Below are 57,671 nucleotides of genomic sequence, written 5' to 3'. Positions count from 1 at the left end.
TCTTGATCTCTCAGAGCTGGAAATCGGACTCGAGGAGAAGGGCCAGCTCGCGCGCTTCGAGGAAGAGTACAAGCAGCTCTTCAAGAAGGACTGGTCCATCGAGAAGGGCAAGATCGCTTTCGCGCTCTCCGAGGCGAGCCGGGTACTCCACAGCCTCGATCCCGACACGTACCCGATGGCTGACTCGTGGGTGAAGGCCGTCAAGAACAAGGCCGACATCACGCCGGGGAAACTCGCCGAGCGTGCGGGCGAGCTGATGAAACGCCGCAAACCCGGGATGTCACTGATGTTCGTGGTCGACGAAGTCGGACAGTTCGTTGCACGAGATGTCCAGAAGATGCTCGACCTGCAAGCCGTTGTACAGAGCCTCGGCGTAAAGGGCCGAGGAAAGCATTGGGTCGTCGTGACTTCCCAGGAGAAGCTTGGCGAGCTCGTCAGCGGCCTCGACGACAAGAAGATTGAGCTGGCTCGCTTGATGGACCGATTCCCGCTTCAAGTCCACCTCGAGCCATCGGATATCTCGGAGGTCACCAGCCGCCGCGTACTATCGAAGAATGCCACCGCGCAAATCGCTCTCGGGAAAATCTTCGACGAACACCGTGGCCGGCTTACGCAGCACACCCGACTCAGCGCCGACATTAGGCTTCCGGAACTGTCGCGGGAAACCTTCATCGACTTGTACCCGCTGTTACCGTACCAGATCGATCTTATCATCCAGGTCGTCTCGGGCCTACGCACGCAGGGCGGAGCGAGCAAACACGTCGGCGGTGCAAACCGCACCATCATTAAGCTCGCGCAGCAGCTTCTAATCAACCCGGCGGTGAACCTTGCGGATGCAAAGCTCGGCGACCTCGTGCGTCTCGACCATGTCTACGACCTCGTCGAAGGTAACATTGGTTCCGAGGTCCGCGCGAAGATCGCAGCTATCTCGAAGGAGCTGATCCACCCGCTCGCGCAGTCGGTCGCGAAAGTGATCTGCTTGCTCCAGTATGTGAAGAGCGTCCACCGCAGCGCAGAAAACATCGCAGCAGCTTTGCACGGCAGCGTTAGCGCCGACTCGCAACTCGCATCTGTGAAGGAAGCCCTGCGCGAACTCGAGATGGCACACAAGGTACGCCACGGCGACGACGGATATCGCATCCCGACGCCTGCCGAGGACGACTGGGAGCGCCTGCGCAACGGTATTAGCCCGAAGCCCGCTGACTCACACCGCCTCTACTCGGAGGTGTTGTCCGCATTCTGGCAGCCGCAGCCGTCATATACGCTATTCGACACCAAGACCTTCAAGGCTGGCCTTGCCATCCATGGCCGCGAGATCACGGGCGGCGACATGATGTTCCAGACCCATCTCGCCGAAGACGGGAAAGAATTCGACGCACTTGCAGCCGAGCTGCGAACGCGCAGCCAGCACGAGCGCAAGAACATCTTTTGGGCTATCGGCCTGACCGGCTCCATCGACCGCGAGACAGTGGAGCTGTACCGCAGCAAGGAGATGCTCGCGCGCAAAGAACGCGAAACGAAGGGCGAGGACACGCCCGCACTCATCGCTGAGGAACGTGTTCGTCTTCGCCGCCACAGCGACGAGCTCCGTCGCCTTCTCCGTGCCGCGTGCCTTTCGGGTCTCATCTACTTCCGCGGTAACGACCGCAGCCCGACTGACCGCGCCGTCGACGTCGGCAAGACCGCTGCCGAGGTGCTCGGGCAGGCGCTGCCCGACGTATTCGACCGCTTCAAAGAGGCTGCCGCCAAGGCGACTGAGGTAAAAAAGGGCACTGACGCCCTCTTCATTGCAGAGAACCTTCAAGGCTTGCCGAGCGTGTTCGGCAGTATTGGCCTTTTACGTGACGAGAAGGGCAAGACGGTCTTCCGCACCGATAGCGGACCGCTGAAGGAAGTCCTCGACCGCATCGAGGAGCGCGCGAACTACGGCGACACCGCAAGCGGTCGCTATCTCACCGACGAGTTTGCGAGGGAACCGTTCGGCTGGGACTTCGAGGTCGTGCGCCTGCTGGTTCTGTCACTCCTGCGTGCCGGGAAGATCGAGGCGACCAGCAAGGGGCAGACGCTCGACACGGTCACAGGGGTGGAGGCCCGTGACACATTCTCAAACAACAACCTCTTCCGCCAGGCATCGTTCCGTCCGAAGAAGGGTATCGAATTCGAGGAGCTGGTGAAAGCCTCAGACGCCTACCGCGATACCTTCGGCAGCGAGGTGAAGGAGCTGAACGCGAGCGCGATCGTCGCGGAACTTCGCAAGGAAATTGTGCGCAACGAAGATACCGTCTCCGCAGCGCTCACAATCCTGAACGCCCATCGCTTGCCGGGAGGGCTGGTACTGGACGATGCCCTCGGGCATATGAAGGCCATCCTCCGTGGCTCGGAGGACAACGCAATCGCGACCTTCAACACGAGTTACCGCGCCATCAAGGAAGCAATTAAGCGGGCGGTCGAACTCGCACAAGTGCTCTCCGAGCCGCGCCTTCATGATCTCGAGCGCGCGCGTAAGGCTCAAAACGCGCTTTGGAACTTCCTGAGCCAAGAGCCCGACATATCCGACGAGTTGCGCACGCGCGCATGGTCGCTCGAAGATCTCCTCGCACGCGAGACATTCTTCAAGGAGCTACCATCGATCGAGCAGCACACCAAGACGATCGAGACCGAGTACAGCCGCCGCTTTGACGAGGCACTCGATGCCCGCGTTGTCGCCTACACCAAGGCCTTCGAAAAGCTCGCAAAGACGCCGGGTTGGACGGAGATCGTCGAAGACCAGCAATGCCGGCTTGCCGAACCCTTTGAGCGCGGACAAAAGCGTGAGGACAAAAATGTGCCTATTGGGCAGCTGCGCGCCGACCGCGATGCTTGTGAGGGGCGCCTTCGCACAGCCGTCGCGGAGCTCCGACGTATCATCGACGGCGAGCGAGTCGTCACCATGAACGTCGGTAGCTACTTCGCGGGAGGCATTGAGACGGAGGAGCAGCTCGAAGCCGCGCTCGACGGTGTGCGCGAGGAGTGCGCGCGGCTCATCGGCGCTGGCAAGAAAGTCATCATCCAGTAGGGGGAGTCAGCAAGAGTGGACAAAGACACACGCAACGCCATCGAACGCGCCACCCAGCGAGCTCGGAAGGTCCTCGAGGAGGACTTCGGCATCCAGCTCGAGGGGGACTTCGATGTGCACAGGGATGGCACGCTCGCCGCCCGGGCGGGTGGCCACCTGTCGGTTCGCCAAGCGTTCCAGCGTGAGCGCATCGTCGCCGCCATCGAGCACAAGCGTGCCGCCGGCATGGGCGCCGAGGCCTCGGTCGCAGACTACCTGCGTGACGCCGCCTTCACCACGCTCAATCGCTTCGTCGCGCTCAAGATGCTGGAAGCGCGCGAGCTCGTGCAGGAATGTATCACCAAGGGCGAGCAATCGGCCGGATACCTCGAATTCAGCGGCATGGCGCCAGGGCTGCCGCTCTTACCCAACAGCGCAGGCTACCGGATCTACATTGAGTCGCTTTTCGACGAGCTGTCGACTGAGGTGAAGGTCCTGTTCGATCGCCGCGATCCGTCGAGCGTGCTCTGGCCAAAACGCGCGACATTCGAGCAGCTCCTCGAGATCCTGAACACCTCGGAGCTTGCCGGCGTTTGGGGCGAGGACGAGACCATAGGGTGGGTCTACCAATTCTTCAACGGGCAGGACGAGCGTCGGAAGATGCGCGAGGAGAGCCAAGCGCCGCGCAACAGCCGCGAGCTGGCCGTTCGCAACCAATTCTTCACGCCCCGCTACGTCGTCCAATTCTTGACCGACAACACGCTCGGGCGCATCTGGTACGAGATGCGCGGCGCGAAGACCGTGCTTGCCGATCAGTGCGAGTACATGATCCGCAAACCCTGCGAAGTATTCGCCCCGCGGGCGAAAAAGGATCCGCGCGACTTGCGTGTGCTCGACCCGGCGTGCGGCAGCGGGCACTTCCTGCTCTACGCCTTCGACCTCCTACTCGCCATCTACGAGGAGGCGCACGCCGATCCAGAAAGCCCCCAGAGCGAATCCACGCGCCGCACGCTGGCGGAGGACTATCTAAGCGTTGAGGAGCTCCGAAAGGCCGTCCCGGGCTTGATCCTCGCCCACAACCTCCACGGCGTGGACATCGACCCGCGCTGCGCACAGATCGCCCAGCTAGCTCTGTGGATGCGCGCTCAGAGGGCGCACCGAGATTTCGGCGTCGGTCGCGCCGAGCGTGCGCAGATCCGTCGATCGAACATCGTGGTAGCCGAGCCGCTCGTCTCCGACGAGCAGATTGCCAGGGAGTTTGTCGCCGACCTCGGTGATGCCGAGCTCGCACGCGTGTTCACTGAACTCTCGAACGCGCTGCAAACTTGCGGAGAGACAGGGATCCTCCTACGGGCGGAAAAACTTATCGTACGGCAGGCGCGTCGTGGTGAGACTGCGAATCTGTTCGCCCCGCCGGCAGAACGCATTCGCAAAACGCTAGCCCAGTTCCTTTCGCAAACGAATCGACAAAGCACCCGCAAACGCCTGTTCGCAGATGATGCGTCGCACGGTCTCGGAATGCTGGAAACCGTTCAAGAAAAATACGACGTCATACTAATGAATCCACCCTTTGGTGATCCGCCGAAGGGCGCAAAGGAATACATTTTCTCGCACTACGGTAGTGCGAAGACGGAGCTATACGCGGCATTTATCGACCGCGCCGTTGAGCTTGCCCCAGATGGATTGGTTGGTTGTCTGAGTTCCCGGTCTGGCTACTTCTTAACCTCGCTCGAACGGTGGCGGCAAGACACGCTCTTGGCCGAAGGCTCCGGCGCCATAGTCTTCCTCGATCTTGGGGAAGGTGTTCTCGATGCGGCCGTGGAGTGCGCGTGCGTGGTCATCGGCAAGTCTACGGACGCGGTACTATGCGCCGAAGCAAGCGGTGAGGATCGCGAGCAAAAACTGGCAAGATTGCGAATGGGCCACGGTCACGCTGATCTGCCTGAGGGATGGAAGTCGCTGCGCCGAGCCACACTTTCAAAGTTGCCCGGCAGCACGTTTGCATATCGACTTCCTGAGGAGTTAGTCGGGCTTTACGAGACGCACCCCTCTCTTGCCGAGAGAAAATTTGTTGCAAAACAGGGAATCGGGACATCGGACAACTTCCGTTTTCTTCGGCTACGCTGGGAGGTGGCGCCCGAATCCGACACGTGGTTGCTCTATTCCAAGGGAGGGGGATATTCCCCGTACTTTGTGGACAGCGACCTCGTGGTCAACTGGTTGGACGAAGGCAAGGAAATTAAAGCCTACAGCGCCAAGCTCTACGGAACTTGGTCAAAGCAGATTACTAATACTCAGTATTTTGGCAAACCCGGGCTGACATATTCATCGCGCACACATCGCGAATTCGCGCCCGCTCTTCAGCCCATGCCCTCAGGATTCGACACCAAAGGCTGCTGCATCTTCTCGCATGAGATAGTCGCAGACGACGTCTGGTTCGCTCTGCTCGCCGTGACCAACTCGCGCCTGTTTGCCGGGCTACTGCGCGTCGGGCTCGCCCGAGCAAGCTCAGGTCTTGCACGTCAGTACAACGAATCCCTTGTCGCGGCGATGCCTATTCCAGACTTGAATCAGGCTTCCGACCTGGCTTTGCGCGCGCGGGCATCACACCGTGTGCACGAGGCAATCGAGGCGTCTATTGAGACGGCTTCGTTCTTTGATGCGACCCCTTGGTTTCGCGTGCTGCATTGCGATGACGGGGCATCGGCGCTGAGGGCCTTGCATCACGCCATCTGTGAAACTTGGGGGCAACAAGTTCAATGCGCGCGCGCAGTAAATGCTGCAGTCGAAGCAGCTTACTTCAAAGACCGACTGCCCGATGGAGTATCGGCATTTTTGAACAGCGACGTCGGATTCGAGCCTACTACCCCTAGTGACGTCAAGCAGCCCGACTTTTGGAACCCCTTGAGGGAGAGCCCATTTGCGGGGACGGGGCAGGCTGACCTTGAGTATCGAGAAACTGCACGTGCTGCATTAAGCGTCGCGTTCGGCGCACTCGCTGGCCGTTGGGGGAAAACTTCGAGCGCCGAGGAAGGTAAAGCGTCCATAGCAACTCGCTCCGCCTGTACGGGCGACGGGATCCTCTGCGTTGATGACGACGGAAGTGCGTTGGATCTCGCCGCAAGACTTGCAGGAGCGGGATTCACCGTTGAGCTGCTTGACCAATTAGCGGGAATCGCATCTGAGGGCATCGTTACCACCTACCGAGCTTACGTTCGGTCAGAGTTTATGTCCGCACACGCGCAGATGTACTCCAGTAGCAAGCGGCGCGCCCCCGTCTACTGGCAGCTCGCGACTCCCTCAGCGAGCTACTCCGTGTGGCTCTACATCCACGCCTTCAGCAAGGACTCCCTCTTTCGCGTCCAGAACGACTACGCCGTCCCGAAGCTCGCGCACGAAGAGCGCCGCCTCGAGTCGCTAGCCAGCGAGTTGAGTGACCGAGCGACCGCTGTCCAGCGCAAAACCCTGGCTGCTCAGGAAAGCTTTGTGGAAGAGCTACGCGCCTTCCTCGAAGAGGTGAAGCGCGTAGCGCCGCTCTGGAACCCGAACCTCGACGACGGCGTCGTCATCAATTTCGCGCCGCTTTGGCGGCTCGTACCGCAGAACAGGTCCTGGCAGAAGGAGCTGAAGTCCACATGGGAGGCGCTCTGCGAGGGCAAGTACGACTGGGCTCACCTCGCGTTTCACCTTTGGCCAGAGCGTGTGATTCCGAAGTGCGCGAAGGACAGGAGTCTCGCCGTGGCTCACGGCCTTGAGGACGTGTTCTGGGCGGAGGGAACTGACGGCAAGTGGACCGCACGCAAGACGCCGACGCGCAGTGTGGAGGAGCTCATCCGCGAAAGTACTTCGCCCGCCGTGAAGTCCGCGCTCAAGAACCTACTTGAAGCGCCCGCCGCAACCGGGAACGCCGGGCGCGGTCGTGGTGGTCGCCGCAAGATTGCTGTTGAGGGAGGAAACGCCTGATGCACCCGCTTCACGACTACGTGGCGAAGCAGCTCGCCGGAAAGCTCAAATCCCATCGCGTCGTCGTCTGGTACGACGAGCGCGGCGAGTTCCAGTCCTTCGTCGAGGAAGTGCGGGGCGGTCCTCGCAGCGAAAGCGACCCCGTTCCGGTTGACGTCAAAGGCACGAAAGCGCGCCTTGCCGAGTACGCCGGATCGATGTTCGAACTGCGCGCGGTCGTCGAACCGCACGTGAGCAGCGACACTCCAGGCGCTATCATCATTTACATGCCGAACGTCGTCCGCGACCATCACGCCTCCGTCCTTATGGAGCTGGAGAAGGCCGGCACGACGTGGGAGCCGCATCTCAAGCAACTTGCGAAGAACGTTCTGCTTCAAAAGTACACGCTCGGTGTCGTCGACGAGATGCTGCCCTTCGACCGCGCGGTTTCCTACGAGGACGTCGCACATGCAGCGGCGGGTGACCCCGGCGCGGAGCCACCTTCGATCCTGAAGAGCATCTTCCACGACTCGAGCGGCAATGATGCACTCCTGGCCACTTGGCTCGTGAGTAACGCGCGCGACGCGGAGATCGTCAGCAAGGAGGCAATTCGCGAGCTGATGAAGCTCGTGAAAGCGCGTCTCGGCCTCGAGCTGCAAACGGATGCACCGCTCACGAAACTGCGGGCCATCACGCTACGCTACGTGCTCGCCGGGGAGTTCCGCCTCGATCTGTCGTGTGATGCCCCCGCTTCTCTAGACAGCGTCCCTAAGCCAACCTCGCTGGATGAGGAGTCTGCTGTCCGCGAGCTTGCGCGGCGCCTCCGCACTGGCTTTCCCGATGCGTACGCCGCGCTCGCCGACCGCGTCGAAGAAGAGCTGGGCCTTAAGAACGCGACGCTGCCGCCGGGCGGGCTCGGAACCGTTAGCACCTTCCGCTTCGAGGAGCGCACCATGCTTCGTCACGCGGGTGACCTCATTTCGAACAACAGGTTTAGTGAGGCGCTGGAGCTCGTTGCCGATCGAGAGCAGAGCTTCTGGCTTGACCGTGACGTCAGCAGGAAGGCCCAATGGGAAGCCACTCGGCGCATGGCCGATCTGGGTGACGTGGCGGTGGAAGTGCGGAAGGCGGTCAGTAAGACTTCAGGGGACGCGTCTGTGTGGCTGGACAGCTACGTGTCGAAGGATGGCTGGTTCCGTCTCGATCAGGCCCAGCGGCGCCTCGAAGCATGGGTCGCAAACCTCGACGAGGAGCCCGAGGAGCGACCACTGGGCATCGTCCGCCGTGCCTACGAGGACGCCTGCCACGCAATGGCTGAGGGGTTCACAAGCGCGCTCGCCAGGGCCGGGTGGACCGTCCCTGGTGCGCTCAACCAAACGCGTATCTGGAGCGAGGTCGTCGCCGAAAGGCCAAAGCCCGTCGCCTACTTCATGATCGACGCCATGCGTTTCGAGATGGGCGTCGAGCTCGCGGAGCGCCTACCGAAGACCTCTGAGGTCTCCGTTCGTGCGGCCGTCGGCGCACTGCCCAGTATCACGCCCATCGGCATGGCGGCGCTACAGCCCGGCGCCTCTGCGAGCTTCTCGCTCGTCGAGCAAGGAGGCAAGCTCGGCGCCCGCATTGATGACAGCTTCCTACCTGACCTCGCGAGTCGGAAGAAGCACTCGGCCGCGCGTGTTCCCAAGCTGGTCGACCTGGCGCTCGACGAGCTCTTGAGCCTCCAGCCTTCGAAGCTAATGAAGAAGCTCGATGGGGCACAGGTTGTCGTAGTCCGGTCGCAAGAGATCGACCATGCTGGCGAGACCGGTTTCACCTTCCAAGCGCGGCAGGTGATGGACACCGTCATTGACAACCTTGCACGCGCGATCCGTAAGCTCGCGGCAGCAGGCATCGAGCATTCCGTAGTCACAGCGGACCACGGCCATCTGTTCTTCGCCAACGACCGCGACGAATCGATGCGCACCGACGCCCCCGGCGGCGACACGGTGGAGCTACATCGGCGCTGCTGGATCGGGCGGGGCGGCGCCACGCCGCCCGGATCAGTACGCGTGTCGGCGTCATCGCTCGGCTACGCCTCCGACCTGGAGCTCGTGTTTCCTGCAGCGTCGGGGGTCTTTAAGGCGGGCGGCGACCTCGCGTTTCACCACGGCGGGCCTTCGCTCCAGGAAGTTGTCATCCCCGTGCTGACTGTGCGCACGAAGGTGCGCGAGTTGGCGCTGCCCTCGGCGGGCCCGATCGAAGCGACTGGGGTCCCGGAGGCGGTGACCAATCGCATCTTCAGCGTCACAATCATTTACGGCGCCAAGCAGATGTTGCTCGGCGCAACGGGCATTCAAGTTCGGCCGCTGTTGATGGCGGCTGGCAAGCAGGTGGGAGCCGTCGGCATGGCGGTCGACGCGCAGTTCGACCGCGCCACGGGCACCGTGGACCTCGAGCCCAACAAGCCGGTAACGATCGCATTCCTGCTGAGTGATGAGAGCGCGGCCTCGTTGCGCATCGTGGTGCAGGATCCAACGACCGACGCGGAACTTTACCGCACGCCCACCGACATCCCGGTTCGACTTGGAGTGTAAGCCATGAGCAACGGAGCGACCGCGGCGCGAGACGCGCTTGACGACAAAGTCAACCGCCTGTTTGCCGGTAAGGTTGTGCGCAAGGACCTCGTCCGAAAGGTGAAGGTCGGCGCCAACGTGCCGGTCTTCGTCCTCGAGTTCCTCCTCGGAAAGTACTGCGCCTCGAGCGATGAGATCGCAATTCAAATGGGCCTACAGGTGGTCAACGATACACTGGCCAACAACTACATCCGCTCGGATGAGTCGATGCGGGCGCAGGCCATGGTGAAGGACCGTGGTCGCCACACGTTCATCGACAAAGTGAAGGTACGCCTGGTGGATTCGGATTACTGGGCCGATGTCACGAACTTCGGCCACAGGAACGTGCATATCCCCGAGCACTACGTGCGAGATTACGAGCGCCTTGTAATGGGAGGTGTCTGGGCGCAGTTGGACATGCGCTTCGAATACGACGAGGAATCGCGCGGAAAGAACCCCTTCTGGATCGACAAGTTGACTCCGATCCAGATCGCGACCTTCGACCTCGAGGAGTACCGGCGTGTCCGGAGTGAGTTCACGACCGATGAGTGGCTCGACCTCATAATGCGCAGCATGGGCTATGAATCCAGCGAGATGTCGAGACGCCTCAAGCTGCTATTCCTCGTGCGTCTCATCCCGCTTGCGGAGCGCAACTACAACCTTGTTGAGCTCGGGCCCCGCGGCACCGGCAAGAGCTACGTCGTGCAGGAGGTTTCACCGTACTCGGCACTGCTCACCGGGGGAACCACGGTGGCAAACCTGTTTGGCCACATGTCTGGGCGGCAGAAGGGCATGGTGCAGATATGGGACGTCGTCGGATTCGACGAAGTGGCCGATTTGCAGAAGATGCCGAAGGAAGTCATCACAACGATGAAGACCTATTGTGAATCCGGCACTTTCCAGCGCGGCCAGGAGGCGGTATCCGGCGACGCTAGCATCGCAATGTTCGGTAACACCAATCAGCCAGTGGACGTAATGGTGCAAACAGGCCATCTGTTCGCCCCTATGCCGGACATCATCCGCGACGACATGGCGTTCATCGACCGCTTGCACTTCTATCTCCCGGGCTGGGAGATTCCGAAGATGCGGAATGATCTCTTCACGAACCATTATGGCTTCGTCGTTGATTACCTCGCCGAGGCGCTCCGCGAGATGCGGAAGCACAACTTCACAGAGATCATCGACCGGCATTTCTCTCTTGGCGCTCACCTCAACGCCCGCGACCGGAAGGCCGTCCGCAAGACCGTCTCGGGCCTGATGAAGATCCTGTATCCGCATGGTGAGGTGACACGGGACGAGCTCGGGGAAATCCTCGAGCTTGCCCTTGAGGGGCGGCGACGCGTAAAGGAACAGCTCAAGAAGATGGGCGCCTTCGAGTATTACCACACGTCCTTCAGCTACACGCTGCAGGAAAGCGGAGAGGAACGGTTCGTCGGCGTACCCGAGCAGGGCGGACGTGACCTGATCTCAACCGACCCGCTGCCGCCTGGCACCGCATACAGCGCTGGTGTGACCTCAGATGGAACCGTCGGCCTGTACCGTGTTGAGGTATCGATGTCAAATGGCACCGGCAAGCTGAGGCTGGCCGGGGGTGTTGCGGGCGCTATGAAGGAGTCGGTGCAACGCGCCTTCAGCTTTCTGCAGGCGAAGAAATCGGAACTCGGTATAGCTCGCGACTTCGACGTCGCCGACTTCCATGTTGAAGTCATCGACCTATTGGCGAACCGGGTCGAGGCCGAGCTGGGGGTGGCGTTCTTTGTCGCGTGCTACTCCGCACTGCGTAAGGCCCCTGTCAATCCGGCCCTCCTTATCCTGGGCGATATGAGTGTACAAGGGAACATCAAGCCGCTGCGTTCACTCACCGAACCGCTCCAGGTTGCCAAGGATAACGGCGCGAAGCGCGCGTTGATTCCTATCGAGAACAAGCGGAACTTCCTAGACGTCAGCGCCGATATCATGGAACACGTTGACCCGATCTTCTATGGCGATCCGAAGACTGCAGCACTGAAGGTGCTCGGCGGCCCCTGACCACGAACGAAGTTGAAGGGATCACAAAGCATGTCGGCTTCTACGTGGCGCCTTGCTTGGAGGTCCAGCAAGCCCCTTCCAGCGCCACCGATCCACCTGCGCAATTCACGCGCTGTGCCCAATCAGCCGCGTTGGTTTGGAACCCCATGGCTGCTTCCGTTAGGAATCGACCGGCATTGCAATCAATTGCACGGCGGTGCGCTTACCGCGGCGAGACGTGTCCCCGCAAACACAAAACTACCGGCGACCATTCTGAGCCCCTTCGATCGACAGTGGGCCACACGCGGCGCAATTAACCTTGCGTGGGCAGAGAAATCACTTGAGCCCCTTGCTTTATTTGGTCCAGGTAATCTGCCCACTTCTGCATCATTTTCCGACGTTCGTTGAGGAACTTCGTCCGGTTGTAGGCGGTGCCAAGGTTGTCCGGTACGCGGTGTGCCAACTGGTGCTCAATCACCTCCGGCTTGATGGTCAGTTCCTCGTGCAAGATAGTGCGTGCCATTGCCCGAAAGCCGTGGCCCGTGATTTCAGTTTTGGTGTCGTACCCCATACGTCGCAGCGCCGCGTTAATCGCCGCCCCACTCATCGGCTTGTGGGGATCACGCCCGGGAAAGACGTGTTGCCGCCGCCCCGTCAGGGCACATAGCTCGCGCAGGATGGCTACCGCCTGGGTGGGAAGCGGGACGAGGTGTTCCGTCTTGGTCTTCGTCACAAGGTAGCGCCACTCGGCTTTGTCGAGGTTAAACCCCGACCATTCCGCCAAGCGCAATTCACCGGGCCGGACAAACAGCATCGGGGCCAACATCAAGGCACACCTGACGATGAAGGTGCCCTGGAACCCGTCGATCGCACGTAGCAACTCGCCAACCTGAATGGGATCAGTGATGGCGGCATAGTGCTCGTGCTTGAGTGGCGGGAGCGCGCCTCGGAGGTCGCCGGAAGGATCGCGTTGCGCCCGGCCCGTCGCCACGGCATAACGGAATACTTGCCCGCAGTTTTGCAGTGCCCGGTGGGCCGTATCATGTGCGCCGCGCTCCTCGATGCGGCGCACCACTGTCAACAACTCGGGCGCGGCAATGTCGGCAATGGGGCGTCCACCAAGCCAGGGGAAGACGTCCCTTTCCAGCCGCTGAATAATCTTGTCGGCGTGGCTGGCGGCCCAAGCGGGTGCGTATTTGGCGAACCACTCGCGGGCGATCACTTCGAACGAGTTGGCAGCCCGCTCCAGGTTCGCCGCCTTTTTCGCCTTCTTTGCTTCCCCGGGATCCACGCCGTTTGCCAAGAGCTTCTTGGCGGCATCCCGCCGCTCCCGCGCATCTTTCAATCCGATGTCCGGGTAAACGCCCAAGGAGATGCGCTTTTCCTTTCCGCCGAAGCGGTACTTCAAGCGCCACCACTTGCCGCCCGCGGTAGAGATTTCCAGATACAGGCCGCCACCGTCGAACAGGCGGATTGGTTTCTCGCCGGGCTTCGCCTTCCGGATCTCTGCATCGGTAAGGGGCATGTCACGCCTCCTGGGGGCAAGTGCTTGCGGGGGCAGGCGAGTTATCCCCAACGTTGCCCCCACTCGCCGGCGGATTCAAACGGTCTCTAATGGATATTATAGGCAAGAAAAAACCCCGCGAGCCTTACTGGCTGCGGGGTTTGCGGATACATCCGGATTCGTCTAGATAATCTATTGGTGGAGCGGAGGAGGATCGAACTCCCGACCTTCGCATTGCGAACGCGACGCTCTCCCAGCTGAGCTACCGCCCCAACAGACAACCATCATACACATGCATTTCCGCGCTTGGCAATAGGGGTTCCGTCACCCCGACGCGTCACTTCGACGGCGCGCCGGCCAGCACCCATTCGACCACGGAGCGCAGATCCACGTCGCTCATGCGCGGGTGTGCCGGCATCGGAATCGCGCCCCACACGCCGGAGCCGCCGTCCTTCACCTTCTTCGACAGCTTCGCGACGGCCTGCGGATCGGACTTGTAGCGCGCGGCGATGTCCTTGAACGACGGACCGACGAGCTTGCGGTCCACTGCGTGGCAGCCCATGCAGGCATTGCCGCGCGCGACCTTCAGGCCGTCGCCGACGTCCGCATGCGCCGTGCCGAGCGCGCCGGCCGCGAACGCGGCCGCCGCGGCGCCCTGCACCATCCATTGCTTCAACTTCATCTGCGTCGACTTCATTGCGGCGTGGCCTTCGGGTTACCCGGATGCACGCTCGACGAATTCGAGATCGGCGCCGGCGGTTGCAGCGGCGTGGACTGGACCGACGCATCGGGCACGGCACCGACCGTCGCGGCATCCGCGGGCGCGGCGGCGGGCTGCGCGCCGGATGCCCCGCTCGGCGACGTGGCCTGCAATGCCTGCGCATCCTGCGGCTGGATGTACTGGAACACCTTCACGACCTTCTCGACGCCCGGCACCTGGCTCGCCGCATCCGCGCCGCGATTGCCTTCGTCGACCGTCACGAGGCCCATCAGATAGATGTTGCCGCGCTCGCTGACGACCTTGTAGTAGTTCGCCGACAGCCCCTTCGTCGCGATGAACTCGGACTTCACGCGTCCTTCGAGATACGAGTCGTTCGCGCGCGACGACAGCGACGATGCCGGCTCGACCGACAGCTCGTTGACGATGCCGTTCACGTTGTTGATGCCGCGCACGATTTCCTCGGCGCGCTGCTTCGATGCGTCGTTCGGCACTTCGCCCGTCAGCAGCACGCGGCGGTTGAACACCGTCACGTTCACGTGCGACTGGTCCGGCAGCCCGTTGTTGATCTGCGTGAGCGACTTGACCTGGATCTCGCGATCCTCGGTCTGCGCGCCGAGCGTGCGGCGATCGGTCGCGATCAGCGCGCCGCCGCCGGCCGCCGCACCCAGCACGCCGAGCACGCAACCCTGCAGCGACATCGCGAGGCCCGCCGTCAGCGCGGCGAGCAACGTGGTTCTGACGAGCGTCTGTTTGACGCGGCTTTGGTTCATCGACGGCTCTCCTTCGTTCAATCCTCACCCAGCAGCATCGCGTCGATGCCGTCGCACAGGCAGTGGATGGTCAGCAGATGGACTTCATGGACGCGCGCCGCGCGCGAGGCGGGCACGCTGATCGGAATATCGGTATCGGACAGCGCGGCCGCGACGGCTTGGCCGTCGCCACCCGTCAGCGCGACGACGGTCATCTCGCGCTCGTGCGCCTCGTCGATCGCGGCCAGCACGCGCGGCGACGCGCCGCTCGCGTCGAGCACCAGCAGGATGTCGCCGGTCTGCCCGAGCACGCGCACCTGCTGCGCGAACAGCTGGTCGACGGCGGATGCCCCCATGAGGCCGCCCTGCGACGCATCGGTGGCCAGCGCGATCGCGGGCAGGCCCGGACGCTCGCGCTCGAAGCCGCCGACGAGCGACACGGCGAGGTAGTGCGCGGCGGCAGCCGACGGGCCGTCGCCGCACGCGACGATCTTGTTGCCGTTCGCCAGCGCGGCGAACATCGCATCGACCGCGGCTGCGATCGGCAGCGACAGCGCGTCGGCCGCTTCGGCGTGTAGCGCGGCGCTGTCACGGAAATGTTGCTGAATACGTTCGACTGACATCGATTCCTGGTGAACTGGGCGCGTGGGCACACCGCGCGCAACGTCATGGGTGCGGCGAGTTTACCGCACTCCGGCACCCTCTCCGGGGGTATGACGAGAACTCTTTACATCTCGTCACAGCTCGCGGCTACGCATCGTCGGCACGAAATGCATCGCGCAGCCACTCGAGCCGGCCGGCCTCGAACGCGACGACGTCGAAACGGCACGCGGCACCCGCGCCATGCCGTACCCAGAAATGAAGCGCGGCCGCGACCAGACGCCGCCGCTTGCGCCAGCCGATGCTCGCGGCCGCGCCGCCGTGCCGCGTGCTGCGCCGCGCGCGCACCTCGACGAACACGAGCGTGCCGTCGGGCGTGCGCATCACGAGGTCGAGTTCGCCGCCGCGCATCGTCACGTTCGCCGCGACGAACGCGAGACCGCGGCGCTCCAGGAACTGCCGCGCGCGCTGCTCGAACGTCGCGCCAACCGACCTGGATCGCGTCGTGCCGGAAAAATTGCCGCCGCCGCGCGGCAAACCGCGCTCGCCGCCCGGCGCGGCAGGCGCCGCGTGGCACAATGCCGTCCTTGTTCCGCTTGCGCCGCGATTGCGCGCATTGCCTGCCATGACTGCCCTCCTCGAACTCGCGCAAACACAGCACTACCCGGACGCCGCGCTCTACGTGGTCGCGACGCCGATCGGCAACACCGCCGACATCACGCTGCGCGCGCTGCACGTGCTCGGCCTCGCCGACCGCATCGCGGCCGAAGACACCCGCAACACGGGCCAGCTGCTGGCCCGCTACGGGATCTCGAAGCCGCTCGTCGCCGTGCACGAGCACAACGAACGCGAAGCCGCGCTGCGCGTGATCGAGCTGCTGCGCGCCGGCGAACGCGTCGCGTACGTGTCGGACGCCGGCACGCCCGGCATTTCGGACCCGGGCGCGCGGCTCGTCGACGCCGTGCGCGCGGCCGGCTTCGCGGTGATTCCGCTGCCGGGCGCGAGCGCGGCCGTGACCGCGCTGAGCGTGGCGGGCGACTGGGCCGGCACGTTCACGTTCGCGGGCTTCCTGCCGCCGAAGGCGAAGCAGCGTGCGAGCGCGCTGCAGGCGCTCGTGCGGCACCCGTACGCGCTGGTCTTCTACGAAGCGCCGCACCGGATCGCGGACACCGTCGCCGCCCTCGCCGACGTGTTCGGCCCCGCGCGCCGGCTGCTGATTGCGCGCGAGCTCACCAAGCTACACGAGCAGCTGTTCCAGGGCACCCTGGCCGAAGGACAGAGCTGGCTCGACGGCGATGCGAACCGGCAGCGCGGCGAGTTCGTGCTGGTCGTGGAAGGCGCGCCGGCCGACGGCGGCGAAGCCGACGACACCGCGCACGACGCGCTGCTCAAGCTGCTGCTGGAAGAAGTGCCGGTGAAGAGCGCGGCGAAGCTCGCGGCCGCGTTGACGGGCGCGTCGCGCAACGCGCTGTATGCGCGCGCGCTGGTGCTGAAGGAAGGCTGACGCGCGAGCACGGACGGCCTCCGCCGCCCGGCACGCGGAAATGCAAAAGGGCTGCCCGAAGGCAGCCCTTTTGCGTAGGCGGACGAACCGCCGCGTTACCTCGCCGAGACCGACGCCAACATTTCGTCGCGTGCCTCGCGCGCTTCCTGCGGCGACAGCCCTTCGATCTTCACGCGGCCCGTGCCGGCGTGCACGAGGCCGATCATCCGGGCAGCGGCATACGACAGGTCGAGCACGCGGCCGCGCTTGTACGGCCCGCGATCGTTGACCTTCACGACGACCCACTTGCCGGTCGACGCGTTCGTCACCCTGATGTACGACGACAGCGGCAGCGTACGATGCGCGGCGGTCAGCGCGTTCATGTTGAAGCGCTCGCCGTTCGCGGTGCGGCGGCCGTGGAAATCCCGGCCATACCACGATGCCCGGCCCGTCTGGCGGAACTCGGACACATCCTTGCCGTCGATCGGCTCGGCATCCGCCAGCGACGACTTCTTCGCGTCCTTGCTGTCGGCAGCCGGCATCGATGCCAGCGCGGAATCGAAATTCAGTTGCTGCTTGTCGTCATCCGCTTTCGCGGCCGCGGCCGTCTTGTTGACCGCGTTCTTCTGGTTGGCGCTGCCGGTGGTCTGGCTGGATGGCACCGCACAGCCCGTCAGCGCAAAAAATAAAGCAATGGTCCCGAATCGAGTCGGAAATCGAAAATTCATCGACGTGTCGCCTTCTGGTTCGGGCCGCACCAGTACAACGCTGCTGAACAACGCAGATACGCGGCCCGGACGGCAAATGCGTGCACGCCCCGCTCGGCTACGCGAGCAGGCGGCTAGCATGGGCGCGGCTTTCGTCTCTGCCGCAACCGTCCTGATTAGTTTTCACGTCTGGCGCAACCTGTCCCCGGCAGCCTGACCAGACCCCACATGCCGCCATCGAACATGGCTTTCAGGTTCGCGCGCGTCGCGTACAGCCAACGCACAGGAACGGCGGCACAGGCCTCATCCGGCGGCGCGGCAGCAGGGCCGCAGACGGGCGCGCAGCACCCGGCCGGACAAGACGTGAGCACCGAATGCTCGGTGCTGGATACACCGCCGGACTCCCCGGCGGTCGATGCTTGACGGTGAATCCGACACCCCGTTTAACGGGGTCGAAACACCAGCGAATTGCGTGAAATTCACGCGCAATGGGGCGCATTATACATAAACCAAAAGCCTGTCTCGAAAAGGCCCCCGTCCGGACCATTGATTCTCGCTATGGCTGTAACAATCGGGATGCTCCGGGATTGCCCGCACGAGCGGCGTCCGACACCGCACCGCAGGGCCGGCATGCCGCGCGCGCGACCGGTACAATCGCTCCTTTTAGCCGCCGCGGTGCCTCCATGAAAGTCACGCTCATTCCGGTCACGCCGTTCCAGCAGAACTGCTCGCTGCTCGTCTGCGAAAAGACCGGCCGCGCCGCCGTCGTCGATCCGGGCGGCGATCTCGAACGGATCGAACAGGAGATCGCGCGGCAGAACGTGCAGGTCGAGAAGGTGCTGCTCACGCACGGCCACGTCGATCACTGCGCGGGCGCGAAGGCACTCGCGACGCACTACGGCGTGCCGATCGTGGGACCGCAGGAAGACGAGCGCTTCTGGATCGAGCAACTACCGATGCAGAGCCAGCGCTTCGGCTTCCCGGCCGCCGAAACGTTCGAGCCGGACCACTGGCTGAACGACGGCGACACCGTGCAGTTCGGCGACGAGACGCTCGAGGTCTATCACTGCCCCGGCCACACGCCCGGCCACGTCGTGTTCTTCAGCCGCGCGCATCGCGTCGCGATCGTCGGCGACGTGCTGTTCGCCGGCTCGATCGGCCGCACCGATTTCCCGCGCGGCAACCACGCGGACCTCGTGCGCTCGATCAAGGAGAAGCTGTGGCCGCTGGGCGACGACGTCACGTTCGTGCCGGGCCACGGCCCGGTGTCGACCTTCGGCGACGAGCGCCGCACGAATCCGTTCGTGTCCGACAAGGTGTTCGGATGAACCAGACCGCCATCCCCGAAATCTACGTCAGCACCGACGTCGAGGCCGACGGGCCGATTCCCGGCCCGCACTCGATGCTGAGCTTCGCGTCGGCCGCCTATACGGAGGACAAGCAGCTGATCGCGACGTTCTCCGCGAACCTCGAGACGCTGCCCGGCGCGCAGGCCCATCCGGTGCAGGAAGCGTGGTGGAAGACGGAGCCGCAAGCGTGGGCCGCGTGTCGGCGCGACCTGCAGGCGCCGGCGGCCGCGCTCGTCGCGTACGTCGAATGGGTCGAGGCGCTGCCCGGCAAGCCGGTGTTCGTCGCGATGCCGGCCGGCTTCGATTTCACGTTCATGTTCTGGTACATGATGCACTTCGCCGGACGCTGCCCGTTCTCGTGGTCGGCGCTCGACATCAAGACGCTCGCGTTCGCGATGACGGGCCTGCCGTACCGCAAGGCGATCAAGCCGCGCTTTCCGAAGCACTGGTTCGACGATCATCCGCACACGCACGTCGCGCTCGACGACGCGATCGAGCAAGGCGCGCTGTTCTGCAACATGCTCGCCGACCTGCGCCGCCAGCAAGCCGCGCTCGCGGGCCTCGCGGTGGCCGACACCGACCGGTCGGAACAGGCGGGAGCGGGACAAAACCCAACGGATCCGCGGGCAAATTAGCGAATCTCGCTCAACGGCGCGCCGCCAGATTGCCTTTCCTTTCCCGGGCCTCTAACATTCAGCGTGTTGTAGCTGCCGCATGGAGGCGCAGGTGACGCTCGATTCCTTTTCGCAAAAAATCCTTCGCCTGTTGCAGCTCGACGCGCGCCGTTCCGTGCAGGAAATCTCCGACCAGGTCGGCCTGTCGAGTACGCCGTGCTGGCGCCGCATCAAGGACATGGAACAGTCCGGCGTGATCCAGCGCTACACCGCGCTGCTCGATCGCGAGAAGCTCGGCCTGCACGTCTGTGCGCTCGCGCACGTGCACCTGACCCGCCACAACGAAGGCGGCGTCGAACAGTTCGAGCGCGAGATCGCGACCTGCCCGGAAGTCACCGAGTGCTACAGCACGACGGGCGAAGCCGATTACATCCTCAAGATCGTCGCCCCCGACATCAAGGCCTACGACGTCTTCCTGCACGAACGGATCTTCAAGATCCCGGCCGTGTCGCAGGTGCGCACGAGCGTCGTGCTGCGCGAAATCAAGTTCGACACGCAACTGCCGCTGTAACGCGCGGCCCGCGGTCGCGGGCGCCGCTCACGCCTGCGCCGGCAGCCCGCGCGTGAAGCCGATCCGGCGCGCGCCGAACTGGCGCTTCAGCGCGTCGACATCGAGCCGGCCGGCCAGCGCCGCGTCGGTATCGCCCGCGCCTGCGTCGAGCGTCACGTCGATCTCGAGCCCCGTACTCAGGTAGTGCAGGTTGATCGCGGCCGGATGCAGCCCGCGCTGCGCGAGCGCGGCCTCGAGCCGCGCCGCGATCTCGGCGCGCGGCGGCAGCGCGAGCGCCGGACGGCGCGCCACATCGTTCTCGGGGTCGACGTGGATCAGCGCGTCGAGCACGCGCGGGTCGCGCAGCACGCGCGCTCGTGCGGTTTCCGCGATGTAATGCCCTTCGGAGACGGAGATCATCGGATCGACGAGGATGTGCGCGTCGACGAGCGCCGCATCGCCCATCTTGCGCGTGCGCAGGTCGTGCACGTCGCGCACGCCCGGCGTCGCGGCGAGCAGCGCGCGGATCTCGGCCGTGTCGGTAGTGTCGAGTGCGCGATCCGACAGGTCCTGCAGCGCGTCATAGCCGAACGTCCAGCCCATGCGCGCGACCATGAAGCCGACGATCGCGGCGGCGATCGGGTCGAGCAGCCGCACGCCGGCGAGACTGCCGACGATGCCGATCGCGACGACGAGCGACGATGCGGCGTCCGAGCGCGCATGCCATGCGTTCGCGACGAGCATCGCCGAACGCACGCGCCGCGCCTCGCGCAGCATGTAGCGGAACAGCGCCTCTTTCGACACGAGCACCGTGAGCGCGACGATCAGCGCGGAAAAATGGACGGCCGGGATGTTTTCGAGATTCACGAGACGGTTGCCGGCGCGCCAGAGCATGCCGATGCCGACCGCGATCAGGATCGCGCCGAGAAACAGCGACGCGACGGTCTCGTAGCGGCTGTGTCCGTAATTGTGATCGGCATCCGGCGATGCGCCGCTATGGCGATTCGCAACCAGTACGACAAAATCCGAGATCAAATCGGAAATCGAATGGATACCATCGGCAATCAATGCCTGCGAATGCGCAACCACGCCGACGACGATCTGAAACGTCGCAAGCACCACATTCAGCACGATACTGACGAGGGTGCTCTTGCGCGCGACCGCGTGCTTATCTGCGCTTTGTGCGTCGTCGGAAAACGTGGACATGAAATACGAGATATCGGTTGGGACACGTAATTCTACCAAACGACCCTCGCGGGGCATTCCGATAACCCCAAATTCTCCATTTAAATCAACCGCTTATGCGAACGGGTCGCATTTTCATTCACGCGCCGTTTCTGACATTTTCATGACAGAACGCATACATTCCGATCCCACGATACAAAAAAGCCGCGCTCCTGCACGGATACGCGGCTCTTTTCGAGGCAATGATTTAAACAGTCGTTTAAATCGAGAACTGTTCGCGGTCCTTGCCGGCGATCCAGCGCGGCGGCTTGCCACGGCCCGACCACGTCGCGCCCGTTTCCGGATCGCGGTACTTCGCTGCCACGCCTGCGCGCGGACGACCGACCTTGCCTGCCTTCGCGCGGCTGAGGCCGAGTTCGGCGAGCGAAAAGCCGTAGTCGGCAATTTTCTGCTTCACGTCATTCAGCACTTCGGCGTATTCGCGCGACTTCGCTTCTTCGATTTGCTTCTCCAGCTTCTCCCGCTGGGCCAGCAGGTCCTTGTAAGAAGACATAGTTTCCCTTTCGATATGACCAATGGCGCCGATCTGCTGCCGGCTCACCATTCATGAAATATTTGTGCCTCGGATTTTGAAGGCAGAGATTAGCACAAAAAAGATTTGATAGAAGCAGGATTCACGAAAATCCCGAGACCAATTGTAATTCACGCATGTCATTTTGACCGGCCACGGCCTTTTCTCAAATTTTTACGCGCTTGCATAGAGATTAGGACATTACCGATCCGGAAATAGGTCTATCAACATACGCAATTACCCGCATTCGGAAAAATCAAAGCTTTCATCCGGCGACATGTTTGCGAAAATCGTACGGCGCGTGACGCTAAACAGACAAAGCTGAATCCGCGGCCTCACGTCACATCCCGCGCGCAGGCCATCAACCGCTCGCGCAGTGCGCCGGCATCGCCGGGCACCGGGTCGAACGGCGTGCGCACCCGGCGGCCGTCGCAGCGCCAGTCGGCGCCGTGACGGTCGACGCCGAGCAGGTCGAGCCCGGCGCGGCGCGCAGCGCTCGAGTCGTATGCGTCCCACAGCGCCCGTTCGTCGTCGAACCCGAGCGGCGGCAGCGCATCGAGGCCGGTGCCGTCCACCCAGCCCATCCGGCCGAATCCGCCGATATAGCGCAGCCGCTCGATCTCGAGCGCCCAGAACGTGAAATCGCCGAGCGCGAGATAGCGCGCGGCGTCGGGTTCGTAGCGCAGGTAGCGCGCGGCGACATGCGGCGCGTCGCCGAGCGGCACGAAGCGGCCGAGCAGCGTCGCGCGCTCGGCGTTCAGCACGTCGCCGTCCGGCGCGTCGACGACCAGAAAGCCCGCGCGCGGATCGGCGGCGAGGTTGCGTGTGTGCTCGGCGAGGCCGCTCACGAGAATCACGGGCCGATGATCCGCATCGGGTGCGAACGGCACGACCGTCGGATAGGGAAAGCCCTGCGGGTCGCGCGCGTGGGTCGCGAGCGTGCCGAGCGCGCAGCGATGCAGCAGGTGCAGGGCAAGGACGGGATCGATGTTCACGGTGACTCCTGCGATCGGAAGGCCTGGTGGCAAGGGTGGCGAAGGCGGGCCGCGCCGGAACGCGTCGGGCACGCCGCCTGCGCATCGATGTTACCCGCGGCGGCGGCTTGCCGGGCATCGGCCGAATGGCCGACGCGCCGCGTGAAGGCGAAGTGCGCGCCGATCACGACCGGCGGCACGGCCAGCGCGCCGGCAAGACCGTAAACGGTTCGATAGAATCGGACGAATCCGACGGGCGCGACGCGCCCGCGCATCGTCCATTCAAGAGCGTTCCGTGTCCGAATCCTCCTCCCGATCCTCGTCCGACTTTTCCGCGCCGCCCGACGCGCATCGCGTGCTGGCGTTGCCCGTCCGCCAGCGCGCACGCACGGCCACGATGGCGCTGTTCTTCGTCGCCGGCATGATGTACGCGTCGTGGGGCGTGCACGTGCCGACCGTGCGCGACAAGTTCGCGTTGAGCCCGGGGCTGCTGTCGATCGCGCTGTTCGCGGTCGCGGGCGGCTCGATCGCCGCGATGCTAACGATCGCGCGCTGGATCGCGCGCGTCGGCTCGCGCACCGCGTGCCTCGCGGGCGGGCTCGTGATGTCCGCCTGCGCGGCGCTGATCCTCGTGGTCCCCGATTACTGGATGCTGCTCGTCGTGCTCGCGCTGTTCGGCTTCTCGATGGCGACGCTCGACGTCGCGATGAATGCCGAGGCGAGCGCGGTCGAGATCGCGCTCGGCAAGCCGATCATGTCGTCGCTGCACGGGATGTTCAGCATCGGCGGGATGTCGGGGGCGGCGGCCGGCGGCGCGCTGCTGTCGGCCGGCATGGCGCCGGCCGTGCATCTCGCGCTCGCGTCGGCCGTCAGCGCCGCGGTGCTGCTCGCCGCGAGCCCGGCCGTGCTGCCGCACGTGCCGCATCACGAACACGCGCACGGCGGCGGCAATCGCTGGCGCTCGCCCGCGCTGTGGATGCTCGGCGGCATCGCGCTGATCGCACTGATCGCCGAAGGCGCGATGTACGACTGGGCGACCGTCTACATGCGCGACGTCGTCGCGGCGAGCCCCGCGCTCGCGAGCGCCGCGTATGCGGCGTTCTCCGGCGGGATGGCGGTCGCGCGTTTCGCCGGCGACGCGGTGCGCGCGCGCTTCGGCGCGCCGCAGCTGGTGTTCGCGAGCGCGTCGCTCGCGTGCGCAGGGATGATCGGCGCACTGCTGCTGCCGAACCCGATCGCCGTGCTGACGGGCTTCACGCTGATGGGCCTCGGCCTCGCGAACATGATGCCCGTGCTGTTCGCCGCCGCCGCGCGCGTGAAAGGCATCCACGCGGCCGAAGGCCTCGCGCACGTGGCCGGGCTCGCGTATTTCGGACTGCTGTTCGGTCCGGTCGTGATCGGCGCGGTCGCGCAGACGGCGAACCTGACCATCGGGCTGGCGGTCGTCGCGCTGTGCGCGGCGCTCGTCGCCGCGGTCGCGCCGAAGGTCCTCGCACACCTGAAGATCTGACCGCGCGGCGGGCGCGCCAAAAAGAAAGCGCGCCTGCGTTGCCGCAGGCGCGCTTTCACCCCTTCTGTCGACCGCTGTTCAGCTTACATCTTCACTTCGTCGAGCAGCGTCTTCTTGCCGCTCTTGTAGTTGTACAGCGAGATCACGCCGTGCTGCAGGTCGCCCTTCGAGTCGAAGGTCGTCGTGCCGATCACGCCCGAGTAGTTCGTCGCCGGCATCGCAGCGAGAATCTTCGCCGGATCCGTCGAGTTCGAGCGCTTCATCGCATCGACGATGATGTACACGGCGTCGTACGTGAACGGTGCGTAGATCTGGATCGGCTGGCCGAAGCGCTTCTCGTACTTCGCCTTGAACGCCGCGCCGCCCGCCATCTTCTCGAGCGAAGCACCGGCTTCCGAGCACACGACGTTGTCGGTCGCGTCGCCGGCCAGGTCGGCCAGCTTCTCCGTGCACACGCCGTCGCCCGCGAGGATCTTCGCGCGCAGGCCGAGCTGCTTCGCCTGTTTCGCGAACGGGCCGCCGGTGGCGTCCATGCCGCCGTACATGATCGCGTCCGGGTTCTCGCCCTTGATCTTGGTCAGAATCGCGCGGAAGTCGACCGCCTTGTCGTTGGTCGCGTCGTGCGACATCACCTTCAGGCCGAGCGCCTTCGCCTTCTTCTCGAACTCGTTCGCGAGACCCTGGCCGTAGGCGGTCGAATCGTCGACCACCGCGACGCTCTTGATGCCCTTCGAGTGCGCGTAGTTCGCGAGTGCCGGGCCTTGCTGCGCATCGGTCGCCACCACGCGATACGTGGTCTTGAAGCCTTGCTGCGTGTACGCCGGGTTGGTCGCCGACGGCGAGATCTGCACGATGCCCGAATCGCTGTAGATCTTCGAGGCCGGGATCGACGTGCCCGAGTTCAGGTGGCCGACCACCGCGACGACCTTGTCGTCGACGAGCTTCTGCGCAACCTGCGTGGCCTGGCGCGGGTCGGCCGCGTCATCCTGCGCGTCGAGTTGCAGCGTGATTTTCTGGCCGCCGATCGTGAGACCCTTGGCGTTGATCTCCTCGACTGCGAGACGTGCACCGTTTTCGTTGTCCTTGCCCAGGTGTGCAATACCGCCCGTCAAGGGCGCGACGTGGCCGATCTTGACGACTTGATCGGCGGCCGCGTTGCTTGCCGCTGCAACGCACAGCATCGCCGCTGCGGTGATAGGCAACAGCTTTTGCATCTTGATATTCATGTAAGTCTCCAGTTTCGGTCCCAATAAACGCCATCGCCCGGTGCCCCGCTGCCATCCCTGTGTTTGCATTCACTGGACGATTCGCCGGTTGCATCGTTCATGCACTTGGCCTCAAGCACGTGGGAAGCAACCGCTTTTAGCAGCCGCCCGCCCGTACTTGCGCGCAAGTGTAGGTGATCAAATTAATTTGTGGGACTTTTTTGGGGTAGTGGTAACACTACCGATACGGGCGCTTTGGAATGACTGCTCGAATGTCGCCGCAAGCCCCGCCGGATAAGGGTTTCCGCTAGTTCCACGCGGCCTGGCGAAAGGTTGATTTAAAGCATTCCCGTGTCATTTCGATTCGGTATTTTGTGCGCGGGATCGTTGAATGAAACGCGCGTGACAACGCGCGCGTTTCGTGTGCCGACGCGAGCCGCTCCGGCGGCCGTCGAATCGTTTACGCAGGCACCGCGCGCCATTCGGCGTCGAGCGCGTCGACGAGCTGCGACGTCGTCAGCGCGGCGTCGCGCCGCCTGGCAAGCGGCGCGCCCTGCCCGGCCCACAGCGACAGGTAGTCGCCGTCATTCGCGCGCGCGGCGGCCTGGCGCAGCGGCTGGGTCAGCGCGTTCTGCACCGGATACGGCGCGGCATCGGCCACGCGTTCGCCGAGCCGCATCATCAGCGCATTGCGCAAGCCACGCGCATGGCGGCCGGTGATCGCGCGCGTGACCTGCGTCGACGTATCGGCGCTCGCGAGCAGCCGCGCCTTCCAGTCCGCCGCGATCGCGCTTTCCGCACACGTCAGGAACGCGGTGCCGAGCTGCGCGCCCTGCGCGCCGAGCGCGAGCGCGGCGGCGATCCCGCGGCCGTCCATGATGCCGCCCGCGGCGAGCACGGGCAGCCCGGTCGCATCGACGAGCTGCGGCACCAGCGCGAGCGTGCCGATCAGCGCATCGTCGGCCGGGCCGATGAAGGTACCGCGATGGCCGCCGGCTTCGGCGCCCTGCGCGGACAGCGCGTCGGCGCCGGCCGCCCGCCACGCGAGCCCTTCGGCGACGTGCGTCGCGGTGCCGATCACGTAAGTGCCGGCGGCCTTCAGGCGCGCGACGTCCGCAGCGTCGAGCACGCCGAACGTGAAACTCGCGACCGGCACGCGCAGCGCGACGAGCGCGTCGAGCTGCGCGCGGAAGTCGGGCGCGTAACGCGCGGGCGTGCTGCCCGGCGGCAGCCCGAGCGTCGCGTTCAACGGATCGATCGCGGCGAGCGCGCGAGCGACGGTCGCCGCGTCGGGCGCGGCGTCGGGCAACACGAACAGGTTCACGGCGAACGGACGCGAAGTCGCCGCGCGAATCGCGGTGACTTCGGTCGCGAGACGGTCCGGCTCGAACGCGCCGGCGCCGAGACTGCCGAGCGCGCCGGCGTTGGACGCGCCCGCGACCATCGCGGCCGTGGTCGCGCCGACCATCGGCGCCTGCACGAGCGGCAGGCGCAGGCCGAAGCGTTCGGAAAACGGGGTGGAAAATGCACGGGCTGGCATGGCGAATCCTTCGGGGGCGATGCGCGAAAGCGCTTTGTAAAGGCCGACACGTCGACTCTATCGAAGCCGCACGCCGCCGAAAAATGAATAATCGAGATCGAAACGATCGCTGCGCGAGAAGCGGGTTCGGCACGCGGGTTCGAGCCGCGCATACCCGGCCGGCGCGCCGCTTGCGCGCGCTGCAGCGTCCGGGGATTGGTGGCACACTGGGCCGCCTCCATTTCCATCCGCGGCGCGCATGTCGCGCGCCCGTTCGCCAGGAGTTCAAACGTGACAGCCCAATGGATCGACATCCCGACCGGTAACGACAGCTTCGGCGGCTATCTCGCGCTGCCCAAGCGCGGCAAGGGCCCCGCCGTCATCATCATCCAGGAAATCTTCGGCGTGAACGCGCACATTCGCGCGGTCGCCGACCAGTACGCGGCCGACGGCTTCGTCGCGCTCGCGCCGGACGTGTTCTGGCGCACGCAGCCGCGCGTCGAACTGACCTACGAAGGCGCCGATCGCGACAAGGGCATCGAGCTGATGAAGAAGACCGACGTGGGCCTCGCGGTCGCGGACATCGGCGCGGCCGCCGACGCGTTGCGCGCGCGCCCCGAAGTCGCCGGCAAGGTCGCCGCGATCGGCTACTGCTTCGGCGGCCAGCTCGCGTACCGCGCGGCCGCGGCCGGCAAGGTCGATGCGGCGGTCGCCTACTACGGCGGCGGCATCCAGAATGCGCTCGACCTCGCCGGCAAGATCACGCAGCCGATCCTGTTCCACTACGCGGAGAACGACCACGCGATCCCGCTCGCCGCCGTCGAGCAGGTGAAGGCCGCGTTCGCGGGCCGCCACAACGCGTCGTTCCACCTGTACCCGGGCGCCGAGCACGGCTTCAACTGCACCGACCGCGCGTCGTACAACCAGCGCGCCGCGGCGCTCGCGCACGGCCGCACGCTGACGTTCCTCGCCGAACACCTGTAAAGGCCGTCGGCGGCGGGTCCGGCGCGCCGGGCCCGCGTTATCCTCCTTTCATCGCCACGAGTCACAACGGGGGTGACCGCGATGCACTCGGACTATCTCGCGCATGACGCGATCGGCCTCGCCACGCTCGTGCGCGAACGCAAGGCGAGCCCGCGCGAACTGCTCGACGCCGCGATCGGCCAGGCCGAGGCGGTGAACGGCGCGATCAACGCGATCGTGCTGCAGGACTACGACGCCGCGCGCAAGGGGGCCGAGCAGGCCGGCGACACCGGCACCGACGCGCCGTTCGCGGGCGTCCCGTATCTCGTCAAGGATCTGGGCGCGGCGGTCGCCGGGCTGCCGCTGTCGATGGGCAGCCGGCACTACCGCTACTTCGCCCCCGCCGACGATTCGCCGCTGATCGCGCGCAGCCGCGCGGCCGGGCTCAACGTGTTCGGCAAGACCAACACGTCGGAAATCGGCCAGATGCCGTACACCGAACCCGAGCTGTTCGGCGCGTGCCGCAATCCGTGGGACATCGATCACACGCCCGGCGGCTCGAGCGGCGGCGCGGCCGCGGCCGTCGCGGCCGGCATCGTGCCGCTCGCGCATGCGTCCGACGGCGGCGGCTCGATCCGGATCCCCGCGTCGTGCTGCGGGCTGTTCGGCCTGAAGCCGAGCCGCAATCCGGTGCTGGTCGACCTGCCTTCGAACGGCGAGCTGGTCGTCCAGCATGCGGTGTCGCGCAGCGTGCGCGACAGTGCGCTGCTGCTCGACGTGACGACCGGCCAGACGCTGCCGCCCGGCGCGCCCGGCACCTTTCTGGGCGCGCTCGACGCGCCGCCCGGCCCGCTTCGGATCGGCCTCGTCGTCGACCCGATGCTCGCGCCGGCGCTCGCTGGCGACACACGCGCGGCGCTCGACGACGCGGCCGCGCTGGTCGAATCGCTCGGCCATCACGTCGAACCGGCGACGCTGAACATCGACTACGCGCGCGCGGCCGAAACCTTTCTCACGCTGTGGGCGACGATCGCCGAGGAGCTGGTGCTGGGGGCGCGCGCGCTGACCGGACGCACGCCGAAGCGCGCGGAGTTCGAGCCGGCGACGTGGGCGATGGCCGTCGTCGGCAGGCGCGTCGCCCGCGCGCGCCTGCCGGACGTGCTCGAATGGCAGCGCCAGCTCACCGTGCAGGTCGCGGGCCTCGTGTCGCGCTACGACGCGATCCTGTGCGCGACGCTCGCGGGGCCGCCGGTCAAGATCGGCGAGCTGCAGCCGACGCCGCTCGAAGCCGCGCAGATGAAGCTGCTCGGCGCGCTGCCGGTGAAACCGCTGCTGCGCGAGATGCTCGCGAAGGCGTCGGAGAAGGCGTTCGCGTGGGCCGGCTGCACCGAGCTGTTCAACCTGACGGGGCAGCCGGCGATGTCGGTGCCGCTCTGGTGGAACGCGCGCGGGCTGCCGATCGGCGTGCAGTTCGTCGCGCGCCACGCCGACGATGCGTTGCTGCTGAAACTCGCGCGCCAGCTCGAACAGGCGCGGCCGTGGTTCGACCGGCGCCCGCCGCTGATGCAGGCGCAGCGTTGACGCCGGCGCGGCGGGCGGACCGGCCGACCGGCAGCGAAAAAAAAGCCCAGCCGGTTTTGCCGGCGGGGCTTTCGACGCATGCAACCGCGTGATGACGCTTACATGGAGAGCCGTTCGCAGATAGTCCGCGTCGCGGCCGCCGCGTTCAGCGTATAGAAGTGCAGGCCCGGCACGCCCGCGTCGATCAGGCGCTGGCACAGGCTCGTGACGACGTCCGCGCCGAACGCACGGATCGCGTCGCGATCGTCGCCGAAGCTCTCGAGCCGGCGCGCGACCCAGCGCGGCACTTCCGCGCCGCACATTTCCGAGAAGCGCATCAGCTGCGAGAAGTTCGTGATCGGCATGATGCCCGGCACGATCGGCACGTCCACCCCCAGCTTGCGCGCATCCTCGACGAAGCGGAAATACGCGTCGGCATTGAAGAAGTATTGCGTGATCGCGGAATTCGCGCCGGCTTTCACCTTGCGCGCGAAGTTCTCGAGGTCGGCCTTCGGCGAGCGCGATTGCGGGTGGTATTCCGGATAGCCGGCGACTTCGATGTGGAACCAGTCGCCATGCTCGGCGCGGATGAAGCTGACGAGCTCGGACGCATAACGCAGCTCGCCGACCGCGCCCATCCCCGACGGCAGGTCGCCGCGCAGCGCGACGATATGCCGGATGCCGTGCGAGCGGTACTGGTCGAGGATCGCGCGCAGGTTGTCGCGCGACGAGCCGATGCACGACAGGTGCGGCGCGGCCTCGAGGCCGTCCTTCTGCATGTCGAGCACGGTATCGAGCGTGCCCTGCTGCGTCGAGCCGCCGGCGCCGAACGTCACGGAGACGAATTTCGGCTTCAGCGGCAGCAGCTGCGCACGCGTCGCGCGCAGCTTCTCGACGCCCTCCGCCGTCTTCGGCGGGAAGAATTCAAACGAGAGTTCGATCGGTTTCATGATTCGCAAGAGTGAGCCCGGCCGTCAGCCGATGTCGCGCTGCCCGAAGATCAGCGCGGACAGCAGCCACGACACGATGCTGTACAGGATCGAACCGAAGAACGCCGACCAGAAACCCGACACCTCGAACCCCTTCAGCAGCGACGACGCGAACCAGAAGCACAGCGCGTTCACGACGAGGATGAACACCCCGAGCGTGACGATCGTGACGGGCAGCGTCAGCAGGATCAGCACCGGCCGGATCACCGTGTTGATCAGGCCCAGCACGACCGCGATGATCAGCGCGGTGCCGAAGCTCTTGATGTGGATCGACGGCACGAGGTACGTGATGATCAGCAGCGCGAGGGCGTTGATGACCCAGGTGAGGATGACGCTCATGGAGGGCTCCGGTTCGGTTGTCGATCTGGTCGGTCAATGCTCGGTGACCGCCGCCGGCCGCCACGCGTGCCCGCGCAGCGGCGGACATGACGCGACGGCCGGCGATCCGGCACCGTGCCGCCGTACCGCGCCCGCCCGATGCGGGACGCACGCGGCACGGCGGCGGCGGCGCATCAGTAGCGGTAGTGGTTCGGCTTGAACGGGCCGTCCTTCTGCACGCCGATGTACGCAGCCTGCTCGTCCGACAGCACGGACAGGTTCGCGCCGATGCGCGCGAGGTGCAGGCGCGCGACCTTCTCATCGAGGTGCTTCGGCAGCACGTACACCTTGTTCTCGTACTCGTTGCCGCGCACGAACAGCTCGATCTGCGCGAGCGTCTGGTTCGCGAACGAGTTCGACATCACGAACGACGGGTGGCCGGTCGCGCAGCCGAGGTTCACGAGGCGGCCTTCGGCCAGCAGGATCACGCGCTTGCCGTCCGGGAAGATGATGTGGTCGACCTGCGGCTTGATGTTTTCCCACTGGTACTGGCGGGTCGACGCGACATCGATTTCCGAGTCGAAGTGGCCGATGTTGCAGACGATCGCGTTGTGGCGCATCGCCTTCATGTGATCGTGGTTGATCACGTGGTAGTTGCCGGTCGCCGTCACGAAGATGTCGGCCTTGTCGGCCGCGTATTCCATCGTCACGACGCGGTAGCCTTCCATCGCCGCCTGCAGCGCGCAGATCGGGTCGATTTCGGTGACCCACACGGTCGCGCCCAGGCCGCGCAGCGACTGCGCGCAGCCCTTGCCCACGTCGCCGTAGCCCGCGACGACCGCGACCTTGCCCGCGATCATCACGTCGGTCGCGCGCTTGATGCCGTCGACGAGCGATTCGCGGCAGCCGTACAGGTTGTCGAACTTCGACTTCGTGACCGAGTCGTTCACGTTGAACGCCGGGAACGGCAGGCGGCCGTCCTTTTCCATCTGGTACAGGCGGTGCACGCCGGTCGTGGTTTCTTCGGTCACGCCCTTGATGTGCGCGAGGCGCGTCGAGTACCAGGTCGGGTCCGCGTCGAGGTGCTTCGCGATCGACTTGTACAGCGCGACTTCTTCCTCGTTGGTCGGCTTCGCGATCACCGAACGGTCCTTCTCGGCCTTCGAGCCGAGGATCAGCAGCAGCGTTGCGTCGCCGCCGTCGTCCAGGATCATGTTCGCGAATTCGCCGTTCGGCCATTCGAAGATGCGGTGCGAGAACTCCCAGTATTCGTCGAGCGACTCGCCCTTGAACGCGAACACCGGCGTGCCGGCTTCGACGATCGCGGCCGCGGCATGGTCCTGCGTCGAGAAGATGTTGCACGACGCCCAGCGCACGTCCGCGCCGAGCGCCTTCAGCGTCTCGATCAGCACGCCGGTCTGGATCGTCATGTGCAGCGAACCGGCGATGCGCGCGCCCTTCAGCGGCTGCTGCGCCTTGTATTCGTCGCGGATCTGCACGAGGCCCGGCATTTCGGTCTCGGCGATGTTCAGTTCCTTGCGGCCCCAGCCGGCAAGCGCCATGTCGGCGACGATGTAATCCTTGGAAGCCTGGGAATCGATAATGGCGTTCATCACGCCCTCCTTTCTAAAAAAGTTCTAGAAATTGGTGACGTGAGCGCCGTTCAGGAAGCGGGGCCGGTGCAAATATCGCCGCACGGCTGCTTGGTGAAGCTTTCCGAGCCTGGCGGACGCAGGATGGTCCGTCGCAACGCTCCTCGGAAAACGGGAGGGATTGTAGCAAATCGGCGCGGGAAATGCGCGCCGCGCGCGGCATCGGCGCGCGTGGGCGCAATGAAAGGGTCAGTTCTCCGCGCCGACCCAAGCCTGTTCGCGCAACCGCGCGCGCAGGCGCGCGACGGCCTGGCTGTGCAGCTGGCACACGCGCGACTCGCTGACTTCGAGCACCGCGCCGATCTCGCGCAGGTTCAGCCCGCGCTCGTAGTACAGCGACATCAGCAGCTTCTCGCGCTCGGGCAGCCGGTCGATCGCGTCGACGAGCGCCTCGCGCAGGTGGTCGTCGAGCAGCGCCGACAGCGGATCGGCATGATCGACGCGATAGCGGTCGAGGAACGGCTCGTCGTCGGCTGCGCGGTCGAAATCCTCGTAATAGATGAGCTGGCTGCCGTGCAGGTCCTGCAGCATCCCCTGGTATTCGTCGAGCGGCATCTTCAGGTGCTGCGCGATCTCGGTCTCGCTCGCCGAGCGGCCGAGCTGCTGCTCGACCTGGTGCACCGCGTGCTCGACCTCGCGTGACGTCTTGCGCAGGCTGCGCGGCAGCCAGTCGTTGCTGCGCAGCTCGTCGAGCATCGCGCCGCGGATGCGCTGGGTCGCGTAGGTCTCGAACTGCGCGCCCTGGTCTTCCTTGTAGCGGCCGGCCGCGTCCATCAGGCCGATCATGCCGGCCTGGATCAGGTCGTCGAGGTCGACGCTCGCCGGCATCTTCGCGACGAGCTGCAGCCCCAGGCGCCGCACGAGCGGCGCGTATTGCGCGAGCACGTCGGCCTGGGTCATCTTTCCCTGAGCGTTGTACATCATGGCTCTCTCCTTGCGGTGGCGCTCACGCGGCGTGCGCCGCACCCGCCTCGTAAGACGGCTTGCCGCCCGCATGCACGGCGCGCCCCGCGCCCGTGCCCGGGCGCATCGGCCAGTACAGCAGGTCGGCGGCAATCTGCCGGTAATCGCGCGCGGCGGCCGACGACGGAAACGCGTCGACCGCGGTATGCATCAGGTCGCGCGCATGCTCGACGAGCGGATCGGCGTTCACGCAGCCGGCGTCGGCGATCGACACCGTCAGGTAGCGGCTCGCGACGCCCGCGAGGTTGTCGAATGCGGTCCTCGCGTCGGCGTGGCTGCCGACGTGATTGGTCAGCACGCGGAACTGCGCGACCGCGTGCGCGAAATGCAGCCGCTTCATGCACGCGTACGCCTCGGTGATCGCCTGCGCGGCGACCCGCGTGACGATCAGCACGTCGTGCGCCTCGCGCGCGAGCGCGGAGAACCCGCCGTCGGCGCCGAGCTGCGCGTCGACCAGCACGATGTCGGCCTGGCCGTCGACGAAGTCGCTCAGTTCCGTATCGTCGTAGCCGTCGCGTGCGAGCCGCGCGGCCGCGCACAGGCCGAAGCCGGCGGCGACGCGCGTGCGTTCGCCGTCGCGCAGCCACGCGCCCGCGAGCGTCGCCGTGGCCGAGTGCACGTCGGCGCGCTCGTCGACGACGAGCACGTCCTTGCCGAGCGCGGTCAGCGCCGCCGCGAGGTTCACGACGGTGGACGTGCAGCCGACGCCCGCCGGCCCGCCCGTCACTGCGACGATGCGCGACGCGCGCCCGGCCAGCAGGCGCCGCAGCCCTTCGGCCTGATCGATGATCCGTTTATCCAAATCGCACCTCGTGCAGCTCGGCGGTGGAACGTGCGGTCAGTGCGGACAGCAGCGTCGGCATGTCTTCGTCTTGCGGCACGAAGGGCGAGCCGTCGCGCGGCACACAGAACGCGCTCTTCAGCAGGAATTTGGTCGACGCGACGTACAGGTTCTCCGGCACCTTCTGGCCGGTCGACACGTAGTGGACCGGCAGCTTGTAGCGGATCACCGTGTCGAGCACGCCGCCGAGGTGGGTCGCCTCGTCGAGCTTGGTCAGGATGCAGCCGGCGAGATCGGGGTGTGCCGCGTGCGGATGGTCGGCCGCGCTGCGGTAGGCCTGGACGACCTCGTTGAGCGTGTCGCCGTGGCTCGTCGCGTTGAGCAGCAGCAGGCGCTGCACCGGCGCGTTCGCACCGTGCAGCATCGCGATCTGGTCGGACAGCGCGCGGTCGCGCTGGCTCATGCCGATCGTGTCGATCAGCACGATGTGCTTGTTGCGCAGCTCGGACAGCGCGAGCTCGAGATCACCCGCATCCTTCACCGCATGCACGGGGACGCCGAGGATCTTGCCGAAGATGCGCAGCTGCTCGTGGCCGCCGATCCGGTAGCTGTCGGTGGTCAGCAGCGCGACCTTGCTCGCGCCGAAGCGCATCACGCAGCGCGCGGCGAGCTTCGCGGTGGTGGTCGTCTTGCCGACGCCGGTCGGCCCCATCAGCGCGAACACGCCGCCGCGCTCCATCAGCGCGTCTTCGCTCTCGAGCACCGGCAGGTTCGCCGCGAGCACCGACTGCGCCCAGTCGGCGGCCTGCTCGAAGGTCTGCGCGCCGTCGCCGGACGGCAGGTTGTCGACCAGCATGCGCACCAGCTGCGCGGAGAAGCCGGCCGAGAACAGGTGCCGGGTCAGCGCGCCGTGCACCGGGCTGCGGCGCTGGCGGTCGTGCCACATCAGGCTGTCGAACTGCGCTTCCATCATCCCGCGCATCGCGCCGAGCTCGTGCATCACCGTGTCGTTGACGATGCTCTCGACGCGCGCCTTCACCGCGTCGGCCACCGCGGCGGCAGCCTCGGCGGACAGGCGCGTGCGTTCGGCCGGCTTCGCGGCGCCCGTTTCGCCCTGACGGGCCGTCGCGGCGGCAGCCGGCGGCATCCGGCGCTCGGCGTCGCGCACGATGTCGCGCGCCCAGGCGGCCGGCGTCGCGGATGCGGCGTCCTGCTGCATGCGGGCCGGCGCTTGCGGGGCGGCCGGCGCGGCCTGCGCGCGGGCGATCAGCGCTTCGCGCTGCTGGGTCAGGCGTTTCGCGTGCTCGACGAGCCACGGCGCGGGTTCGGACGCTGCCGACGGCGTGCCGGCAGCGGTGATCGGCGCAACGGGCGCAACCGATGCCGCGGCCGTTGCGTGCGCGTCGGCATCCGCGTCGAAGGCGGTCGGTTCCGCGGCCGGCTCCGTCGCTTCGGCGCGCGCGCCGAACACCGAGGAAAACACGTCCGGGAGCCCACCCTCGCCTGCCGCATACGGATTGACGGCCGGGCGCGCGAGCCCGGCACCCGGGCGCGACACGATGCCCGGCACGGCTGCGGCCGGCACGGATTCCGGCGTGCGCGGCGGAAGGCTGCGCGCCCGGGCCGCGGCCGGCGGCGCGACCGCGGCGAGATCCGAATCGGCGAGCGCGACGATTTCGACACTGCCGTCATCGAGCGTGCGGTTCGACAGCACGACGGCGTCGGCACCCAGTGCCTCGCGCACGAGGCGGAGCGCGTCGCGGCTGGTCGCGCCGGTGAATTTGCGAATGTTCAAGCGGAACCCCCGATGACGTTAACGACTTTGATCGTGCGCGTGTCCGGCACTTCGGCATACGACAGCACTTTCAGTTGCGGCAGGCTGCGGCGCAGGAAACGCGCGAGCATCGCGCGCAGCGCGTGCTGCACCAGCAGCACGGGCGGCAGCCCGAGATTCTGTTGACGCAGCATCGCTTGCTGCGTGCCGGTCAGAAGGTTGTGCGCGAGGCCGGGTTCGAGGCCCGGGTTCGCGCCGGTGGCGAGCGCCTGCGACAGCACGCGCTCGAGATTCGAATCGAGGCCCATCACCTGCATCTCGCCCGCGCCCGGATACCACTGCTGCGTGATCGCCCGGCCGAGCGACAGCCGCACCGCGGCGGTGATCTCGTACGCGTCGCCGCGGCCCGCGTGTTCGGACACGGCCTCGAGGATCGTGCGCATGTCGCGGATCGGCACGCCTTCCTCGAGCAGGTTCTGCAGCACTTTCTGCAGCGTCGTCAGCGAGATCGTCTTCGGCACGAGGTCCTCGACGAGCGACGGCGCATCCTTGCCGGTGCGCTCGACGAGCGACTGCACTTCCTGGCGGCCGAGCAGCTCGGCCGCGTGCTGCACGACCAGATGGTTCAGGTGGGTCGCGACGACCGTGCTCGCATCGACGACCGTGTAGCCGTACACCTGCGCCTGCTCGCGCATCGCGACGTCGATCCACACGGCCGGCAACCCGAACGCCGGATCCTGCGTCGTGGCGCCCGGCAGCGCGGCCGTCACCTGGCCCGGGTTGATCGCGAGCCACTGGCCCGGGAACACTTCGCCCGTGCCGATCTCGACGCCCTTCAGCGCGATCCGGTATGCGTTCGGCCGCAGCTCGAGGTTGTCGCGGATGTGGATCACCGGCGGCAGGAAGCCGATTTCCTGCGCGAATTTCTTGCGGATGCTCTTGATGCGCTTGAGCAGCTCGCCGTCGCTGTTCTTGTCGACGAGCGGGATCAGCCGGTAGCCGACTTCGAGGCCGAGCGGATCGATCAGCTGCACGTCGTCCCAGGTCGCCTCGTGGCTGTCGCCCGGCAGCGCGGCGGGCGGTGCGATCTCGGTCACGTCGCCGGCCGCCACGCGGGCCGCCGCGCGACGCGTCTGCGTGCGGGCCAGCCAGATCGCGCCGCCGCCGAGCGCGAGGAACGCGACGTGCGGCATGCCCGGGATCAGCCCCATCAGCACGATGATCGCGCCGGTGATGTTGAGCACGCGCGGGTTGGTGAACAGCTGGCCGGTGATCTGCGTGCCGATGTCCTCGTCGGTCGCGACGCGCGACACGATCACGCCGGCCGCGGTCGAGATCACGAGCGACGGGATCTGCGCGACGAGGCCGTCGCCGATCGTCAGCAGCGTGTAGTTGGTGCCGGCCGCTGCAAAGCTCATGTCGTGCTGCACCATTCCGACGATCAGCCCGCCGATCACGTTGATCGCCATGATGATCAGGCCCGCGATCGCGTCGCCGCGCACGAACTTCGACGCGCCGTCCATCGACCCGTAGAACTCGGCTTCCTGCGACACGGCGAGGCGCCGCTTGCGCGCCTGTTCCTCGTTGATGAGGCCCGCGTTCAGGTCGGCGTCGATCGCCATCTGCTTGCCGGGCATCGCGTCGAGCGTGAAGCGCGCGGACACTTCGGCGATCCGCCCCGCGCCCTTCGTGATCACCATGAAGTTGATGATCATCAGGATCACGAACACGACGATGCCGACCGCGAAATTGCCGCCGACGAGGAAGTGGCCGAACGCCTCGATCACCTGGCCGGCCGCGTCGGGGCCGGTGTGGCCTTCGAGCAGCACGACGCGCGTCGACGCGACGTTCAGCGACAGCCGCAACAGCGTCGAGAACAGCAGCACGCTCGGGAACGCCGCGAAGTCGAGCGGCTTCATCGTGTACATGCTGACGAGCAGCACCATCACCGACAGCGCGATGTTGAACGTGAACAGCAGATCCAGCAGCAGCGGCGGCAGCGGCAGGATCATCATCCCCAGGATCATGCAGATGAGGATCGGACCCGCGAGCGCGCGCAGGTTGGTGCCCGCGAACGGGTTCGGGCGTTTGGCGAACAGGCCGGTGGTCGGGGTGCTCATGCTGCGTTCCCTTGCTTGCCGAGCGTGTCTTCGGCTTCTTCACGCTCGTCGGCGGCGGCGACCGACGACCCCTTGTCGAGGTCGGCCGGCACGTCGAGATCGACCGGCGCGGCCGGGAAGGCGCCGCCTTCCGAGCGGAAACGCTTGAGCTGGTAGACCCACGCGAGCACTTCGGCGACAGCCGAGTACAGCGAGCCGGGAATCTCGCGTTCGAGTTCGACGTTGTGATACAGCGCACGCGCGAGCGGCGGCGCCTCGAGCAGCGGCACGTTGTGCTCGGCCGCGAGTTCGCGGATGCGCGCAGCGACGAGGTTCACGCCCTTCGCGACGACCTTCGGCGCACGCATCTCGCCGTCCGTGTACTGCAGCGCGACGGCGAAGTGCGTCGGGTTCGTGACGACCACGTCGGCCTTCGGCACGGCGGCCATCATCCGGCGCCGCGCGATCGCGCGCTGCTGCTGGCGGATGCGGCCCTTCACGTGCGGATCGCCTTCGTTCTCGCGATGCTCGCGCTTCACTTCTTCCTTCGTCATGCGCAACTTCTTGTTGTACTGCCAGAGTTGGTAAGGCACATCGAGCGCGGCGACCACCAGCATCCCGGCGACCGTCGTGCCGCAGCACACGGCGACCAGATGCATCGCATCGGCGAGCGCCGAGCCGAGCGGCTGGGTCGCGAGACCGAGCAGCTCGTCCTTGCTGCGCCAGATCGCGATCCCGCCGATCCCGCCGACGACGAGCGTTTTCGCGAGCGACATCCCGAGCTGGATCGGCCCCTGGATCGAGAACATCCGGCCCAGGCCCGAGATCGGGTTCAGGCGGTCGAACTTCAGCTCGAAGGTCTTCTGCGAGATCAGCCAGCCGCCGAGCGCCATTGGCGCGAGCAGCGCGGCGAGGCCGGTGAGCGCCAGGATCGGCAGCAGCGCGGCGAGACCCTCGAGGCTCGCGCTGCCGGCCGCCGACAGCATCCGGTGCGTGTCGAACGCGGTCGCGCGATCGAACGCGAACGCACCGCGCAGCATCGTCTGGAGGTGGGCGCCCGACGGACCCGCGAGCAGCCACGCGCCGTAGAACCCGGCCGCGAGCAGCGCGAACGAAGCCAGCTCGCGCGAACGCGCGACCTGCCCCTCCTCGCGCGCCTTCTCGCGGCGCCTCGGAGTGGCGGCTTCGGTTCTGTCGAGATCGCTCTCGTCTGCCACGGGGCCTCCAGTCGGGTACGGCGAAATGCCGTTCTCCAGTGACACCGATTATTCATGCGCCCGTCAAACGCCGATCGGTCGAGCAAAGCCTGGAAAGGGGGGTATTTCGAGGAATCGGGCGAGCGGGGGCGGCGGACAGCCGGCGGGCAGCCGGCGGGCGGGTGCGGCGCGCGGGGAGACGATGGAAACCGCGTTCGCGGGCGCGGTGGCGCGGTGACGTGGTGACGTGGTGACGTGGTGACGTGGTGACGTGGATGAAGGTGTGAAGCGGGGAAGCGGCGAAGCGGCGAAGCGGGAAATGGGGAAACGGTGAAGCGTGGGATCTGCCAAGCAGCCAAGCCGCGAAGCAAGGCAGCCGTGAAGCGATCGTCGGCCCGCCCCGACACGACGGCGTCGCGCGTCGGGGCGGGCGGCGCTCAGATCGCCGGAATCGGATCCGAGCCGTAACGGTTCGGGCCGTTGGTGCCGCGCGAGCACATCCACACGAGCAGCAGAATCCCGCCGACGAGCGGAATGAGCGCGATCAGCAGGAACCAGCCCGAGCGGCCCGTATCGTGCAGGCGGCGGACGGTGACCGCGAGGCTCGGCAGCACCAGCGCGAGCGACACGACGGCCGCGACGATCATCAGCAGCAGCGAGATCGCGCTCGTGTCCGGCCCCACCATGGTGATCGCCTGGCAGAGGATCGACACGACGCTCGTGAGCAACGCGAAATACCAGTATTCCGCGCGGCGCGCGCGGCCCTCGAATTTCGCGTATTGATTGAGTGCGGCACGAACGGCTTCACTGAAACTCATCTTATTGCCCTCATGTTTTATATCGACGACCTCGGAAACAACGCGGGCATTATAAGTTTGAATTTCTTCGCATCGCATCTCCTTTCGCATGCTGACCGTCTCTCACGCCGTCTTTCGCATTACCGGAGCGGCCGCAGCGGCAGCGTGCCGTATCGCCAGCGCGCATGTCACGTCATTTTTATAATCGCGACGACCTGACGCAAATAGCAGCAAGATAATCCACGACTTGATTACACCAGCGTGAAACGCATCTCGATCGATAATCGAAACGATCGTTCTGCGCTGATTGACCGACCGGCCGGGAATATCGTCGGACGTCGCGTGCGCACGTCGAAACGGCACGTCCCGGCCGGCGTTCGCTAGCCGGCCGCCGCCTGCTGCAACGCGCCGAGATCGAGCTTCTTCATCTTCATCACCTGCGCCATCACGCGTTCGGCGCGTGCCGGGTCGCCCGCCATCAGTTCGGGCATCTGCACCGGCACCACCTGCCACGACACGCCGAAGCGGTCGCGCAGCCAGCCGCACTGCTGCGCGCGCTCGTCGCCGCCTTCGGCCAGGGCCGCCCAGTAGCGGTCGATCTCCTGCTGGTCGCGGCAGTTGACGACGAACGACACGGCCGGTGTGAGCGGGAACGCCGGGCCGCCGTTCAGCGCGAGAAACGCCTGCCCGTCCAGTTCGAACGACACCGTCATCACCGTGCCCTCCGCCTGCCCCGACGCCTGCGCGCCGGACTTGCCGTAACGGGCGACGTGCAGGATGCGCGCGTCGTCGAACACCGACACGTAGAAGCGGGCGGCCGCCTCGGCGTCGTGGTCGAACCACAGAAACGGCGTGATGCGTTGGATACGCTGGCTCATGGCGCTGTCTCCTCGATGTCGTGCCGGCACCGGTGCCGGTCTTATATCGTAGGCGCTGGCGCGGCGTTCCCCGGTAATCCGGGTTGAACCATAAAAAAGGGGCGATCGCTCGCCCCCTTCGTGCTGCTGCCGTCCGTGCGCGATCAGAACGCGACGTAAGGCTGCGCGCCGCCGGTCGCGGTCCGGTCCATCCCGAAGTAAATCGTCTTGCCGTAGAAGTGCGGCATGCCGAGATCGAGCCAGCCGGCCGCGCCGAACGGGCCGGCGATGTCGTTGAACGCGAACGTCGACGCATTCGCGAACAGCGAATCGGCGTTCGCGACGGGCATCGACACGCCGCCCGACTTCCCGTTCTGGCCGGTCAGCGTCGCCGTATAAGTGGTCGTCGACGACGGGCAGTAGAACTGCGTGTTGGTCGTACAGGCCTTCTGCGCCGAATCGTTGAAGAAGTACGCGTTCGAGCCCGTATCGAAGAACGCGGTCACGTTGCCGCCGAGGAACGTCGCACTCACGTCGCCCGTCGTCGTCGACGTCAGCACCGTCGACGCCCCCAGCGCATTGTTGCCCTGCGTGCCGATCCCGAACGTCAGCAGGCCCGTCGCGCTGCCCTGCCCGCTGCTCGAGATGTTCGGCATCTGCACGATCACGCCGTTGTTGTCGGTCGCGAAGCGATGGACCGGGTTGGCCACCTGCTGCGCGACCGGCACCAGCGCCACGGCGCAGCTCGCATTGCCGTTCGGGCACGCGTAGTAGTTGTTGGACGTCGCCGACGTCGACGTCGCGCAGCTCGTGCCGCAATCGACCGGCGCCGGCCCGATGCCGAGGATGCCGTTCGCGCCGAGGTCGCTCGCCGTGTTGGCCGACGTCCTGGCGCCGTTGTTCGAGCAGGAGCTCGGTACGTTGGTCGTGCCGAGATCGCCGATGATCTGCACCGGCAGCGAACCCGCCTGCTCGGTACCGATCGACAGGTCGACGGTACGCACCGAGCCCCACGTGAAGCTCGACACGAACTTGCCGCACTCGGCGACCGGCGCGCCGCCGCTCGTCGTCTGCGGCAGGTTGTTCAACACGCCCGACGACAGCGCGCTGCTGACCAGCCGCAGCCCGTACGACGCGGTGTCGACGAGCACGTTGTTGACCACCTGGCAGTTCGTCGTGCCCGGCACGCAGATCTTCACGTTGACGGTCGGGATGTTGATCACGTGCGCGACGCCGGTGCCGACCGTGATCACGGCCGTGTTCGCGGTATTGCCGTCCGATACGTTGGAGCCGCCGCCATTGCCGCCGCCGCTGCCGCCGCCGTTGTCATCGCCGCCGCCGCAGGCGGTCACGAGCATGGCCGTCACGGCCGCGACGCTCAGCAGCCCGAGCCAGCGCCTGAAGGTACGAGGAATTCTCAAGATCGCTCTCCCGCTGTCACTGGATGTCGTTGCCGGTCAGCCCGGCAGGCAGCGCCGCCGGCAGCCACGCCTGGCCCGCGAAGGCGCCCATGTGGCCGCCCGTGCGGATCACGAGGCCGCTCGTGTCGACGGACACGGGCGCGCGCCAGCCGCGCGCCGCATGCGCCGCCTGGACGCCGGCCGTGTACTGCGGGAAATAGCTGCCGAGCAGCGACTCGAGATCCGGCATGCTCGGCCCGCGCCAGGCGAGGCCGAACACGGTGCCGGCCGCGCTCGCGTATTCGTGGATGACGGTGCCCGATCCGAGCGTGATCTCGCGGACGGTGTAGGCGGCCGCGCTCGCCTGCGCGCCGTCGGCGGAGCGCATCGCGCGCTGCAGCGCGCGCACCGTGGCGGCGTGATCGTCCGCCGGCGGCGACATCGGTGCGCCGCCCAGTTCGGCCTGTGCGTGGACGGCCCACAGCACACCCATTGCAGCCGTCGCGTGCGCGGCGGCCCAGCCCAAGCGTTTCAGCTTCACGTTCCCCCCCAAAGGGACTGGCTTCGTTGCCGGCGGTGCCGCCATCAGGCACGGCGCCGCGGGCCAACAAATCAAAGTCTTAAGAATGACGCTTCGTTGCTGCTGATGCGTAGTATGCCTGCGGAGTGTGTCGGAGTGTCAAATCAACGATGCATGACGCGGCGCAGCATGACGAGCGACACGACCCGCGCGCGCGGGGGGGCTCGGCGGGAGAGGCAGGGTGAAAGCCACGCACACCGGGCGCTCCGCGAACGGAGAGCGGCGCGGTGGCGTGCGGTGCGGCACGGTCAGAAGCCGAGACTCGCGAGCAGGTCGTCGACCTGCGCCTGGTCCTGCACGACGTCGGACTTGCCTTCCGGTGCGATCTGCGGCCCGTTCAGCAGCGACTCGGGGCTGCCGGTCGCGCTGATCTGCTCGGCCGCGAGCGCGGCCGCGGTCGCCGCGAACTGCTCGCGCCGCTCGGGCGCGATGTTCTCGACGAGCACGGTGAGCAGCTGCTGCTCGATCAGATAGACCATGTCCATGATCTTCTTGATCACCTGCCCGGTCAGGTCCTGGAAATCCTGCGCGAGCATGATCTCGAGCAGCTGCGCGCTGGTCGCGGACGTCGCTTCGGGCAGCGCGCGCAGGAACGTGCGCGTGTCGTCCATCAGCTCGCGCACGTCCGCATGCTCGATCGGCGCCGCGTACCACTGCGCCCAGCGCGCGTCAAGCGCCTCGGCCTCGCTCTGGATGCGCGCCTGCACCGGCTTCGCGACCTCGATCGCGTTCAGCACGCGCTCGGCCGCCTGCTCGGTCATCGTCGCGACGTAGCGCAGCCGGTCGCGTGCATCGGGCACGGCTTCCGCCGCGCGCTCGACATGCTTGTCGAGCCCGAGCTCGCGCATCGAATCGCGCAGCGTGCGCGTGACGTGGCCGATGCGCGCGAGGATCCGGTCGCTCGCGTAATCGGCGCCTTCGGCGTGGCCGTCGGCGCTGAACGCAGCGCCGGCGAGCGCCGCATGGATCGGCTCGTTCACGTCAGCTCCCGGCCTTGGCCATCTTGTCGATGATCTTGTTCAGCTTCTCGTCGAGCGTCGCGGCCGTGAACGGTTTCACGACGTAGCCGCTCGCGCCGGCCTGCGCGGCCGCGATGATGTTCTCCTTCTTCGACTCGGCCGTGACCATCAGCACCGGCAGATGCGTGAGCGTCGCGTCCGCGCGGATTTCCTTCAGCATCGCGAGGCCGTCGAGGTTCGGCATGTTCCAGTCCGAGATCACGAAGTCGAAGCCGCCGCCGCGCAAGCGCGCGAGGCCGGCCGCGCCGTCCTCGGCTTCGTCGACGTTCGTGTAGCCCAGTTCCTTGAGCAGGTTGCGGACGATCCTGCGCATCGTCGGGAAATCGTCCACCACCAGGATTTTCATGCTCTTGTCCATCGTCGTTCCTTTGCAGATTCGTTACCGTCGGGGCCCGCGGCTTCGCACGTGCCCCGTGACATTTCATTCAGACGCGTTGCACGCGGTCACCCATCGTCGCCAGCCGCGCCATCACGCGCCGGCTCATCTCGGCAAGCGGCGCGACCTCGTCCGCGCCGCCGAGCGCGATCGCCTCGCGCGGCATCCCGAACACGATGCAGCTCGCCTCGTCCTGCGCGAACGTGTGGGCTCCCGCGCGCTTCATGTCCAGCAGGCCGGCCGCGCCGTCGCGCCCCATCCCCGTGAGGATCACGCCGATCGCGTTCTTGCCCGCGTGCTGCGCCGCCGAGCGGAACAGCACGTCGACCGACGGCCGGTGGCGGTTCACCGGCGGCTCGTCGGACAGCTGCGCGATGTAGTTCGCGCCGCTGCGCGCGAGCAGCAGGTGCGCATGGCCCGGTGCGATGTACGCATGGCCCGGCAGCACGCGCTCGCCGTGCTCGGCTTCCTTCACCGCGATCCGGCACAGGCCATTCAGCCGCTGCGCGAACGACTTCGTGAAGCCGGGCGGCATGTGCTGCGCGATCAGCACCGCCGGCGCATCCGGCGGCAGCGGCGTCAGCACCTCGCGGATCGCCTCGGTGCCGCCCGTCGACGCGCCGATGATGATCAGCTTCTCGGTACTGACGAGCGGGTTGTTGATCATCGGCGCGGCCGGCTGGCCGCTCGCGGTGCGCGCCGCGGCCTGCGGCTGCGGCGCCTGGCGCACGCGGGCGCGCGACGCCGCGCGGATCTTGTCCGCGAGCTTTTCCGCGTAGTCGAGCATGCCGTCGCGGATTCCGACGCGCGGCTTCGTGACGAAATCCACCGCGCCGAGTTCGAGCGCGCGCAGCGTGATCTCGGAGCCGCGCTCGGTCAGCGACGACACCATCACGACCGGCATCGGCCGCAGGCGCATCAGCTTCTCGAGGAAGTCGAGGCCGTCCATGCGCGGCATTTCGACGTCCAGCGTCAGGACGTCCGGGTTGTGCTGCTTGATGAGTTCGCGCGCGACGAGCGGATCCGGCGCGGTCGCGCATACCGTCATGTCGGGCTGGCTGTTGATGATCTCCGTCATCAGGCTGCGGATCAGCGCCGAATCGTCGACGCACAACACTTTGATCTTCTGCACTGCGGTCATGCCTCCTGCTTTCTCGAATGGTTGGCCGCGTACGGGCTGCCGGCGTTCGGGCTGGTGGCCTTCGCGTTCGCCGGCTGCGCGCCCGCGCCGCCGCGTGCGCCGAACAGCTCGATGCGCGGGCGCGCCGGCGGCGGCGCGGCCGGGCGCTTCGCCGCGAACAGCTCGACGTGCGCGCGCGTCCGGGCGGCGTGCACGCGGTCGGCCTCGCGCGCCAGCGCGGCTTCGCGCTCGGTCACGCCCGGCACCTGCAGCCGCAGCTTCTTCACCATCGCGCGCCCGCTGCGCGGCATGAACGCGACCTTGCGCGGGTGCACGCCCTGCAGGTCCTCCGCGGTGATGCGGATGCGCTCGAGCGCGAGATAGCGGCGCACGAAATCCGCGTTGCGGTCGCCGATGTTGATGGTCGTCATCCCTGCCAGCACGGCCGCGCCGCCGAACACCTTCGCCTCGAGGCGCTCGCGGCGCCCGCCGGCCTTGATCAGTTCGTTCATCAGCACTTCCATCGCATACGCGCCGTAGCGCATCGACTCCGATGCGGCCGCGCCGGCGTCGGCGCCGTCGTCGGGCAGCATGAAGTGATTCATCCCGCCGATGCCCGCGATCGGGTCGTGCAGGCACGCGGCGACGCACGAGCCGAGCACGGTCATCAGCACCATGTCCTCGGACGTCGTGTAGAACTCGTTCGGCAGCAGCTTCACGCCGGGGCGCTCGAAGTGGTTGTCGAAGTAACGATTGGTGGCGATCGGCAGCGCGCTCATCCGCGTTCTCCGTAAGCGGGCGCGGCGCCCGCGGCACGCGCATGGGCGCGCGGCGGCACCGCCGCGGCCGGCGCCGCGCCGCGCGGGCGCAGGCCCGGCGCGGCGTCGTGCCCCAAGGGCACTTCCTTCGGGGCGCGCGTCAGCTCGTACACCGTCTGCCCGCGCAGCCGGAACGCCTGCGAGACGTAGGTGAAATTCTCCGAATGCCCGGCGAACAGCAGCCCGCCCGGTTTCACGAGCGGCTCGAAGCGCGACAGCACCTGCCCCTGCGTCGGCTTGTCGAAATAGATCATCACGTTGCGGCAGAAGATCGCGTCGAACGGCTTCGCGATCCCGTAGTCGGCATCGGTCAGGTTCAGCTGCTCGAAGCGGATCATCGCGCGCAGCTCCGGGCGCACCTTCACGCGGCCGGCCTGCGCGCCGGTGCCCTTCAGGAAGAAGCGCTTGAGCCGCTCCGGGCTCAGGTGCTTGACCTGGTCGTACGTATAGATGCCGGCCTCGGCCTTCGCGAGCACCTGCGTGTCGAGGTCGGTCGCGAGGATCGATGCGCCGCGCGCAGCCGATTCGCCGAGCGCCTCGATCAGCGTGATCGCGATCGAATAGGGCTCCTCGCCGGTCGACGCCGCCGAGCACCACACCGACACGGGCGCCGCGCGCCCCTTCACGAAGTCGGCCAGGATCGGGAAATGGTGCGACTCGCGGAAGAACGCGGTCAGGTTCGTCGTCAGCGCGTTGGTGAACGCCTCCCACTCGAGCGGATCGTCCTCCTGCTCGAGCAGGTCGAGGTAGTCGCGGAACGTGTCGAGGCCGCGGGCGCGCAGCCGGCGCGCGAGCCGGCTGTACGCCATGTCGCGCTTGTGCTCGGACAGCGAGATGCCCGCGCGTTGATGAATCAGCGCGCGGATGCGTGCGAAATCCGCGCCGGTGAACGCGAAGTCGCGCCCCGGCTCGCCCGCGCGGGGCGAGGCATCCGGTGCATCGGGTCGAAACGGTGCGCGCGCAGACGGCATGGCTTAGAAGGTCTCCCAGTCGTCATCGGACGTGCCGGCCGCGGCCAGCGCCGGCTTCTCGCTGCTCAGCGCCGGACGCACCAGCGCGGGCTTGTCGGCCGGCTTGTGCGCCGGTGCGGCGGCCGCCTTCGCGAGACGCGGGCCGTAGCCGCCCGCGGCCGGCGCTTCCTTCGCCGCGCGTGCGGCGGCGTCCGGCGCACGCTTCGTTTCGTGGCTCGCGGCCGGTGCCGATGCATGTGACGCATGCGACGCGGGCGCAGGCGACGCGCGGCGCGCCGGCTGAGCGGCCGCCTGCGGTGCCGGCAATGCGGCCGGCGCGGTTACATGGCGGCGTTCCGACGGCGACGCCAGCGCCGGCGCCGGCGCCGATGCGTGCGCGGCCGGGCGTGCGGCGCCGCGCGACGGCGCGACGAGCGCGATGCCGCCCGCGACGCGCCACGCCGACACGACCGCCTTCATCTGGCGCGTCTGCTCCTCGAGCGACGCGGCGGCCGCCGCGGCCTGCTCGACGAGCGCCGCGTTCTGCTGCGTGACGGAATCCATCTGGCCGACCGCGCGATTGACCTGCTCGATGCCGGTCGACTGCTCGTCCGACGCGGCGCTGATCTCGCCCATGATGTCGGTCACGCGGCGCACGGCCTGCACGATCTCGTCCATCGTCGAGCCGGCCCGCGCGACGAGCGCCGACCCGCTGTCGACCTTCTCGGCCGAATCGCCGATCAGCTGCTTGATTTCCTTCGCGGCGCTCGCGCTGCGCTGCGCGAGCGAGCGCACTTCGCCCGCGACCACCGCGAAGCCGCGGCCCTGCTCGCCGGCCCGCGCGGCTTCGACCGCCGCGTTCAGCGCGAGGATGTTGGTCTGGAATGCGATGCCTTCGATCGTGCCGATGATGTCGACGACCTTGCCCGAGCTGGCCGCGATGTCCTGCATCGTCGACACGACCTGGCCGACCACCTCGCCGCCCTGCGTCGCGATGTCGGACGCGTTTACCGCGAGCTGGCTCGCCTGCCGCGCGTTCTCCGCGTTCTGCCGCACGGTGCCGGTGAGCTGCTCCATGCTCGATGCGGTTTCCTGCAGCGACGCGGCCTGCTCCTCGGTGCGCTGCGACAGGTCGGTGTTGCCGGTCGAGATCTCGCGCGCGCCGACGTCGATCGATTCGGTGCCGCGATGCACGGCCTGCACCATCGCCGTCACGGCGTCCTGCATCCGCTTGATGCCGCCGAACAGGCGGCCGATCTCATTGTTGCTGAAGACGTTCACCGGCTGCGTGAGGTCGCCGCCGGCGATCCGCTCGAAGTGCGCGATCGCGTCCTCGAGCGGCTTCACGATCAGCCCGCGCAGCACGAAGCGGATCGCGATCACGACGACGAACGCGATCGCGATGCCGGCCGCGATCAGGCCGATCATCAGCGAGATCTGCGACTGCGTCGCGGTCTGGCGGTCGTTCGCGCGCTTCTGCAGCGCCGCGACCACGGCCGATGCCGTCTGGTCGTACGCGACGAACATCGGGCTGATCTTCGTGTCGGCGACCGCGTGATACGCGGCCATGTCGCCCGCGCGCGCGGCCGCGAACTCGGGCTCGACGCCTTCCTTCACGATCGTCGTATAGCGTGCGGTGAGCTCGTCGACGAGCGCCTGCTCGATGCCGAGCTTCGGCGTGGCCTGGAACGCCTGCCAGTTCTGGCTCGACTTCGCGTACAGCTCCTGCGCGCGGTCGAGCACCTTGCCCGCCTCGGCCGTGTTGCCGGCTTCGGTCAGGGTGCGGAAGCGGTCGAGCGCCACGCGCGCGCGCAGCAACTGCGCCGACGTGTCGTCGAGCGCATGGATCGCCGGCAAGTCGACGTGCGCGATCTCGTCGAGCGAGCGGCTCGCGCGATCGAGCGCGTAGAGGCCGAGCCCGCCGACCGCGGCGGCCAGGCCCACGAGGATGAGTCCGACCGCCGTGAGCGTCGTGCGGATCGACCAGTTATGCAACATTGCAGATTCTCCCGAAGTTCCTGCGCGCGCGGCGCGCTTACGCGCCGAGCGTCTCGATCAGCGCCATTTCCCGGCTCGACATCAGCTTCTCGATGTCCATCAGGATCAGCATCCGGCCGTCGACCGTGCCGAGGCCCGTGAGGTACTCGGTCGTCAGCGTCGCGCCGAATTCCGGCGCCGGCATGATCTGGTCGGTCTGCAGCGTCAGCACGTCCGACACGCCGTCGACCACCATCCCGACCACGCGGTTCGACACGTTCAGGATGATCACCACCGTCTGGTGGTCGTACTCGACGCGGCCGAGATGGAACTTGATCCGCATGTCGACGATCGGCACGATGATCCCGCGCAGGTTGATCACGCCCTTGATGAAGTCCGGCGCGTTCGCGATGCGCGTGACGCTGTCGTAGCCGCGGATTTCCTGCACCTTCAGGATGTCGATCCCGTACTCCTCGTCGCCGAGCGTGAAGACGAGGAATTCCTGGCCCGTCGCATCGCCCTGCTCCGCATCGCGGCGGCTGGTTGCCGCGTTCGCCGCGGCCGGATTGATCATTTGGACTTCAGCGGACACGTTTGCCCCCAATCGGTTGAATGGCGAGAGTCAGAAAATGGCGAGCTCGGCGCCGGCTCGGGCGCCGTGCGTCGCACGGGTTTCGCGGTTCAGCGCCGCGACGTCGACGATCAGCGCGACACTGCCGTCGCCGAGAATGGTCGCCGCAGAGATGCCGTGCACCTTGCGGTAGTTGGTTTCGAGGTTCTTCACGACCACCTGCTGCTGGCCGACCAGCTCGTCGATCAGCATCGCGAAGCGGCGCCCCTCGGTTTCCATGATCGTGACGATGCCCTGGGTCGGATCGGTGCGCGCGTCCTCGACCGAGAACACCTCGTGCAGCGCGACGAGCGGCAGGTATTCGCCGCGCACGCGCACCACGCGCTCGCCGTTGCCGACCGTGTAGATGTCGTCGTTCGACGGCTGCAGCGACTCCATCACGAAATTCAGCGGCAGGATGAAGATCTCGCTGCCGACCTTCACCGACATCCCGTCGAGGATCGCCAGCGTGAGCGGCAGCACGATCCGCGTGGTCGTGCCGCGACCGGCCTGCGACGTGATCTCGACATGGCCGCCCATCGACTGGATGTTGCGCTTCACGACGTCCATCCCGACGCCGCGGCCCGACACGTCGGTCACGGTTTCGGCGGTCGAGAAGCCCGGCGCGAAGATCAGCTGCCAGACTTCGTCGTCGCTGATGTTTTCGGAAATCTGCATGCCCTGCTTCGCGGCCTTCGCGAGGATCCGCTCGCGGTTCAGGCCCGCGCCGTCGTCGCTGACCTCGATCACGATGTTGCCGCCGTGATGCGCGGCCGACAGCACGAGCTGGCCGACGCCGTCCTTGCCGGCGGCGACGCGCTTGTCGACCGTCTCGATCCCGTGGTCTAGGCTGTTGCGCACGAGGTGCGTGAGCGGGTCGATGATCCGCTCGATCAGGCTCTTGTCCAGCTCGGTCGCCTGGCCGAACGTGACCAGCTCGACCTGCTTGCCGAGCTTGCCGGCGAGGTCGCGCACGAGCCGCGGGAAGCGGCTGAACACGTAGTCCATCGGCATCATGCGGATCGACATCACCGCTTCCTGCAGGTCGCGCGCGTTGCGCTCGAGCTGCGCCATCCCGTTGAACAGGCGGTCGTGCAGCGCCGGATCGAACGCGCTCGCGGTTTCCGCGAGCATCGCCTGCGTGATCACGAGCTCGCCGACCAGGTTGATCAGCTGGTCGACCTTCTCGACGCCGACGCGGATCGAGCTGCCTTCGGCGCCCGATGCTGCGGCGGCCGGGCGCGGACGCTTGTCGTCGTGGTGCGCGGCAGCCTGGGCAGCCTGCGCGGCGGGTTCTGCGTGCGGTTGCGATGCCGGTTGCGATGCCTGTTGCGGCGCCGGTTGCGCGGCGGCGCTCGGCTGCGCCTGCGGTGCGGCGGCGGCCGGGGTGGCACCGGGGGCTTGCGCGAAGACCTCGACCCGCGCGGCCGGTTCCGGCGCGGCGACCGGTTCGACGGCGGCCGGTTCGACGGCGGCCGGCGTGGCGGCAGGCGCCGCCGGTGCGGCCGGCGCGGTGCCGCGCGCGATGCGGATCTGGCTGTCGTCGATCACGAAGCAGCACACGGCGACGATGTCGTCGGACGGCACGTCCGATTCGAGCCACAGCGTCAGGTCGGCGCCCGCTTCCTCGCGGCCGACGATCCGGCCGAGATTGCCGAGCTCCTCGGTGAGCAGCGCCTGGTCCTTCGCGTCGACGCCGAGGAGCGTGATCTTCAGGTGCGGGCCGTCCGTGCCGGCAGCCGCCGCCGGATGCGCGGCCGCGACCGCCTGTTCGACCACGTGATCGGGCGCGCGGTCGCTGGCGGAGGTAGCGGCGGCCGGCGCCGGTGCCGGTGCAGTCTCCACGGCAGGCGCGGCAGGTGCGACGTCCGCGGGCGCGCCCGCGCCGCTCTCGGCCTTCAGGCGTTCGAGCTTCGCGCAGATCGTCGCGGCAGCCGCCGCGTCCGGTTCCGCGCTCGCGCGATAGTCGACCAGCTGGTCGGACAGCACGTCCTTGGTCTCGAGGAACGCGTCGACCATTTCCTTGGTCAGCGTCAGCTCATGGTTGCGCGCGCGGTCGAGCAGCGACTCGAGGATGTGGGTCGTCTCGGTCAGCGCGGAAAAGCCGAACGTCGCCGCGCCGCCCTTGATCGAATGCGCGGCGCGGAAGATCGCGGCCAGGTCCTCGGGGTCCGGCGAGCCGACGTCGAGGTTCAGCAGCAGTTGCTCCATCTGCGCGAGCAACTCGTCCGCTTCGTCGAAAAAGGTCTGGTAGAACTGCGTGATGTCGAGAGTCATGCCCGGTCACCGGTTGGATTCGTCGCGTTCATGTCAGGAGGCGGTCTGCTCGGACAGCGTCGCGACCAGGTCGATCAGCACGGCCGGGTCGATCGGCTTTTCGATCCAGCCGGTCGCGCCCGCGTCGCGCGCGGCGTCCTTGAACGCATCGCTGCCTTCGGTCGTCAGTACGAGAATCGGCGTGTCCGCATACGCTGTCAGCTTGCGCAGCGCGGCGATCACCTCGAGGCCGTTCCTGCGCGGCATGTTCTGGTCGGTCAGCACCAGGTCGTACGGCACGGTGGCCGCCATGTCGAAGCCGGCTTCGCCGTCCGGCGCCACCGTCACGTCGTAGCCGGCCTGCGCAAGCGTCGCCTGCAGCAGCGCACGCATGGTCGCGGAGTCGTCGATGGCGAGAATGGTTCGGATCATGTCGGGCTCCGCAGGACCGCTCCAGGGTGGCTGACCGCCCCCTCGGGGGGCAGCGAACGAAGTGAGCGTGAAGGTTGTTTCATACGCGTCTCGAAATCTTGGAAACGTCAGGGTTTCGGCACCACGGCGACGGCGCTCGCGAGCACCGGTCGCGCGGCCGGCGCCGTGCCGTCGAGCTGCTGGGCCAGTTGCTTCGAGCCCGCGGCGTCGGCCGACAGTGTCGTGGTCGTCGTGTCGTCGCGCATCAGCGCGTCTTCGGATTTGCGGTTCAGCACGATCACGCTGATCCGGCGGTTTTCCGGATCGAGCGGATCGGCCTTGTTCAGGTTCTGCGTCGACGCGAGGCCGAGCACGCGCAGCACCTTCGACTCGTCCATGCCGCCCGCGATCAGCTCGCGGCGCGACGCGTTCGCGCGGTCGGCCGACAGTTCCCAGTTGCTGTAGCCGCCCTCGCCGCCCGCGTACGGCACCGCGTCGGTGTGGCCCTGGACGATGATCCGGTTCGGCACGTCGTTCAGCGTCTTGCCGATCTCGCGCAGGATGTCGCGCATGTACGGCTCGACGTGGTCGCTCGACATCGCGAACATCGGCCGCTTCTGCGAATCGACGATCTCGATGCGCAGCCCCATCAGCGTCGAATCGATGCGGATCTGCTGCTTGAACTGGCGCAGCGTCGGATTCGCCTCGATCGCCGCCATCAGCTTGATCTGCAGGTCGTGCAGGCGCGCCTGCTCGAGCCGGTCCTGGGCGCCCTGCGCCTGCGAGCGCGTCCTGTCGTCGCCGGCCTTCGCGACGCGATCGGCGAGCGACGTCGTGCCGTCGGTTCGGCGCAGCGTGCCGGCATCGAGGCTCGACAGGTCGCGGCCGCCGCCGTTGATGATGCTCGAGTCCTGCGAGCTGCGATCGCCGCTGCCGAACAGCGCGGCCTTCAGCGGTGTGTTGAAGTACTCGGCGATCCCCTTCAGCTGCACCGGCGTGACGGAGCTCAGCAGCCACATCAGCAGGAAGAACGCCATCATCGCGGTCATGAAGTCCGCATACGCGAGCTTCCAGGCGCCGCCGTGGTGGCCCTTCTTCTGCGGGGCCACCCGTTTGACGACGATAGCGCGATCCTTGCTCTTGCTCATCGAATGCTCCGCGTCACTTCGCCTTCACGCGGCGCACATGCTCTTCGAGCTCGGTAAACGACGGGCGCTCGGTCGAGAACAGCACCTTGCGACCGAACTCGACCGCGATCGCCGGCGCATAGCCGTTCAGGCTCGCGAGGATCGTCACCTTGATGCACTGGAACATCTTGGTCGACTCGGCGACGCGCTGCTCCGCGAGGCTAGCGAGCGGCCCGATCAGCCCGTACGACAGCAGGATCCCGAGGAACGTGCCGACCAGCGCCTGCGCGATCATCGCGCCGAGCACCGCGGGCGGCTTGTCGGCCGACGCCATCGTGTGCACGACGCCCATCACCGCCGCGACGATCCCGAACGCCGGCATCGCGTCGCCGACGCGCATCAGCGCGTGCGCGGGGCCTTCGCCTTCCGCGTGGTGCGTCTCGATTTCCTCGTCCATCAGGCTCTCGATCTCGAACGCGTTCATGTTGCCGCCCACCATCAGGCGCAGGTAGTCAGTCAGGAATTCGACGATGTGGCGATCCGCGAGGATCTTCGGGTATTGCGTGAAGATCGGGCTCTTGTCCGGATCGTCGATGTCGGCCTCGAGCGTCAGCGTGCCTTCCTTGCGGGCCTTCGCGAGCAGCACGTACAGGAGCGCCATCAGTTCCATGTAGACGTCCTTGGTGTACTTCGAGCCCTTGAAGAGCGTCGGCAGCACGCGCAGCGTCGCCTTGATGGTCTTCATGCCGTTGCCGAGGATGAACGCGCCGACGCCCGCGCCTGCGATCATCAGGATCTCGAGCGGCTGGACCAATGCGCCCAGATGCCCGCCTGCCAGCGCGTAACCGCCGAAGACGGACAACAGTGTCACGAGTGTTCCCACGATAATCAGCACTGCCTGTCCCTCACGAATGACCGGCGGGGAGACCGCCGTTAATCAGGTTTACGGCAGTCGGCAGGAAAACTTTGGCGGTCGCGCCGCGACCGCGCGGCGGTGTTTACCAGCAGGCCCCGGCCGGTTCGCGCGGCGCGCGGCAGGCGTGCGGAAGGCGTGCGGCTCCCGCCCGGCCCCGCCCGGTGGCGTTCAGGCCGCGGCGGTGGCCAGCCCGGCGCGTGCGGCGGCCGCCTTGCGGGTCTTGCCCGCGCGCGACGGCGGCTGGCACAGGCCGCACACGAAACCTTGATGCGGATCATGCGCATGCGCGACGAAATGGCCGCCGCAGCGCGTGCACGGCGTCATCTGCAGCATCCCCGAGTCGAAGAAGCGCACCAGCGTCCACGCGCGCGTGAGGCTCAGCGCGGCCTCGTCGCCGGACAGGTTCACGTGCTCCAGATAGAGCCGGTACGCCTTCACGATCGACTGGATCGGCTCGCAGCGGCCGTGGTCCTGCATGAACCGGTAGATGTTGTAGAACAGCGACGAGTGGATGTTCGGCTGCCACGTCATGAACCAGTCGGTCGAGAACGGCAGCATCCCCTTCGGCGGCGACGCGCCCTTCAGTTCCTTGTACAGCTTGATCAGGCGGTCGCGCGACAGGCTCGTCTCCGCCTCCAGCAGTTGCAGCCTGGCGCCCAGTTCGATCAGTTCGATGGCGAGGGTGATTTCCTTCACCTCGATCACGACGCTTTTGCTTGCCATGGTGAATAACCGTCCGCTTGACGTTGTTCGGATGAATCGCCAATACGCCGCCCGCCGACGCGGCGCGCCGGCACGAACGCAAGGCGGGGAAGGATCAGCGGACGCTTTCGACCGGCTGGCCGGCCATCAGGATCGCGGAATGCGCATGCGTGACGACGTCGCTGCGGCCTTTGTCGGCGAGCGACGACAGCAGCGCGTGATCGTCGAAGCGGAAACGGCACAACATCTGGTTCGATGCCGCGAGCTTCACGGTCTGGGCGAGCGTGAGGTTCGCGAGCACGTCGGCCAGTTCCTGGGAAACTCCCATGCGGAACATGCCCATCGCCTTGTCTTCCCGCAGCAGGCGCTGCGCGAGGAGGAGGTACGACAGGTTGACCTCTTTGATCTCACTGAGCATTTCGCTGGTGGCGCTCATGATTCCCCCGTTAAGAGCTTTTGCTTTGGCCTTTCATTGTGAAAACGTTTGCTCGATCGGGCGCCTGCTGACGCGCTGCCGGCACGTTTATAGTCTTACAGGGCGAATTCTGGCCAAACGGCATTTATGCCGGTATCAGCGAAGTGGCGCACGCCACGCAGGAATTGTCTGTAAACCGTGTAGGAATTTTTCCGACAAGGCGAATTGAAAGGGAACGAACGGCGGGGGCGAATGGGGCGCGAATGCGTCGGCGATGCGGTCCGCATGGGACGAATCCGGCTGAAGGCCATCCGGCAAGGCTGCCGGAAGTTGAATCGGTAAAAATTATAGTGGTTTTTCATGATAGCGCAACAATTGTGGTGGCTATCTCGTTTTATGTTTTCGCGCCCTTTTTATCGGGGTTTTCTCGTATTTCATGGTGTAACAAGCCTTAAGTGTTTGAAAAAACACTCGAACCCCTGAAGGCGATATCGATAATGGACTCAAATGGGCGGCGGCGGGAGCCGCGCCGGCCCGCCCCGCAGCTTGCCGCCCGGCGTCCCGCGCACCCCGCCACGGACCCGGCCACGCACCGCAGACAGCGTGCGTCGGCGAGTTCCGCAACCCTGCAGCGGACCAGCATGCGCGCTCGAGCGCTTTGCGCTGGTCGACACCGGAGAACGTCCATGCGTATTGCCCAGATCGCGCCGCTTTACGAAGCTGTCCCGCCGAAACTCTATGGCGGCACCGAGCGTGTCGTGTCCTACCTCACCGAGGCGCTCGTCGAGCTGGGGCACGACGTGACGCTGTTCGCGAGCGGCGACTCCGTCACGTCCGCCCGTCTCGAGGCGGCATGGCCGCGCGCACTGCGGCTCGACCCGTCGATCCGCGACTCGATGGCGCCCCATATGCGCCTGATCGAGCAGGTCGCCCGTGTCGCGCACGAATTCGACGTGCTGCACTTCCATCTCGACTACCTGCCATTCCCGCTGATGTCGCGCCTCGACACTCCGTACGTGACGACGCTGCACGGCCGCCTCGACCTGCCGGAGCTGCAACCGGTGTTCGACGCGTTCCCGGACGCGCCGGTCGTGTCGATCTCGAACAACCAGCGCAAGCCGCTGCCGCAGGCCGCGTGGGCCGGCACCGTGTATCACGGGCTGCCCGACACGCTGCTCACGCCGCAACCGGACGTGAAGCCCGAATATCTCGCGTTCCTCGGCCGGATCTGCCCCGAAAAGCGGGTCGACACAGCGATCCGGATCGCCGCGCAAAGCGGGCTGCCGCTGAAGATCGCCGCGAAGGTCGACAAGGCCGACGCCGACTACTTCAAGGAAGTGATCGAGCCGCTGCTCGGCGAGGCGCATGTCGAATTCATCGGCGAAATCAACGAGGCGCAGAAGCCGGCGTTCCTGTCCGGCGCGAAGGCGCTGCTGTTCCCGATCGACTGGCCGGAACCGTTCGGCCTGGTGATGATCGAGGCGATGGCCTGCGGCACGCCGGTCGTCGCGTTCAACCGCGGCTCGGTGCCGGAGGTAATCGAGGACGGCGTGACCGGCTTCATCGTCGAGGACGTGCAGGGCGCGGTCGGTGCGCTGCACCGGATCGACAGCCTGTCGCGCGACGCGATCCGCGCGCGCTTCGATACGCGCTTCAGCTCGAAAGCGATGGCACGGCGCTATGTCGAAACTTACGAATCGCTTTGCGCGACGGCAAAGCGGCCGACCTTGCGTCGCGTCGCGAGCGCGTGACGGCGAAATTCGTCAGAAATATTCGGTGAAATTCGCGCCGAAATCGGCGCGTAAAACCCAAAGGCGCCAAAGAGCCGCAGTCGATGCGGCTCTTTCTTTTTGTGCGCTCATTCGATCAGGAAACGATCGCGGTTTTTCCCGACGATCCAATTCGGCGGCTTGCCGCGCCCACTCCAGGTTGCACCCGACTTCGGGTCGCGGTATTTCGGAGGCAGCGGTGCCTTTTTCGGCGGACGGCCGCGCCGCGCGCGCTCCGCGAAGCCCAGATCCTGGGCCGTCAGGCCATATTCGGCAATCATTCGCTGGACGTCGGCGATCACCGCCGCCACTTCCTGGCGACGCACGTCATCCGCCTGGGCCTGCAGATCGGCGATCTGCGCCTTGAGCTTCGCGTATTGAGACATTTTTCGGCTCCCTTTTCCATGATGCGGCGCCGGCAGTTCCGGCCGGAACGCCAACACCCGTTACGTCATCCGCAC

At 66.5% G+C, this 57,671-nt stretch carries 50 protein-coding genes, 1 tRNA gene and 1 riboswitch (1 of these 52 cut by a window edge); of the genes, 12 read left to right on the top strand and 39 right to left on the bottom strand.

Annotated elements, in window-relative coordinates:
- The 4 genes in view from brxC to brxL are tightly spaced (at most 15 nt apart) and all read left to right on the top strand, a layout consistent with a single transcriptional unit that may run on beyond the window.
- A protein-coding gene (gene brxC, locus DID99_RS19395) for a BREX system P-loop protein BrxC (protein WP_124667309.1) crosses the window boundary here: on the top strand, window positions 1-3,055 show its 3' portion. Its footprint begins 491 nt before the window's first position; only the last 3,055 of its 3,546 coding nucleotides appear in the window; the start codon falls outside the window, past its left edge; its stop codon occupies window positions 3,053-3,055.
- A 15-nt stretch (window positions 3,056-3,070) separates the two neighbouring features.
- Entirely contained in the window at window positions 3,071-6,997 is a 3,927-nt protein-coding gene (gene pglX / locus DID99_RS19390) for a BREX-1 system adenine-specific DNA-methyltransferase PglX (RefSeq protein ID WP_124667308.1), read from the top strand.
- Entirely contained in the window at window positions 6,997-9,549 is a 2,553-nt protein-coding gene (locus tag DID99_RS19385) for a PglZ domain-containing protein (RefSeq protein WP_124667307.1), read from the top strand. The genes pglX and DID99_RS19385 overlap by 1 nt, the downstream gene beginning before the upstream one ends.
- A 3-nt stretch (window positions 9,550-9,552) precedes the next feature.
- Window positions 9,553-11,595: a protease Lon-related BREX system protein BrxL gene (gene brxL / locus DID99_RS19380; RefSeq protein ID WP_124667306.1), complete on the top strand. Its 2,043-nt coding sequence runs from the start codon at window positions 9,553-9,555 to the stop codon at window positions 11,593-11,595.
- A 292-nt stretch (window positions 11,596-11,887) separates the two neighbouring features.
- On the opposite strand, the gene DID99_RS19375 is transcribed toward brxL, so the two are convergent.
- From DID99_RS19375 to DID99_RS19350, 6 genes are all read right to left on the bottom strand, one after another.
- Complete coding sequence (locus tag DID99_RS19375) at window positions 11,888-13,099, bottom strand: phage integrase central domain-containing protein (RefSeq protein ID WP_124667305.1); 1,212 nt, start codon at window positions 13,097-13,099, stop codon at window positions 11,888-11,890.
- A gap of 175 nt (window positions 13,100-13,274) precedes the next feature.
- A tRNA-Ala gene (locus tag DID99_RS19370) sits at window positions 13,275-13,350 on the bottom strand.
- 65 nt (window positions 13,351-13,415) lie between these two features.
- Window positions 13,416-13,775 (bottom strand): c-type cytochrome, encoded by a 360-nt coding sequence (locus DID99_RS19365; protein WP_124667304.1) that lies wholly within the window; start codon window positions 13,773-13,775, stop codon window positions 13,416-13,418.
- The gene (locus DID99_RS19360) at window positions 13,772-14,569 is read right to left on the bottom strand and encodes a BON domain-containing protein (RefSeq protein WP_124571395.1); all 798 of its coding nucleotides are present in this window, start codon (window positions 14,567-14,569) and stop codon (window positions 13,772-13,774) included. The genes DID99_RS19365 and DID99_RS19360 overlap by 4 nt, the downstream gene beginning before the upstream one ends.
- Before the next feature lie 17 nt (window positions 14,570-14,586).
- Window positions 14,587-15,171 (bottom strand): SIS domain-containing protein, encoded by a 585-nt coding sequence (locus DID99_RS19355; protein WP_124520491.1) that lies wholly within the window; start codon window positions 15,169-15,171, stop codon window positions 14,587-14,589.
- A 127-nt stretch (window positions 15,172-15,298) separates the two neighbouring features.
- Window positions 15,299-15,727: a YraN family protein gene (locus tag DID99_RS19350; protein ID WP_124486891.1), complete on the bottom strand. Its 429-nt coding sequence runs from the start codon at window positions 15,725-15,727 to the stop codon at window positions 15,299-15,301.
- A 46-nt stretch (window positions 15,728-15,773) separates the two neighbouring features.
- On the opposite strand from DID99_RS19350, the gene rsmI reads away from it, so the two are divergent.
- On the top strand, window positions 15,774-16,652 hold the full coding sequence (gene rsmI, locus DID99_RS19345) for a 16S rRNA (cytidine(1402)-2'-O)-methyltransferase (RefSeq protein ID WP_124520490.1): 879 nt from the start codon (window positions 15,774-15,776) through the stop codon (window positions 16,650-16,652).
- A 95-nt stretch (window positions 16,653-16,747) separates the two neighbouring features.
- On the opposite strand, the gene DID99_RS19340 is transcribed toward rsmI, so the two are convergent.
- Window positions 16,748-17,359 carry a septal ring lytic transglycosylase RlpA family protein gene (locus DID99_RS19340; protein WP_124486878.1) on the bottom strand — a complete coding sequence of 204 codons (612 nt, stop codon included), beginning with the start codon at window positions 17,357-17,359 and terminating at the stop codon, window positions 16,748-16,750.
- A gap of 662 nt (window positions 17,360-18,021) precedes the next feature.
- Between DID99_RS19340 and DID99_RS19335 the strand changes: the two genes are divergently transcribed.
- The 3 genes from DID99_RS19335 to DID99_RS19325 all read left to right on the top strand — a co-directional run bounded on the left by DID99_RS19335 (window position 18,022) and on the right by DID99_RS19325 (window position 19,872).
- Window positions 18,022-18,666 (top strand): MBL fold metallo-hydrolase, encoded by a 645-nt coding sequence (locus tag DID99_RS19335; RefSeq protein WP_044846354.1) that lies wholly within the window; start codon window positions 18,022-18,024, stop codon window positions 18,664-18,666.
- On the top strand, window positions 18,663-19,322 hold the full coding sequence (locus tag DID99_RS19330) for an exonuclease (RefSeq protein ID WP_044846355.1): 660 nt from the start codon (window positions 18,663-18,665) through the stop codon (window positions 19,320-19,322). The genes DID99_RS19335 and DID99_RS19330 overlap by 4 nt, the downstream gene beginning before the upstream one ends.
- Before the next feature lie 79 nt (window positions 19,323-19,401).
- On the top strand, window positions 19,402-19,872 hold the full coding sequence (locus DID99_RS19325; RefSeq protein WP_006477376.1) for an Lrp/AsnC family transcriptional regulator: 471 nt from the start codon (window positions 19,402-19,404) through the stop codon (window positions 19,870-19,872).
- 27 nt (window positions 19,873-19,899) lie between these two features.
- Here the strand turns inward: DID99_RS19325 and DID99_RS19320 are convergent, their stop codons facing one another.
- From DID99_RS19320 to DID99_RS19305, 4 genes are all read right to left on the bottom strand, one after another.
- Window positions 19,900-21,057: a cation diffusion facilitator family transporter gene (locus DID99_RS19320; RefSeq protein ID WP_044846356.1), complete on the bottom strand. Its 1,158-nt coding sequence runs from the start codon at window positions 21,055-21,057 to the stop codon at window positions 19,900-19,902.
- 238 nt (window positions 21,058-21,295) lie between these two features.
- Complete coding sequence (locus DID99_RS19315) at window positions 21,296-21,589, bottom strand: H-NS family nucleoid-associated regulatory protein (protein ID WP_096508184.1); 294 nt, start codon at window positions 21,587-21,589, stop codon at window positions 21,296-21,298.
- A gap of 353 nt (window positions 21,590-21,942) precedes the next feature.
- On the bottom strand, window positions 21,943-22,602 hold the full coding sequence (locus tag DID99_RS19310; RefSeq protein WP_044846358.1) for a HugZ family protein: 660 nt from the start codon (window positions 22,600-22,602) through the stop codon (window positions 21,943-21,945).
- Complete coding sequence (locus DID99_RS19305; protein ID WP_124520487.1) at window positions 22,599-22,856, bottom strand: hypothetical protein; 258 nt, start codon at window positions 22,854-22,856, stop codon at window positions 22,599-22,601. The genes DID99_RS19310 and DID99_RS19305 overlap by 4 nt, the downstream gene beginning before the upstream one ends.
- A 20-nt stretch (window positions 22,857-22,876) precedes the next feature.
- Here DID99_RS19305 and DID99_RS19300 point away from each other — a divergent pair, with 20 nt between their 5' ends.
- Window positions 22,877-24,091, top strand: a complete 1,215-nt coding sequence (locus DID99_RS19300; protein ID WP_124667303.1) for an MFS transporter — start codon at window positions 22,877-22,879, stop codon at window positions 24,089-24,091.
- 83 nt (window positions 24,092-24,174) lie between these two features.
- Here the strand turns inward: DID99_RS19300 and DID99_RS19295 are convergent, their stop codons facing one another.
- Together DID99_RS19295 and DID99_RS19290 are read right to left on the bottom strand one after the other, a co-directional pair.
- Window positions 24,175-25,317 carry a branched-chain amino acid ABC transporter substrate-binding protein gene (locus DID99_RS19295; RefSeq protein WP_044846361.1) on the bottom strand — a complete coding sequence of 381 codons (1,143 nt, stop codon included), beginning with the start codon at window positions 25,315-25,317 and terminating at the stop codon, window positions 24,175-24,177.
- 439 nt (window positions 25,318-25,756) lie between these two features.
- Window positions 25,757-26,836, bottom strand: coding sequence for a nitronate monooxygenase family protein (locus DID99_RS19290; RefSeq protein WP_124571391.1), 1,080 nt, complete (start codon window positions 26,834-26,836; stop codon window positions 25,757-25,759).
- 270 nt (window positions 26,837-27,106) lie between these two features.
- On the opposite strand from DID99_RS19290, the gene DID99_RS19285 reads away from it, so the two are divergent.
- The gene (locus DID99_RS19285) at window positions 27,107-27,799 is read left to right on the top strand and encodes a dienelactone hydrolase family protein (protein ID WP_124520484.1); all 693 of its coding nucleotides are present in this window, start codon (window positions 27,107-27,109) and stop codon (window positions 27,797-27,799) included.
- 81 nt (window positions 27,800-27,880) lie between these two features.
- Window positions 27,881-29,359 carry an amidase gene (locus tag DID99_RS19280; RefSeq protein ID WP_124667315.1) on the top strand — a complete coding sequence of 493 codons (1,479 nt, stop codon included), beginning with the start codon at window positions 27,881-27,883 and terminating at the stop codon, window positions 29,357-29,359.
- 98 nt (window positions 29,360-29,457) lie between these two features.
- Here the strand turns inward: DID99_RS19280 and metF are convergent, their stop codons facing one another.
- The 25 genes from metF to flhD all read right to left on the bottom strand — a co-directional run bounded on the left by metF (window position 29,458) and on the right by flhD (window position 55,462).
- Window positions 29,458-30,288, bottom strand: coding sequence for a methylenetetrahydrofolate reductase [NAD(P)H] (metF, locus tag DID99_RS19275; protein ID WP_044846364.1), 831 nt, complete (start codon window positions 30,286-30,288; stop codon window positions 29,458-29,460).
- Between the two features lie 24 nt (window positions 30,289-30,312).
- The gene (locus DID99_RS19270; RefSeq protein ID WP_006477367.1) at window positions 30,313-30,666 is read right to left on the bottom strand and encodes a phage holin family protein; all 354 of its coding nucleotides are present in this window, start codon (window positions 30,664-30,666) and stop codon (window positions 30,313-30,315) included.
- A gap of 173 nt (window positions 30,667-30,839) precedes the next feature.
- Window positions 30,840-32,258: an adenosylhomocysteinase gene (ahcY, locus tag DID99_RS19265; RefSeq protein ID WP_124486873.1), complete on the bottom strand. Its 1,419-nt coding sequence runs from the start codon at window positions 32,256-32,258 to the stop codon at window positions 30,840-30,842.
- A gap of 34 nt (window positions 32,259-32,292) precedes the next feature.
- Window positions 32,293-32,409: riboswitch (S-adenosyl-L-homocysteine riboswitch) on the bottom strand.
- A gap of 77 nt (window positions 32,410-32,486) precedes the next feature.
- A complete protein-coding gene (locus DID99_RS19260) occupies window positions 32,487-33,221 on the bottom strand; it encodes an RNA polymerase sigma factor FliA (protein WP_044846366.1) in 735 nt (244 codons plus the stop codon).
- A 22-nt stretch (window positions 33,222-33,243) separates the two neighbouring features.
- The gene (locus tag DID99_RS19255) at window positions 33,244-34,062 is read right to left on the bottom strand and encodes a MinD/ParA family protein (protein WP_124486872.1); all 819 of its coding nucleotides are present in this window, start codon (window positions 34,060-34,062) and stop codon (window positions 33,244-33,246) included.
- Window positions 34,055-35,836, bottom strand: coding sequence for a flagellar biosynthesis protein FlhF (gene flhF / locus DID99_RS19250; protein WP_124667302.1), 1,782 nt, complete (start codon window positions 35,834-35,836; stop codon window positions 34,055-34,057). The genes DID99_RS19255 and flhF overlap by 8 nt, the downstream gene beginning before the upstream one ends.
- Window positions 35,833-37,935 carry a flagellar biosynthesis protein FlhA gene (gene flhA / locus DID99_RS19245; protein ID WP_044846369.1) on the bottom strand — a complete coding sequence of 701 codons (2,103 nt, stop codon included), beginning with the start codon at window positions 37,933-37,935 and terminating at the stop codon, window positions 35,833-35,835. The genes flhF and flhA overlap by 4 nt, the downstream gene beginning before the upstream one ends.
- Window positions 37,932-39,131: a flagellar biosynthesis protein FlhB gene (gene flhB / locus DID99_RS19240; protein WP_124667301.1), complete on the bottom strand. Its 1,200-nt coding sequence runs from the start codon at window positions 39,129-39,131 to the stop codon at window positions 37,932-37,934. Before flhB ends, flhA begins: the two co-directional genes overlap by 4 nt.
- Before the next feature lie 416 nt (window positions 39,132-39,547).
- A complete protein-coding gene (locus DID99_RS19235; RefSeq protein ID WP_124571387.1) occupies window positions 39,548-39,928 on the bottom strand; it encodes a DUF805 domain-containing protein in 381 nt (126 codons plus the stop codon).
- Between the two features lie 359 nt (window positions 39,929-40,287).
- Window positions 40,288-40,785, bottom strand: a complete 498-nt coding sequence (locus tag DID99_RS19230) for a VOC family protein (protein ID WP_124667300.1) — start codon at window positions 40,783-40,785, stop codon at window positions 40,288-40,290.
- A gap of 143 nt (window positions 40,786-40,928) precedes the next feature.
- Complete coding sequence (locus DID99_RS19225) at window positions 40,929-42,185, bottom strand: DUF3443 domain-containing protein (RefSeq protein ID WP_124667299.1); 1,257 nt, start codon at window positions 42,183-42,185, stop codon at window positions 40,929-40,931.
- 16 nt (window positions 42,186-42,201) lie between these two features.
- Entirely contained in the window at window positions 42,202-42,705 is a 504-nt protein-coding gene (locus tag DID99_RS19220; protein WP_124486866.1) for a DUF2844 domain-containing protein, read from the bottom strand.
- Between the two features lie 287 nt (window positions 42,706-42,992).
- Window positions 42,993-43,724 (bottom strand): protein phosphatase CheZ, encoded by a 732-nt coding sequence (gene cheZ, locus DID99_RS19215; protein ID WP_124486865.1) that lies wholly within the window; start codon window positions 43,722-43,724, stop codon window positions 42,993-42,995.
- A gap of 1 nt (window position 43,725) precedes the next feature.
- On the bottom strand, window positions 43,726-44,121 hold the full coding sequence (cheY, locus tag DID99_RS19210; protein ID WP_006754880.1) for a chemotaxis response regulator CheY: 396 nt from the start codon (window positions 44,119-44,121) through the stop codon (window positions 43,726-43,728).
- A gap of 67 nt (window positions 44,122-44,188) precedes the next feature.
- Window positions 44,189-45,280 (bottom strand): chemotaxis response regulator protein-glutamate methylesterase, encoded by a 1,092-nt coding sequence (locus tag DID99_RS19205; RefSeq protein ID WP_124667298.1) that lies wholly within the window; start codon window positions 45,278-45,280, stop codon window positions 44,189-44,191.
- Window positions 45,277-46,038 (bottom strand): chemoreceptor glutamine deamidase CheD, encoded by a 762-nt coding sequence (gene cheD, locus DID99_RS19200; RefSeq protein WP_124520477.1) that lies wholly within the window; start codon window positions 46,036-46,038, stop codon window positions 45,277-45,279. Before cheD ends, DID99_RS19205 begins: the two co-directional genes overlap by 4 nt.
- Window positions 46,035-47,048 carry a CheR family methyltransferase gene (locus tag DID99_RS19195; protein ID WP_124486863.1) on the bottom strand — a complete coding sequence of 338 codons (1,014 nt, stop codon included), beginning with the start codon at window positions 47,046-47,048 and terminating at the stop codon, window positions 46,035-46,037. Before DID99_RS19195 ends, cheD begins: the two co-directional genes overlap by 4 nt.
- A gap of 3 nt (window positions 47,049-47,051) precedes the next feature.
- The gene (locus DID99_RS19190; protein ID WP_124571382.1) at window positions 47,052-49,025 is read right to left on the bottom strand and encodes a methyl-accepting chemotaxis protein; all 1,974 of its coding nucleotides are present in this window, start codon (window positions 49,023-49,025) and stop codon (window positions 47,052-47,054) included.
- Window positions 49,026-49,062: 37 nt separating this feature from the next.
- Complete coding sequence (cheW, locus tag DID99_RS19185; protein WP_039320139.1) at window positions 49,063-49,578, bottom strand: chemotaxis protein CheW; 516 nt, start codon at window positions 49,576-49,578, stop codon at window positions 49,063-49,065.
- Window positions 49,579-49,626: 48 nt separating this feature from the next.
- Window positions 49,627-51,891: a chemotaxis protein CheA gene (cheA, locus tag DID99_RS19180; RefSeq protein ID WP_124667297.1), complete on the bottom strand. Its 2,265-nt coding sequence runs from the start codon at window positions 51,889-51,891 to the stop codon at window positions 49,627-49,629.
- Between the two features lie 33 nt (window positions 51,892-51,924).
- Window positions 51,925-52,302 (bottom strand): response regulator, encoded by a 378-nt coding sequence (locus tag DID99_RS19175; RefSeq protein ID WP_044849175.1) that lies wholly within the window; start codon window positions 52,300-52,302, stop codon window positions 51,925-51,927.
- A 107-nt stretch (window positions 52,303-52,409) separates the two neighbouring features.
- Window positions 52,410-53,429: a flagellar motor protein MotB gene (gene motB / locus DID99_RS19170; protein ID WP_044849176.1), complete on the bottom strand. Its 1,020-nt coding sequence runs from the start codon at window positions 53,427-53,429 to the stop codon at window positions 52,410-52,412.
- 13 nt (window positions 53,430-53,442) lie between these two features.
- Window positions 53,443-54,303, bottom strand: a complete 861-nt coding sequence (gene motA, locus DID99_RS19165; protein WP_124486860.1) for a flagellar motor stator protein MotA — start codon at window positions 54,301-54,303, stop codon at window positions 53,443-53,445.
- Between the two features lie 189 nt (window positions 54,304-54,492).
- Window positions 54,493-55,047, bottom strand: coding sequence for a flagellar transcriptional regulator FlhC (gene flhC / locus DID99_RS19160; RefSeq protein ID WP_124520474.1), 555 nt, complete (start codon window positions 55,045-55,047; stop codon window positions 54,493-54,495).
- A 94-nt stretch (window positions 55,048-55,141) separates the two neighbouring features.
- Window positions 55,142-55,462 carry a flagellar transcriptional regulator FlhD gene (gene flhD, locus DID99_RS19155; protein WP_014895554.1) on the bottom strand — a complete coding sequence of 107 codons (321 nt, stop codon included), beginning with the start codon at window positions 55,460-55,462 and terminating at the stop codon, window positions 55,142-55,144.
- A 665-nt stretch (window positions 55,463-56,127) separates the two neighbouring features.
- Here flhD and DID99_RS19145 point away from each other — a divergent pair.
- Window positions 56,128-57,192 (top strand): glycosyltransferase family 4 protein, encoded by a 1,065-nt coding sequence (locus DID99_RS19145; RefSeq protein WP_044849179.1) that lies wholly within the window; start codon window positions 56,128-56,130, stop codon window positions 57,190-57,192.
- A gap of 107 nt (window positions 57,193-57,299) precedes the next feature.
- Here DID99_RS19145 and DID99_RS19140 read toward each other — a convergent pair whose 3' ends face one another.
- A complete protein-coding gene (locus DID99_RS19140; RefSeq protein WP_006489320.1) occupies window positions 57,300-57,596 on the bottom strand; it encodes an H-NS histone family protein in 297 nt (98 codons plus the stop codon).
- Between the last annotated feature and the right edge of the window lie 75 nt (window positions 57,597-57,671).

Origin of the sequence: Burkholderia sp. Bp8986 (genome assembly GCF_003854225.1) — a bacterium.
Lineage (GTDB): Bacteria > Pseudomonadota > Gammaproteobacteria > Burkholderiales > Burkholderiaceae > Burkholderia.
This window is presented reverse-complemented; position numbering and strand designations above follow the sequence as displayed.

Bases quoted from the DNA above. Each gene is read 5' to 3' on its own strand.
- DID99_RS19385 (WP_124667307.1), top strand. From the start codon at position 6,997: ATGCACCCGCTTCACGACTACGTGGCGAAGCAGCTCGCCGGAAAGCTC.
- brxL (WP_124667306.1), top strand. From the start codon at position 9,553: ATGAGCAACGGAGCGACCGCGGCGCGAGACGCGCTTGACGACAAAGTC.
- DID99_RS19375 (WP_124667305.1), bottom strand. From the start codon at position 13,099: ATGCCCCTTACCGATGCAGAGATCCGGAAGGCGAAGCCCGGCGAGAAA.
- DID99_RS19365 (WP_124667304.1), bottom strand. From the start codon at position 13,775: ATGAAGTCGACGCAGATGAAGTTGAAGCAATGGATGGTGCAGGGCGCC.
- DID99_RS19360 (WP_124571395.1), bottom strand. From the start codon at position 14,569: ATGAACCAAAGCCGCGTCAAACAGACGCTCGTCAGAACCACGTTGCTC.
- DID99_RS19355 (WP_124520491.1), bottom strand. From the start codon at position 15,171: ATGTCAGTCGAACGTATTCAGCAACATTTCCGTGACAGCGCCGCGCTA.
- rsmI (WP_124520490.1), top strand. From the start codon at position 15,774: ATGACTGCCCTCCTCGAACTCGCGCAAACACAGCACTACCCGGACGCC.
- DID99_RS19340 (WP_124486878.1), bottom strand. From the start codon at position 17,359: ATGAATTTTCGATTTCCGACTCGATTCGGGACCATTGCTTTATTTTTT.
- DID99_RS19335 (WP_044846354.1), top strand. From the start codon at position 18,022: ATGAAAGTCACGCTCATTCCGGTCACGCCGTTCCAGCAGAACTGCTCG.
- DID99_RS19330 (WP_044846355.1), top strand. From the start codon at position 18,663: ATGAACCAGACCGCCATCCCCGAAATCTACGTCAGCACCGACGTCGAG.
- DID99_RS19325 (WP_006477376.1), top strand. From the start codon at position 19,402: ATGGAGGCGCAGGTGACGCTCGATTCCTTTTCGCAAAAAATCCTTCGC.
- DID99_RS19320 (WP_044846356.1), bottom strand. From the start codon at position 21,057: ATGTCCACGTTTTCCGACGACGCACAAAGCGCAGATAAGCACGCGGTC.
- DID99_RS19315 (WP_096508184.1), bottom strand. From the start codon at position 21,589: ATGTCTTCTTACAAGGACCTGCTGGCCCAGCGGGAGAAGCTGGAGAAG.
- DID99_RS19305 (WP_124520487.1), bottom strand. From the start codon at position 22,856: ATGCGCGGGCGCGTCGCGCCCGTCGGATTCGTCCGATTCTATCGAACC.
- DID99_RS19295 (WP_044846361.1), bottom strand. From the start codon at position 25,317: ATGAATATCAAGATGCAAAAGCTGTTGCCTATCACCGCAGCGGCGATG.
- DID99_RS19290 (WP_124571391.1), bottom strand. From the start codon at position 26,836: ATGCCAGCCCGTGCATTTTCCACCCCGTTTTCCGAACGCTTCGGCCTG.
- DID99_RS19280 (WP_124667315.1), top strand. From the start codon at position 27,881: ATGCACTCGGACTATCTCGCGCATGACGCGATCGGCCTCGCCACGCTC.
- metF (WP_044846364.1), bottom strand. From the start codon at position 30,288: ATGAAACCGATCGAACTCTCGTTTGAATTCTTCCCGCCGAAGACGGCG.
- DID99_RS19270 (WP_006477367.1), bottom strand. From the start codon at position 30,666: ATGAGCGTCATCCTCACCTGGGTCATCAACGCCCTCGCGCTGCTGATC.
- ahcY (WP_124486873.1), bottom strand. From the start codon at position 32,258: ATGAACGCCATTATCGATTCCCAGGCTTCCAAGGATTACATCGTCGCC.
- DID99_RS19260 (WP_044846366.1), bottom strand. From the start codon at position 33,221: ATGATGTACAACGCTCAGGGAAAGATGACCCAGGCCGACGTGCTCGCG.
- flhA (WP_044846369.1), bottom strand. From the start codon at position 37,935: ATGAGCACCCCGACCACCGGCCTGTTCGCCAAACGCCCGAACCCGTTC.
- DID99_RS19235 (WP_124571387.1), bottom strand. From the start codon at position 39,928: ATGAGTTTCAGTGAAGCCGTTCGTGCCGCACTCAATCAATACGCGAAA.
- DID99_RS19230 (WP_124667300.1), bottom strand. From the start codon at position 40,785: ATGAGCCAGCGTATCCAACGCATCACGCCGTTTCTGTGGTTCGACCAC.
- cheY (WP_006754880.1), bottom strand. From the start codon at position 44,121: ATGGACAAGAGCATGAAAATCCTGGTGGTGGACGATTTCCCGACGATG.
- DID99_RS19205 (WP_124667298.1), bottom strand. From the start codon at position 45,280: ATGACCGCAGTGCAGAAGATCAAAGTGTTGTGCGTCGACGATTCGGCG.
- cheD (WP_124520477.1), bottom strand. From the start codon at position 46,038: ATGAGCGCGCTGCCGATCGCCACCAATCGTTACTTCGACAACCACTTC.
- DID99_RS19195 (WP_124486863.1), bottom strand. From the start codon at position 47,048: ATGCCGTCTGCGCGCGCACCGTTTCGACCCGATGCACCGGATGCCTCG.
- DID99_RS19190 (WP_124571382.1), bottom strand. From the start codon at position 49,025: ATGTTGCATAACTGGTCGATCCGCACGACGCTCACGGCGGTCGGACTC.
- cheW (WP_039320139.1), bottom strand. From the start codon at position 49,578: ATGATCAATCCGGCCGCGGCGAACGCGGCAACCAGCCGCCGCGATGCG.
- cheA (WP_124667297.1), bottom strand. From the start codon at position 51,891: ATGACTCTCGACATCACGCAGTTCTACCAGACCTTTTTCGACGAAGCG.
- DID99_RS19175 (WP_044849175.1), bottom strand. From the start codon at position 52,302: ATGATCCGAACCATTCTCGCCATCGACGACTCCGCGACCATGCGTGCG.
- motB (WP_044849176.1), bottom strand. From the start codon at position 53,429: ATGAGCAAGAGCAAGGATCGCGCTATCGTCGTCAAACGGGTGGCCCCG.
- flhC (WP_124520474.1), bottom strand. From the start codon at position 55,047: ATGGCAAGCAAAAGCGTCGTGATCGAGGTGAAGGAAATCACCCTCGCC.
- flhD (WP_014895554.1), bottom strand. From the start codon at position 55,462: ATGAGCGCCACCAGCGAAATGCTCAGTGAGATCAAAGAGGTCAACCTG.
- DID99_RS19145 (WP_044849179.1), top strand. From the start codon at position 56,128: ATGCGTATTGCCCAGATCGCGCCGCTTTACGAAGCTGTCCCGCCGAAA.
- DID99_RS19140 (WP_006489320.1), bottom strand. From the start codon at position 57,596: ATGTCTCAATACGCGAAGCTCAAGGCGCAGATCGCCGATCTGCAGGCC.